We start from the raw sequence: 54935 nt of genomic DNA, 5'->3' as shown, positions 1-54935 counted from the left end.
CGGCGACTGCTCCTTCAACCTCCTGAAGGTCGAGGGCGGCGACTGGTCGTTCGCCGGGCTCCCCGGGGCCGACCTGCGCGGGGTGACCTTCCGGGACGTACGGCTGCGCGAGGCCGATCTCACCAAGGCGCGCTGCGAGGGCGCGACGCTCCGGGACACCGATCTGTCGGGCGCCTCGCTGCACAGCGCCGACCTCACCCGCGCCGACCTGCGGGGAAGCGACCTGTCAGCCGTCGATCCCCTCGTCGTCACGCTGAAGGACGCGGTCATCGACGTACGGCAGGCCGTCACGCTCGCCATCGCCCTGGGCCTGCAGGTCCGCTCCGACTGATCCGCCCCGCCGCCACCCCCGGCCCACCGCTCCGGCGGCACCGGCCCGATCCCGTACGGCCCGCTCAGGAGAGACTCCGGCCGGAACGGCCGATCCGGCACCATCGGCTTCTCAGCTCAACCGGAGTCCGGTCGCTCATCGGTATTCTCAGAGAAAAGGGCTGCGCGCCCGTTCCGTGGTGGAATCGGGCGCGCAGCCGGGACGTTCCCGGTTCGCCTATGTCTCGTTCAGGTGTGGTGCCGTGGATACTCCGCCTCACCCGGCACCGGGCCCTGCCGTCCGCCCGGGAGTGGGAAACGGGTCCGTCCCTCTCCGCGCTTGGTCACGCGCGGAGACGGTCTCAGTCGTCGTCCTCGTCGCCGTCGTCCTGGCGAGCGTGGTGGCCGTCGTCGAAGAAGTCCTGCAGGGCCAACGCCAGGAAGAACTCGTCGTCGTCGCCGTGGCCGTGGCCGGCGGCCACGGTGAGGCCCGTGTTCCCGGCGACCGGGGCCATGGACGTGGCCTGTGCCGGGACGGCGTAGGCACCGGCGAAAACGACTGCGCCGAGAGCTGCCGCGGCGAGCGACGCGGCGGTCTTGATTTCCATGCGATCCTCCGATTTCAGGAGGACAGATTCGTCCTCATGAGTTACCGACGTCCTAAGAATGCCCACCGTCGAATACCAAAAGAAACCGCAAAGCACTTATACTTCGGCAAAGCCAGGAAGAGGTATATAAATAAGAAGTGAATTGGACATTTCACCTTATTTCGGGGTTAATCGTATTCCGCGAGGAATGAAAGCCCGGCGTCCTCCGGTCACCGGGCCGGCTCCCGGGTCCGCGCCCCGCCGGGGAACGGGCCGGAGACCTGGGGAAAAGATGGCCGGGCGCCTTCCGGGGGCTGGGAACGCGGCGGGTTACGTTGGGACGATGGACTCTGGTTTCGGGTACTTCGCCACACACGACGCGGTCGGCCCCGACGTGATCGCCAGGCTGGTCGAGGAGCGCGGCCACCAGGCGCTGTTCTTCAGCGAGCACACCCACATCCCCGCGGGGGAGAAACTGCCGGAACGGCCCGAGGGCGGCGAGCTGCCCCGCAAGTACTGGCACACCTACGACCCGTTCGTGGCGTGCACGGCGGCCGGGCTCGCCACCACGCGGCTGCGCGTGGGCACCGGGATCTGCCTGGTGCCGCAGCACGACCCGATCGGCCTGGCCAAGACGGTGGCGAGTGTGGACGACCTCACCGGCGGGCGCTTCGAGTTCGGGATCGGGGCGGGGTGGAACGACCCGGAGATCCGCAACCACGGGGTGGACCCGGCGCGGCGCTTCGCGGTGATGAAGGACTACGTGCGGGCGATGCGGGAGATCTGGACGCACGACGCGGCCTCCTACGACGGAGAGTTCGTCTCCTTCGGCCCGATCTGGTCGTGGCCCAAGCCCGCGCAGCGCCCCTGCCCGCCGATCCTGGTGGGCGGCACCGGCCCCAAGGTCCTCGACCGGGTGCTCTCGTACGGCGACGCCTGGCTGCCGAACTACTCCCCAGGGATCCTGGACCGGGTGAAGGAGCTGTTCCGGCGGGCGGGCGACGCCGGGAAGAGCGTCGAGGTCGTCATGATGTCGGCGCCCGCCGACCCCGACGTGCTCCAGGCGATGGAGGAGGCCGGGGTCGGCCGGGCGATGGCGTGGCTGCCGTCGGCCGGGCTGGACCGCGTCCGGCGCGAGATGGACGCCTTCGAGACGGCGCTCGCGGAGGCCCGCGGCGAGTGAGGGTCCCGTCCGCCCCGCCCGGCCCGTGACGCGTGACGGGCCCGAGGCGGCCGGCCGCCGGGCGCGGCGCCCATGAGCGCGGGCACCGCGTGGGACTCCCGATGCCCGCGCGGGTCCCGGTGTGGCACGCTGTCCCGGACAGCGCACGCCAACACGGGATAAATCGCGAAATGACCGATAGGGATGCCACCGGCCAGGGCAGTGCCATGGACCTGCTGGAACGGATCGGCTCGGTGGTGCTCCCGGTGGGCATCGCGCTCTACGCCCTGCTGTACCTCGGCGTCCAGCAGATGTACGGGATCTTCAACATCAGCCCCGAGCAGGCGGGCATCGACCAGGCGACCATGTTCGGTCGCCTGGTGGGATCGCTGATCCTGCTGATCCTGGGAGGCTCGCTGGTCCTGGGTGCGCTGGTGGCCCTCTGCTGGCTGATGAACAGGGCCACCCTGGGGCACGCGGCCAGGCTGGCCCGCGCCGTACGGGCGCGGCCGTGGGCGGCGGCGGCCCTGGGCGCGGTGTGGTGCGGCGCGACGTACTGGGGTTTCCTCGGCTACCTGGACCTCGACGAGGGCGCCGGGCTCGCCTCGGTCGTGCTGGTCGCCGCCGTCATCGGGGCCGTCTCCTTCCTGGTGCCGTTCCGGCTGCTGCGACGCCGCCCGGCGGGCCGGGCCGGGATGCGGGTGGTGATGGCCGCGTTCACCGGCATCGGGCTCGGCTTCGCGCTGATCGGACAGCTGGAGTCGGACGCGGAGGCGCTCGCCGCCACGGGGCGGGGGAGCATCGTGCTGAGCCTGGCCGGCTTCCAGGACCAGTGGGTGGTCGCCGCCGCCCCCGGCAAGGGGACCCCCCTGTACGGCGGGACGCCCCTGCTGCTGCTCGGTGAGCACGAGGGCACCTACGCGTTCTACGACTGCGCCCGGCGGGAGACCTTCCGCCGCCCGATGGACGAGACCGTACTCCGGGGGATCGAGCTGGAGCCCGACCACGACGAGGGCTTCACCTGCGGCACGCCCGCCCCCTCAGCCGATCAGGGCGGCTGAACGCAGGAACTCCGCGACGGCGGAGGCGACGCCCCCGGGGTCGGCCGCGTAGACGAAGTGGTCGGTCTCCAGCTCCACGAGGCGGGTGCCGGGCCGCCGCTCGACCATGGCACGCGCGTCCCCGGCGGAGATGACGCCGCCCCGGGTGGCGCGGATCACCAGGGCCGGGCAGGTGCTCGCCGTCCAGTCGGCCCAGTGGTCACCGCGGTTGGCCTGCTCGGACGCGTGGATGTCCTCGGGGTGGAACGGCAGGCGCCAGCTTCCGTCGGGGTTCTCCCGCAGGGCGTCGGCGAAGAACGGCGCGAAGTGGCCCATCCCCTCGATCATCGTCTCGCGGGTGGGCGCCTCGTACGGCAGGGAGAGCACGAAGGCCAGCGGGTCGGGGCCGCCGTCCAGGCCGAGCCGTACCGGCGCGTCGACGTTGACGAACGCGGAGACCCGCTCGGGGTGGCGGGCGGCGAGCTGGTAGGCGTTGATGCCGCCCAGTGAGTGGCCCAGGAGCACGGCGCGGTCGAGGCCGAGGTGGTCGAGCAGGGCGACGACGTCGGCGACGTACCCCTCGCGCGAGTAGTCGGACGCCCGGTCCGACTCGCCGTGCCCGCGCTGGTCGGGGGCGATGACCCGCCACTCCGGGGCCAGCGCGGCGGCCACCTCGGCGAAGCTCGCCCCCTCGGACATGTGGCCGTGCAGGGCGATGAGGGGACGGCCGGGGCCACCGAAGTCGACGTAGGACAGGCGCCGCCCGTCGATGCGGAACCCGGCCCGGACAGGGGCGGTCGGCTGAGCTGTCGGCTGGGCTGTGGTCTGGGCGGCCGGCTGGGCGGTGGTCTGGTTCATGGCTGGCCCTCTCGCGGTCTCGCGGTCTCACGGTGTCGCGGTGTCGCGGTCACGCCCCGGTGGCGTGTGACCGGAACGCTACGCCGTTTTGCGCATTTGCGCAATGCATATGCCTAAGGCATTTGCGCAACAACGGACCGCCAGGTGGAGCGGAGGCCAGTACCATCCCGGCATGGGAAATCGCGAGGATCTGATCGCCGGCGCCCGGCGCTGCCTGGAGGAGAAGGGGTGGGCGCGGACCACCGTCCGCGACATCTCGGCCGCCGCCGGAGGGGTCAGCATGGCGGCCATCGGCTACCACTTCGGCTCCCGGGACGCGCTGCTCATCGCGGCGCTCATCGAGGCGATCGACGAGTGGGGCACCGAGACCGGGCGCACGCTCGCCGCCTACGGCGACGCGGGCTCCTCCTCGACGGAGAACTACGAGGCCATGTGGACGCGGATCATCGAGTCGTTCACCGCCGGCCGGAGGCTGTGGCTGGCCAGCATCGAGGCGGCCCTGCAGGCGGAGCACTCCCCCGAGCTGCGGCGTCACCTGTCGGGAAGCCAGCAGGAGGGGCGGCGCGGGCTGACCGCGCTGCTGTCGGGGGTCCCGGAGGAGAAGATCACCGACGCGGCGACGCGCACGCTCGGCTCGGTGCAGATGGCGCTGCTCTCCGGCGTCATGGTGCAGTGGCTGATCGACCCGGAGAAGTCGCCGACCGGGCCGGAGGTGGTCGAAGGGCTGCGGGCACTGGTGGACGTCATCGGCCCGCCTCCGGCCCCGGCCTCGTGACCGGCCCCTCGATCACCTTCGGGGCCGCATGACGGGCCCCGGGACCGGACGACGGGCCGCGCGGCCAAGCGGCCAGGCGGCCAGGCGGTCTGGCAGGCGGGCGGTCAGGCAGGCGGGCGGTCTGGCAGGCGGGGCGGTCAGGCGGTCTGGTAGACGGGGTCGTAGGTGAGGCAGTCGGCCCCGCCCTGTCCCGCCCCGACGGCGATGCCCGGTGCCTGGCACTCGAACTGCTCGTTGTGCCGGCAGTCGGCCATCTTGCACGCGCCGACGCGGCCGGTGCCGGCCGGATCGCCGCCCTTGACCGAGTCGGTGAAGAAGGTGTCGCACCGCGCGTGCCGCCGGTCGCCCACGGTGATCGCCAGCGCGTGGCATCCCTGGTCCCTGTTGTACGCGCAGTTCTCGGCCTGACATCGGTTCACGATGGGCATCTCCATCGGAAGTCCTCCTCGCACCCTTGAAGCATCACGCTGAGTAGAGGGTTCGTACCGAAAAGCGGTCTCCGCCAAGCCCGGCTCGGTCCCAAATCTTCGCCAGCCACCGTTCCGCCGCTCCACCCCCCGTCCGGCCAACTCCTGTTCAGCCGCCTCCCGTCCGATCAGCTCCCGTCCGGCCACCCCCGTCCGGCCGCCTCCTGTTCAGCCGCCTCCCGTCCGGTCAGCTCCTGTTCGGTCGCCCCCTGTCCGGCCGCTCCGCCTGACCCCCGGAGTACCGCTTTTCCGGAAATATCGGTGGAGGCGTAACACCGCGCCGCACCCGGACAGGTGCAGGGTGACGAGTACCCGGCGAAAGGCGACAGCGTGGGCCCCCCTGACCCGAAGGGACGCTTCGAGGAGATCTACGAGGCGCACTATCCCGACCTGCTCGCCTACGTGCGGCGCCGTACCGGCTCCCCCGACGACGCCGCCGACGCGCTCGCCGAGACGTTCACCACGGCCTGGCGGCGGATGCGCGACATCCCCGACGGTCACGACGCGAAGCTCTGGCTGTACGGGGTGGCCCGGCGGGTCCTGGCCAACCGGCGACGCGAGGAGACCCGGCGGTCCGCGCTGGCCGTACGGCTCCGCGCCGAGCTGACCGTCTGGGCCGAGGACCTCGTGGAGGACGACGCGGTCGGCGTACGCCAGGCGTTCATGCGCCTGCGCCCCGAGGACCGGGAGCTGCTCGCCCTTGCCAGCTGGGAGGGCCTGAGCGGTGAGGAGATCGCGAAGGTGCTGGGATGCTCGCACGGCGCGGTGCGGCTGCGGCTGCACCGGGCCCGCAGACGGCTCGCCAGGGAGCTGCACGCGGCCGGATTCGACGTGACCAGGTACGGCTCGCGCGCGGTCGCGCTGGTGAGAGGGAGGATCTGATGCCCGACATCGACCGTCTCGTCGCCGGGATCGCCCCCGACCCCGGGCCCGGCATGACCCCCGGCGCCAGGGAACTGCTGGACGAGATCACCGCCATGCCGGTCCCCGCCGCCGGAGGGCTCCGCCGTCGCCTCTCCACGGGCGGACACCGCCGGCGCGTCACCGCCCCCCGCGGCCCCTCACGGCTCCCCCGGCGGTCCGCCATGCCGCTCGTGACCGGGATCGCCGCGGCCGTGACGATGCTGAGCTGGGCGCTTCCCGGCCTGTTCGGCACCGCCCCGGCCTCCGCCACCCTCGATATCAAGCAGGAGGGCGACCACTACGTCATCACGGTCAAGGACCTCTACGCCGACCCGGGGATGTACGAGCGCGAGCTCAAGGCCCGCGGACTGGACATCACGCTCATGCTCGTACCGACGTCTCCGAGCCTGGTCGGCCAGATGGTCGTGCTCAACGGGGGGCACGAGGGGATACGGCAGGGGCGGGTCATCCCCGAGCAGGACGCCATCAAGACCATCGACGCCCCGGGGGACTGCGTCCGGTTCGCGGGCTGTTCGATCGGTCTGAGGGTGCCGGTGGGGTTCAGGGAGAAAGGCGAGATCTTCCTCGGCCGGAACGCCCGTCCCGGCGAGACCTACACGATGCCGCCCGGCATCGACATGCCCGGCGAGCCGCTTCACTGCGTGGACTACGTCAACAGGAGCGTCGACGAGGTGCGGGCGATGCTGCGGGCACGCGGCGTGGAGCCGGAGTTCACCCACTACGGCGCCGAGCGGGGCGAGAAGACCTCGACCCCGGGCGACTGGTACGTCCACGACGGCGTCATGAGCGCCGAGGGCAGGGCGCGCGTACTGGCCGTCCCCACACCGAACGACGCTCCCCGCCCGATGGACGCCCGCTGCCCCGAGGGCTCCTGAGCCGGCCGCCCGAAGCACCCCGGCCTCCTGAAGGGCTTCCTGAAGGCGGGGCCTCCGGCGGACCGGTCCCTCCCCTCTCCCGGACGCGTTCCCGGCGGGTGAGCGGACCGGTCTCCGCCCCCGGTCCCTGCCTGGCCGCCGCGCTCGCCGTACGGGAGGCGGCGGAGGTCATTCGGCGACGGGTGCGGCGGTGACCTCTCCCCGCGTGGCCGTTCCGGGCGTGTTCTCCGCCGGCACGGCCGTCGGGGACCCCGCCTCCTCGGGGCCCGCTTCGGAGTCTGCGGCTCCGGGGCCGGCTTCGGGGCCGGCGAGCATGGACTGCGGGATGAGGACGATCGCGACGGTGCCGCCGAAGGGTGAACGGCTGAGCGTGACCCTGATGCCGTGGCGGGCGGCGAGATGGCCGACCACGAACAGGCCGAGCTGCTCGCCGTCGACGGTGTCGAACCGGGGCGGGTGGGACAGGCGCTCGTTGATCTCGGTGATCTCGTGCGCGGGGAGGCCGAGCCCGCGGTCCTCGATCTCGATCGCGAAACCCCAGCCGACCGCCTCGCCCCGGACGTCCACCCGGGTGGTCGGCGGGGAGAACACGGTGGCGTTCTCCAGCAACTCGGCCAGCAGGTGGGTGACGTCGGCCGTGGCGGACCCGGCCAGCCTGACGTCCGGCATGGGCTGCACCTCGATCCGCCGGTACTCCTCGACCTCGGCCACGGCCCCGCGGACCACGTCCACGAAGGAGACGGGGTGGCGCCAGGAGCGTCCGACCGTCGCCCCGGACAGGATGACCAGTCCCTCGGCCTGCCTGCGCATGCGGGTGGTGAGGTGGTCCAGCCGGTAGAGGTCGTCCAGCGTTTCGGGCCGGGTGGCCTTGCGCTGCATGGCGTCGAGCTGGGAGAGCTGGCGGTGGACCAGCGACTGGGTGCGTCTGGCCAGGTTGCGGAAGACCCGGTTGAAGCCGTGGCGGAGTTTCGCCTCCGCCACGGCCGACTCGACGGCCGTCCGCTGGACGCTGGCGAACGCCCGGCCGACGTCGACGATCTCCACCGTGGTGCCGCCCGTGGAGATGGCCGGGGCGTCGGCCTCCACGTCCACCGACTCACCGGCGCGCAACCGTTCGACGACCCGCGGCAGCCGGACCTCGGCCAGCTCGACGGCGGCCCGGCGCAGGCCGCCCAGCTCCGCGGCGAGGCCGCGGCCCAGGCGCGCGGACAGCACCACGGCTCCGATGATCGCGGCGAGGCCCAGCCCTCCGGCCAGGACGATCCGCAGGATGATCCCGCCGGCGGCGTCGTCCGCGCGCTCGTTCAGCGCCCCCGACTGGGTGATCACGAGCCGGTCGAGCTCGTCGCCGACCGCGGTGACCGAGGAGGGCCAGGCGCCGGAGTCCTTGGGGAGCCGCGACGTGTCGACGATCTCGTCCTCCAGGCCGGTCAGCCGGCGGTGGACGGCGGAGTCGAGCAGCGTCTGGAACGGGGCGCGCAGCTCGTCGTCCAGGGTCGACGTGCCCTCGACGAGCAGCAGCCGCCGGTTCGGGGCGAACGCCTCGATCGCCTCGTACTCGTCATGGGCCAGTGTTCCCGTACGGATCGCGCCGGAGACCAGCGCGTCCTCCCGGGAGATGAGGTCGCGCGCGTGCGCGATCCGCTGGAGCCCGACGGCCTGCCGGTAGAGCTCGACCTCGGAGATGGTGACGAGCTTGTCCTGGAGCCGGTAGGCCGCGTCGACGACCCGGCTGAACGCCTGCACGGCTTCCAGCCGGTCGGAGGCCCCGGCGTCGACGTCGCGGCGGACGGAACGCAGTTTCTCGGTCTCGGTGACGACCCGGTCGATCGCCGCGGCCAGTTCGGGCGTGGTGACCGCGGCGGCCTCCTGGGAGGTGGCCCGCAGGCGGAAGTCGGTGACGGCCTTGTCGGTCCGCCGGCGGACGTCGGTCAACGTCCCGGGGCGGGGGGTGGCGGTGCTGAGCACGATGGCGGAGAACCTGCGCTCGTTCTGCACGCGTATGACCAGCTCGGTGGCGGGTTCGGAGATCTGTTCGTACAGGGTGGTGGCTTCGCGCAGGGTGAAGAAGTCGCCGACGACGTGGCCGGTGACGAACGTCCAGAGCGCGATGAGCGCCACGATGGGCAGGCTCAGCAGCGAGTAGAGCTTGAAGCGGATGGTCTGGGATGCCATGTCACCACGCCCGGAATATGAGCAGATACAGAGAAAAATCGGAAATTGACATCAGCCGGCGCCCGCCGTCTGGAAACCCGTGACCCCGGCGTCCGCCGCCCCGGAACCCACCGCCCCGGAACCCACCGCCCCGGAACCCGCGGATCCGTGAACAGCCGATCCGTGAACCGCCGACCCGTGACCAGCCGGCCCGTGACCAGCCGCCCCGTGAACCGCCGGCCCGTGACCAGCCGCCCCGTGACCGGCCGATCCGGAACGCGCCGCGTCCCAGAGCGTCGCGCCGCCGACGATCGTGGCGACGCAGCGGCCCGCCCCCTCCTCCACCAGCGCCCGGTACGGCTCCCGCCCGGCGGCGACGTCGAAGACCGCGAAGTCGGCCGGGCCGCCCGCGGAGAGCCCCCCGGTGATCCCCAGGGCGCGGGCGCCGCCCAGCGTCGCGGCCTCGACGAGCCGCCGGTCCAGGTCACCGGCCCGGTAGCCCTGCCGTACCGCGAGGTCGCGCAGCGCCGCCACGTCGTGGAGCAGGTCCAGTGAGGGGGAGGACGCCAGCGAGTCCGTGCCGACCGCGATCGGGTTGCCCTCGGTGAGCAGGGCGGCCACGTCGGGCCCCTCCTCGCCGAGCGTCCGGTTGGAGCGCGGGCAGAGCGCGACGGCGGTGCCGCGCTCGCGGAGCAGCGCCCGGTCGGCGGCGTCGAGATGGACGCCGTGCGCGACGTGGCAGTCCGGTCCGAGCATGCCGAGCGCGTCCAGGAAGGCGGCCGGCCCGAGCCCGGTGCCGCCCTCACGCAGGATCGCGAAGTCGAACCCCAGCTCCCGCACCATCCGCGCCAGCGGCCCGGTCCCGGAGACCGTGTACTCCCGTTCGTGCCTTCCCTCTGCGAGGTGGACGTGCAGGCGCATGCCCCGGGAGCGGGCGAGCCGGGTCACGTCCCGCAGCGTCCCGGTGTCGAGGGTGTAGGGCGCGTGCGGGGACACCCCCAGCGGCGGACCGGCCGCGTCGAGCAGGGCGGTGAACCGCTCGCGCCCCGACGCGGCCCAGTCGGCGTCGGTGTCGCCGAGGGTCTCCAGGTACGGCAGGCCGCCCAGCCCCGCTTCGCGCAACGCGTGCGCCGCCGCGAGGTCGGTGACGACGTCGGCCGCCGAGGTGGTGCCGGACCGCAGCAGCCACCGGGCGCCGTCCCGCGCGGCGGCGGCCCAGCCGGCCGGTCCGGCGCAGGCCGCGCCGGAGGCCCCGGGCTCCGGGACGGGAGAGGCGGCGGGAGGATCCGCAGAGGTCGAGGATGTCGAGGAGAGGGCGTGGTAGACCTCGTCGAAGGCCGTGGACCATTCCTCGAAGGAGGCGTGGGGGCGCCGCCCCACCTCGGCCATGTGCGTGTACTGCAGGTGGGTGTGCGCGTTGACCAGCCCGGCGACGAGCATCCCCTCCCAGCGGGTCTCCGCCTCACCGGGCCACGCGGCCAGGATCTCCCGGCGCGGGCCGAGCGCGGCGACGCGGCCGTGCCGTACGACCAGGGCGGCGTCGCGGACGAAGGGGGCGCTGACCGGGAGGACCAGCGGCGCGGAGTGGATCACGGAATCCACACCTCGCCGAACGGTCCCCACACCTTGGCGGCGGTCATCACCGCGGCGAGCGCGGCGAAGGCGGCCAGGACCAGGCGGTCCGCGCGGTCGAAGCCGAGCTCGCGCATCCAGGTGCGGTGCTTGGCGCCGAAACCGCGCAGGTCCATGGCGTTGACGGTGTCCTCGGCGTCGACGAGGGCGTTCACCGTCACCGGGACGACGATCGGCCGCAGCGAGGCGAGCTTCCTGATCGGGTTGCGGCTGCGGCTGTGGTCGTAGCCGCGCACCCGCTGGGCGTCGATGGTCTCCCGGATCGCGACGGCGGTGGACGGCAGGAAACGGAACGTCAGGTCCACGCCGTAGGCGAGGCGCTGCGACAGCCGGAGCCGGGCGAAGGCGACGCCGAAGTCGGTGGGGGCGATGGCGAAGGCCACGGGGAAGCCGACCGCGGCCAGCGAGCCGTAGCGGACGAGCAGGTCGGCCGCGTAGGACAGCGTGACCACGCGGACCTCGGTCCCGGTGATCGGCATGGCGAACAGCGCCTCCCCCGCCCCGGACCGGGTGTCCGCGGGGGTGAAGACGCTGTTCACCAGCACCAGCATCGTGGTGAAGAACAGCACGAAGAACCAGTTGGCCCTGACCTCGCGCCACGGGATGCGCGCGGCGCGGTAGTAGACCAGGGCCACCGCGGCGCACAGGAGCATGCCCCGCAGGTCCGCGATGTTCGCCACCGCCACGAGATAGAGCACCGGCACCAGCAGGAGCACGCGCGGATCACGCCGCGCGAGGAAGGAGCCCGCACCCAGATACCGTGGCGTGACGTCCATCGGCTAGCGCCCGGCCCGCTTGGCGAGCGGCTCCCAGGCGGCGTCCAGCGCCGGGGTCAGGATGACGACCGCGAGGCCGTTGGTCAGCAGTGCGGGCAGGTAGTTGGAGAAGAGGAACGTGTCGAAGCTCGTGTTCGCGATCAGGAACATGTCGGTGATCACGAACAGCAGGCCGATCGCCGTCGCGGCGAGCGCGCCCAGGGCGGTGACCACGATCCGGACGAACTCGTTCGCGATCGGCGGGATCGCGGCGAAGATCAGCCCGGCCACCGCGCCGACCAGGCCGTTGGCCACGCTCCAGTTCCAGTACGTGAGGCCGCCGCCCTGGATGAGGTCGATGATGAGGTTTCCGACGAAGCCGGTGAAGAAGCCCGCGATGACGCCGAACCGCTTGCCGAAGAACGGCACCAGGGCGAACGCGGGCCGTACGGCGACGTTCTGGGTGCCGGGGATGACGATGCTGATCAGACCGAGCACGGCGTAGAGCGCCGCGCCGACGGCGCCGAACACGACCGTTCTGGAGTTGACCGCCCACTGCGACGAGCGCGGTGGCAGTGCCTCGGTGCTCATGGGTGTGTGCTTCCTTCCTGGTGGGGGGTGAGGCGCGCGAGATCGAACGGGTGAGGGACCGCTTCCCCGTCCCGGACGCGGTCGCGGACGGCCCGGACCAGACTCGTCTCCCGGAGTCCGGCACGCGACCACAGTCCGGAGTCCCCGGCGAGCGCCGCGGGGGCGGCGTCGGCGACGATCCGGCCCTCGTCGACCACGACGACGCGGTCGGCGGAGGTCAGTGCCAGGTCGACGTCGTGGGTGATGAAGTAGACGCTCTCGGCGGCGTCCAGGACCCGCGTCATGAACCGCGTGGTGCTGAGCAGGTCCTGCCCGGCGGTCGGCTCGTCGAGGATGAGCGTGCGGGGCCGCATGGCCAGGGCCAGGGCGACGGTGAGACGGCGTTGCTGGCCGAACGAGAGGGTGCGCGGCGCGCGTTCCATGACGTCGGCCTCGTCGTCGAGGAGCATGGAGCGCAGCACCTCCCGTGAGACCCGCTCGATCTCCTCGGCGGACCGGCCCAGATTGCGCGGGCCGAACGCCAGCTCGTCGCGGACCGTCGCGCAGAACAGCGCCTGCCCGGGGTTCTGGAACACGTAGCCGAAGGTGGTCGCCAGTTCCAGCGTCGACCGCTCGGTGACCGGCGCGCCGTCCACCGTGACGTCGCCGCGCAGCGGTTCCAGGAGCCGTACGGCGGCGCGCAGCAGGGTGGACTTGCCCGCCCCGTTGCGTCCGAGGATCGCGACCCGCTCACGCGGTCCGAGCGCCAGGTCCACGCCGTCGAGCACGGTCCGCGCGCCGTATCCGAGGGCCGCGCCCCGGTAGCCGAGCCGCGCGGCCTCCCCGCCCGGCGCGGAGCCGGGCGCCGTGGTCCCGCGGCCGGGCCCATGACCGGGCGTGTGGCCGGGCGTGTGGCCGGAAGCCGCGGTCTCCCGGCCCGGGAGGGCCGGCGCGGCGGGCAGTTCGGCGGCGCGGGCCACCAGCGTCTCGAAGGGCAGCTTCACGTGCTCCACGGGCGCGGTGGCCAGGAAACCGGGCACGTCACCCGAGTACCGGACCCGTCCTTCCGCGAGGTAGAGGACCCGGCTGGGCGCGAAGCGGAGGATCTCCTCGACCCGGTGCTCGACGACCAGCGCGGCGCCGCCGTCGTCGACGAACCGGCGCAGCTCCCGCATCAGCCTCAGGCTCGCCTCCGTGTCGAGGTTGGCCAGCGGTTCGTCCACCAGGATCACCCGGGGCCGCATCACCAGGACCCCGGCGAAGGCGACCATCTGCAGCTCGCCGCCGCTCAGCTCGGCGGTGGGCCTGCCGAGCAGGTGCCGGATGCCCACCCGTTCGGTGACCTCCGCGATGCGGCGGCGGATCTCGGGCCTGGGCAGGCCCAGGTTCTCCGGGCCGAAGGCCAGCTCGGCGTCGACGACGGTGCCGACGATCTGCTTGCGCGGGTCCTGCAGCAGCGTGCCGACGACGGTGGACAGCTCCCTGACGCTCTGCGCGGCCACCGGCCGTCCGCCGACCACGACGTCGCCGGTGACCTCGGCCCGATAGGCGTGCGGGATGAGCCCGTTGAGCAGCCGCAGCAGCGTGCTCTTCCCGCCGCCCGAGGGACCGCTGACCAGGGTCAGGTCTCCCGGGCCCACGGCGAGGTCCACCTCGGAGAGCACCTCCTGGCCGGTGGAGCGGTAGCGGACCGAGGCGCCCGCGACCTCGACGATCACAGGCCCTTCCCCAGGAAGTCCCGCTGGGACGCGGACGGCTCGTCGAGGGCGACGCCCAGCGCGCACAGCTTGGCGCGGGCGATCCGTTCGTCGAGCTCCTCCGGCACGGGGTGGACGGCCGGCTCCAGCGCGGGACCGTACGCCAGCAGGTGCTCCAGGGCGAGCGCCTGAACCGACAGCGACAGATCCATGATCTCGATCGGGTTCCCCTCCGCAGCGGCGCAGTTCACGCACTCCCCGTCCGCGAGCACGGTCACGCCCGGCGGCGTCTCCGCCACCTCGACCTCGTCCGGCACTCCCCCGGCGACCGCGACCACCGTGCCGGGCCGCATCGCCCGCAGGTGCCCGCCGGTGATCGTGCGCGCGACACCGGTCGCGGAGAACACCAGATCGGCCTGCGCGCACGCCTCCGTCAGCGGGAGGACCTCGTGGCCGTCGTGGTGGGCGCGGAGCGCGGCGAACGGGTCCACCTCGGACACCAGGACGCGGGCTCCGAGCGCGCGGGCGTAGCGGGCCACGCCCTGGCCGACGTGGCCGTAGCCCGCCACCGCGCAGACCGACCCGGCGAGCCGGAGCCCGGTCAGGTCCGCCGCGGCCATCACGCACGACTGGCCGGTCCCGTGGACGTTGTCGAACAGGTACTTCGAGCGGGCGTCGTTCACGGCCAGCACGGGTATCCGCAGCTCGCCCCGGGCCGCCATCACCCGCAGGGGGCGCAGGCCGCTGGTGGTCTCCTCGGCCGCCCCGGCGAGGTTCCCGACCAGGTCCTCGGCGTGGGCCAGCCGTACGACGCGGGAGCCGTCGTCGGCCAGGGCGTCAGGTCCGGCGCGGAGCACGCGCCGGGCGAAGCCGAGGTCCTGGTCGGGCGAGGCGTCGGAACGCGCGAGTACGGAGATCCCCTCGGCGGCCAGGGCCGCCGCCACCTCGTCGTCGGTCTCGCCCGCCGCGCAGGTCACGATCACCTCGGCCCCGGCTCCGGCGAGGGCCAGCGCCAGGTTCGCGGTCTTGGGCTCCAGCACGAGCACCAGGCCGATCCGGCGGCCGGTGAGGTCGAGCCGCCCGGTGACCGCGTCCAGCACCGGCATGAACCGCCGGGCCCAGGCGATCCGGTCCGCCCCGCGTGCCGCCAGGGAGGCGTCCCTGATGTCGGTCAGCACGCCATGTCCAGCACGAACACCTCGCGGGCGGGGTCGAGGCGGTAGGCGGTGACGCCGTCGCGGACGCGCGTCCCCCGGAGTCCGGGTGGGAGGCCGGCCACCGCGGCGGGGGTTCCGGTTCCGTCCGCCTGCCGGGTTCCGGCCCCGTCCGCCTGCCGGGTTCCGGTCCCGTCCGCCCGTCCCCCGGCGGAGACGCTCCCGACGGCCTCTCCGGTGCCGGGAGGCGGGCCGGCGAGGACCAGGATCGTCCCGTCGCGTAACAGGGAGAGGTGCCGCTCACCGGCTCCGATCACCATGTCGGCGACGGCCACCGCCTCCTCCTCCGGCAGGACCCGATGGCCGTCGAGGGCGGCCGCCGGGTCGGTGAGGAGGGTCTGCGCGCCCATCGCGCGGAGGCACGCGGCCAGTTCCGGCTCCCGCCCGAGGACGGCCACGCGCCTGCCCGCCATCAGGAGATTGGTGAGCCGGAGGATGGTCTGGATCGCGGTCTGCGCCGTGCGATGCCCGTCGATCATCTTCCCGGTCCCTGATCAGATCTTTCGCAAGATCCGATTAAAGGGGAGAGCCGAGGGCGGTGACAATGCTCTTTCCCTTATTTCAGGATTTTTCCCTGAAAAAGATCAATTCGGCAACGCGCAGGTCACCGCCCGGTGTCGCCGGGCCCCGTTCCCGATGGAGTTCCCGGCGGAGACGTCCCGCGATGCACGGGCGACCTGGAGGTTCGTGATCCCTCCCCCTCCACGGTCGCCGATCCGGTGTTCCCCGGCGGGAGGTGACCGGCGTCCGGCAGGCGTTCGGGGGCCGTCGCCCCCACCGGGCCCGTGCCCGCGCCCGGATCAAGCAGTGATCATGAATGCCAGGCCGAGCAGCACGATGACGGGGATCAGCCACACCACGGCTTCGACTGCGAACTCCTTGTACACGGCTGATTTCTCCTTTTAGGTTCTGCTCAATGCCTGGTTCCGGTCATGCGAAGCATATTCGCCCGTCAGGACGACGCCGTACCGGACCCGGACCGGCCCGGCCCGGCCTCCCGGGGACGCCCCGCATAGTCCGCCGACGGCCGGGTACGGCCAGCACAACCGTCGGCGGCCGGGTGCGGCCCGGCCGGGACGACGGGGTCCGATGCGGAAAGCGGGAAGGGCCGGGACCGCGGCGACGCACGGCGCGGCGCCGGGAACGGCTCCTCGGCCGCCGGACCACATGACGAGAAGACACCGAGCTGGTAGGAGGATCCATGACGATGAAGAGCGCGGGCGAGGAGCAGGTGAACATCGTCGATGAGCGGCTCTATCTCGGCACGGGTTTCGCCGACGACGAGCGTCCCGGCATCGTGGAACGGTTCACCCCGCTGGAGAAGCGGCTGCGCTCCCATCCCCTCGGCTCGGTGGATCTGCTGCTGAACGTCAAGAACCGCGACCGGGCCGAGCAGAAGGTCACCCTCGAGTGCCGGCTGGCGGGCACCGACCCGCTGGTGGCCACCTCGGGCGAGGAGGACATGACCTCGGCGCTGAACGAGGTCCGCGACGACCTCATCCAGCAGCTCGACAAGCTCAAGACCAAGCGCGACCCCCGTCACCAGCAGCGCCACCCCTGACGCCGCCGATGGAGCCGGCTCCGGTCAGAGACCGGAGCCACCGGTGGCGTCGAGGGTGGAGCCGGTGACCCAGCGGGCGTCGTCGGAGGCGACGAAGGCCACCACGTCGGCGACGTCCTCGGGCGTGCCGACCCGGCCCAGGGCGGCGTGGCTCGCCGCGAACGCCTCGGCCTCGGGGTCGCCGCGCAGCCAGTCGGCGTTGATGTCGGTGTCGACGAACCCGGGGGCGACCGAGTTCACCGTGATCCCGCGCGGCCCGAGCTGCTTGGCGAGGGCCTGGCCCATCACCTCGATCGCCGCCTTGGTCCCGGAGTAGGCGATGGTCCCGGGGAAGGCGATCCTGACCACCCCCGAGGTGATGTTGACGATGCGCCCGCCGTCCCGCATGAGCGGGAGCGCCCGCTGGATGATGAAGAGCGGCGCCTTGACGTTCACCGCGTAGACCCTGTCGTACAGCTCGGGCGTGAGCTCCTCGATCGGGACCGAGGCGTTGATCCCGGCGTTGTTGACCAGGATGTCCAGTCCGTCGATCTCCGGTTCCAGCGCGGCGAAGAGCGTGTCCACGTCGCCGGGCACGCCCAGCTCGGCCCGTACGGCGAAGGCCCGGCCCCCGGCCCCGGTGATGTCCGCGACCGTCCCCTTCGCCGCCGCCTCGTCCCTGGCGTAGTGGACGGCCACCCGCACGCCGTCCCGTCCCAGCCGCAGCGCGATCGCCCGGCCGATCCCCCGGCTCGCACCCGTCACCAGAGCTGTCCTCATGTCGCCCTCCTCTTTTCTGTAGCGCTCGCTACAGAAAGAACCGTAACACGATTCTTTAACGGTCGCTACACTTGGGGCATGGGGAGGCAACGCGAGTTCGACCGGGACGCGGCGCTGGAGAGCGCGCTGCTGGAGTTCTGGCGGCACGGCTACGAGGCGACCTCGATCGCCTCGCTCACCGCGGCCATGGGCATCCGCCCGCCCAGCCTGTACGCCGCCTTCGGCGACAAGCGGCGGCTGTTCGACGAGGTGGTCGAGCGCTACCAGCGCACCCACGGCGCCTTCACGTCACGGGCGCTGCGCGAGGAGGCGACCGGCCGGGCCGCGATCGCCCGGTTCCTCCGCACCGCCGCCGCGGAGTACACCGACCCGTCCCACCCGCCCGGCTGCCTGGTGATCAGCGCGGCGGTCAACTGCGGCCCGGGGTCGGCGGAGGTGGAGGGGTACATGCGCCGCCTCAGGGAGGCGGGCAAGGCGGCGATCGCCGAGCGAATCGCCGGGGACGTCGCGGCGGGCCGGCTCCCGGCGGACACCGACGTCGTCGCGCTGACGACCTTCTACGCCGGTGTCCTCCAGGGCATGTCCACCCAGGCCCGCGACGGCGCCGGCCGCGAGGAGCTGGAGCGCGTCGCCGACCTCGCCATGCTCGCCTGGCCCTCGGAAGGCCGCGACCCGGACGCCCGGTGATCCCAGGCGGGCGTCCGGGCCGGGGTCACCGGTTCTTGGCCGAGCTGTCCTCCGGCGCCGCGTCGCGCGGAGTGGCGCGGAGCCAGCGCGTGCCGTACGGCTCCAGCGTGAACGTGAGCTTGCCGCTCTTGGGGAGGTCATGCGTGCCGTCCACCAGCAGGTCGACGAGCGTGTCGCAGTGGTCGAGACCCTCCAGGACGAGCTCCACGTTCGCCTCGCGGCCCGCGAAGTTGTGCACCGCGATCACGGCTCCGCCCTCGGCGTCGGCCCGGTGGGCCAGCACGGCGGCGTCGTCCCCGGTGTCCAGCACCTCGTAGTCGCCCCAGGCCAGCTCGGGGCACTCCCGGTAGCGCTCGATCAGCAACATGATCCACCTGAGCAGCGAGTCGGGGTCGCGGCGCTGGTCGCTCACATTGACGTTCCGCGGGCCGAACTTCCCGGTGGGCGAGGGGACCGAGACCTTCGGGTCGGGCGAGAAGCCGCCGGAGGGAGACCACTGCATCGGAACCCGGACGGCCATCCGGCCCTCGCCCTTGAGGTTCTCGCCGAGACCGATCTCCTCGCCGTAGAAGAGCACCGGAGTGCCCGGCAGGGAGAACAGCACGCTGTAGGCCAGCTTGAGCCGGCGCGGGTCCCCGTCGAGCATCGGCGGCAGGCGGCGGCGGAGCCCCCGGTCGTACACCTGCATGTCCTTCGTGGGGCCGAACGCGTCGAAGACCTCCTGTTTCTCGGCCTCGGTGAGCTTGTCCAGGGTCAGCTCGTCGTGGTTGCGGACGAACATGGCCCACTGGGAGTCGTCCGGTTCCTTGGGCCGCTCGCGCAGGGCGGCCGCCAGCGCCCGGGGGTCCTGGCGGGCCATCGACAGGTGGAACCGCTGCATGGCGATGAAGTCGAAGCACATGGTGACCTCGTCGCCGTTGCCGTCGCCGAAGTACTTCATCAGGTCGGGGTAGGGCAGGTTCACCTCGCCGAGCAGGATCGAGGTGCCGTCGCGGCGGTTCATGAACGCCCGCAGGTCGGCGAGGAACTCGTGCGGGTCGCCGGAGATGTCCTCGATCAGGAACGGCACCGCGTCCACCCGGAACCCGGACAGCCCCAGCTCCATCCAGAAGCCGAGGATGCGGGCGATCTCGTCGCGCACCTCGGGGTTGGCGGTGTTCAGGTCGGGCTGGAAGCGGTAGAAGCTGTGGTAGTAGTACTGCCCGGTCTTCTTGTCGAGCTCCCAGAGGCTGTCCTCCTTGTCAGGGAAGACGATCGCCTTCGGATCGAACTCCGCGGGCTCGTCACGCCAGATGTACCAGTCCCGCTTGGCCGAGTCGCGGCTGGAGCGGGCCTCCTTGAACCAGGGGTGCTGGTCGGAGGTGTGGTTGACCACCAGGTCGGCGATCACCCGGATCCCCCGGTCCCTGGCCGTGCGCATGAACTCCACGAAGTCGCCCAGGGTGCCGAGCCGTGGGTCCACCGAGTAGAAGTCGGTGATGTCGTAGCCGTCGTCGCGGTCCTCGGTCGGGTAGAACGGCATCAGCCAGATGCAGGTCACCCCGAGCCGGGAGAGATGGTCGACCTCCTGGGCGAGCCCCCGGAAATCGCCGATGCCGTCACCGTTGCCGTCCTTGTAGGTCTCGACGTCAAGGCAGTAGACGACGGCGTTCTTCCACCAGAGGTCGGCTGTGTAGGTCATTCGCATACATCCGCACTACCCTCGCTTGGCCCTTTCATGAGGGAAGCGCGGGACCGCGGAGCACGGTCCCGCCCGGAGAGCGCCGGCCACGGGGTACGGCCGCCCCGCGCGGAGGACACGGACCATGGGGTACGGCCCGCGTGGACGGTCCTGACCACGGGGTACGGCCCCGCACGGGAAAGCCGCGGGACCCGGGCCCGCACGGGAAAGCCGCGGGACCCGGCCCCGCACGGGAAAGCCGCGGGACCCGGGCCCGCACGGGAAAGGCGCGGGACCCGGGCCCGCACGAGAAAGGCGCGGGCCGTGAAGCCCGCGCCTTCTCGTTCGTCCGGTACCCGCCCGCTCCGCCGACGCGCCGGTCACATGTGCGACCCGTCGGCCGGAGGGCCCTTCGCGGGGCCCTCCGGCGTCTCTCACGACCGGCGGACCGGGACGATCCCGCTCAGGACGGCGGGATCAGCACAGCGGGACGATCGTGGTGGTGCAGACCGCGCCGATCGGGTAGGCACGGACGACCCCTACGACGGGACGGGTGTAGACCACCGGCTGCGTGTACACCAGCGGCCTCGGGTAGACGACCTGCTTGGGCGGGTAGACCACGGTCACGCGCCCCCCAGGTCCCTGCGGACCGGACACACCGGGCGTTCCGGCGGGCCCGGGCGGGCCCTGCGGGCCCTCGGGTCCGGGCGGACCCTGGGGACCTTCCGGACCGATCGGGCCGATGTCACCCTGCGGACCGACCGGACCCTGCGGACCGATCGGGCCGATGTCGCCCTGGGGGCCGATCGGTCCCTGCGGACCGGCGGGACCGGGCTCACCGGGCAGACCCGGCAGCCCCTGCGGGCCTTCCGGACCCTGCGGGCCGGCGAGACCGGGCTCACCCTGCGGGCCGGGCAGGCCGGGCTCACCCTGCGGACCCGTCATGCCCATCGGACCCATCGGGCCCTCCGGACCCTGCGGACCGGCCGGACCGGGCTCACCCGGCGCACCGGGCGCACCGGGCAGACCGGGCAGACCGGGCTCACCCTGCGGACCGGCCGGACCGGTGTCACCCGCCGGACCCTGCGGACCCGCCGGGCCGACGTCACCGGGCAGACCCTGCGGACCCGCCGGACCGGGCTCACCCGGCGCACCGGGCAGACCGGGCTCACCCTGCGGACCCGTCATGCCCATCGGACCCATCGGGCCTTCCGGACCCTGCGGACCGGCCGGACCGGGCTCACCCGGCGCACCGGGCGCACCGGGCAGACCGGGCAGACCGGGCTCACCCTGCGGACCGGCCGGACCGGTGTCACCCGCCGGACCCTGCGGACCCGCCGGGCCGACGTCACCGGGCAGCCCCTGCGGACCCGCCGGACCGGCCGGGCCCTCCGGACCCTGCGGACCCGCCGGACCGGGCTCACCCGGCGCACCGGGCGCACCGGGCAGACCGGGCTCACCCTGCGGACCCGTCATGCCCATCGGACCCATCGGGCCCTCCGGACCGGCGGGACCAGCCGGGCCAGCGGGACCAGCCGGGCCAGCGGGACCAGCCGGGCCAGCGGGACCAGCCGGGCCCGGCAGTCCGGGCAGGCCCTCGGGCCCGGGCTCGCCCTGCGCACCCTGCGGGCCTTCCGGACCCTGCGGACCGGCCGGGCCCTGCGGACCGACGCCGCCCTGCGGACCGACCGCACCCGCCGGGCCGACCGGGCCGGCCGGACCCTGCGGGCCCGCCGGACCCTGCAGACCGGTGTCACCCTGCGCACCGACCGGGCCCTGCGGACCCACCGGTCCGGGCGGACCCTGCGGACCGGCCGGGCCCTGGGGTCCGGGAGGACCGGGGGGAACGGCACAGAGCGATTCGGGAAGGCGAAGCCACCTGCACAGCAGGATGTAGTTGCCTGCCGCCACGGGCGGAGTGGGAGCGACCGTCGGCGGGGTGGGGGCGGGAAGAGGCACCGCCGTTCCCCCCGACGGAATACAGAACGTGTGGAAGGTCACCATGAGCGGGCTGTCGCCGCAGAAGGGGTCAGGATCCGCCTTACTGCTCTGCACCTGCTTCGGCACCTGCTTGGGTGCTGTGGTGTCGGCGAACGCCGGAGCGGACGCCTGAGTGAGGACGGCCCCGGCGAGTGCACCGCTCGCCAGGACGCTTTTCATAAGGGTAGCCACGACGTCTTCTCTACTCTTCCCACGCTCGCAAAAAACCCGGTGCGGGCACTTTTGAACCATGGCGGGGAATCAGGAAACAGTGCCCCCCGGAATCGTTTGACGCACCTGACAAGGAGAGCGCGTTTCTTTACCCATCACCCCCACAAAACGTCGAATAAAAGCAGATGTCCTTAACGTCCCAACAGCACCGCCAAATGCCTTATCACGCCCGATGCCGACAACATCGATGAAGCAGCTAAAAAGGCGGAAAGCCGTACATCATTCCAAAGTGAAAGGTAACCGGAGAAGCAGGGGGAGCACCGGCGCCCCCGGCGGGACGGCCTCTCGGCGGGGCCCCCGAGGGACTCTCCCGAGGCTCTCCGGGGGAAGTCCCCCCGGAGGCTTCCCCCAGAGGCTTCCAGGGGGTTTTCCGGCGGATCCTCCGGGGAGTGGACCGGGGACCGCGCTCTCCCCAGAGCCGCGGCCGCCCGCTAATGTGCTTGACGCCCGATCCCCCGCTACCGAAAGGCGGACGCGCCCATGACGGACGACTACGCGACGACTTTTAAGATCATCGACGTCGACGGCGACGGCCTGATCTCGGTTGAGGAGTTCACCCGCCTCATGGAGGTGCTCGGCCAGCCGGTCACCCCCGAGGCGGCCCGTGCCGCCATCGCCAAACTCGACCAGGACGGCGACGGACGCATCTCGCTCGAGGAGTTCGCCGGATACCTCCGGTAGGGCGGGCGGACGCCCCGTCCCGCCCCGCTCTCCACCGGCCGTGCCGGGCGCGGATGAGCGCCCGGCCCGCGGATCCCCCTTGCAGGCCACGACGGGCCAGCCACGGACCGGACGCAGGTCAGGTCCATTCCCGGCCCTCCGGGCCGTGACACCTGCCGGAATCACCGTCCGTCGGCGGCGGCACGCCCGTTTCATCTCTTTCTCGGACATTTCCATCCGCCGTTTTCAGGTGCGCCGGCTTTTCGGCCGTTCACGCGCGGGCTCGGGCCTGCGGACGTAGACGGGGTCCCCGGGCCGGATCATGTCGTAGATCGGCCTGGCGTTGTGGAGCGGAACGCGGATGCATCCGTGCGACGCCGGGTGCCGGGGCACCTTCTCGGAACCGTGGAAGCCGATCTGGCCGTTGAAGTAGACCGTGTAGAACTGGTCGCCCAGCGGCCCGCTGGTCCACCCGGGCGTCCGCAGCCAGGCGCGGAAGTCGCCGGTCGGCGTGACCGCCACCCCGCAGTGGCCCTTCTCGCAGTAGTGCTCGCCATTGCCGGTGGAGATGTGGGTGACCAGCTCGGGCCTGCCGTTCCGCCATACGGTCAGCAACTGGCGGCGCAGGTCGATCTCCACCCGCGTGGGACCGCCGGACGGCACCAGCGGCCTGATCCGTGCGGGGTGGGCGAGCGCGTGCCAGGTGGGGCCGTCCACCTCGTCGACCGGGGACAGCCCGTTCGCCTTCTGGAAGGCCCACACGGCCGCGCGCATGGCGGGGCCGTACGTGGGACCGGGCGGACCCGCGGCGAACCCCAGCCGGCCCAGCCTCCGCTGGACCGCGAGGACGATCGCCCCCTCCGCGCCGAACCGCAGGACCGGGAGCCTCACGGCGGCGCGCCCGCGGCCGGAGGCCGGTCGCCCCGGATTCACCGGTCGTCCCGGCGGGGCCGCCAGGGCGCCCGGGGCGACCGGCGAACCCGTGGTGCTCGCGGAACCCGGGGGCCCCGCGGAGCTCCCGGGCACCGGAGGACGCGCCGTCGCGACGTCGCCGGGTGCGAGCCGGAACGGCAGGACCGCCGTCAGCAGGAGAGTCGCATTCACCGTCAGCAGACAGTTGATGGTCTTTCGCATTTTCCACGCCCATCCACGCTAAGGGAGAACGCTCAGAAGGAGCGCGAGTACCGCCGCTCCTCCACGGCCGTGCGCACCAGTCCGACGGCCTCCCGGGCACATCCCCAGGAAAAGCTGAATCCGGCTCCGCCGTGCGCGAAGTTGTAAACGACCTGGTCTTCCTCGTCCCATTCCAGGCAGACGTTCTCGCCGCGGAACGGGCGCAGTCCGACCCGAACCGGCTCGTCGGGATCGATCCTGGCGCGGCGCAGCGCGGGCATGAACGCGAGACACCGCTCGTACATCTCACGGATGGGGGCGTGGTTCTCCAGATCGACTCCGGTGTCCCACTCGTCTTTTTCCGCCAGCCCGCCGAGAACGAGGAGATCCTGGTTACGCGGAACGATGAAGACGATGTCCTGCTCGTCGTGGCGCTCGTCGTGGGAGACGCAGTGGGCCTCCTCGATCCGGGGACCGCGCAGGCCCCCGTTGCGGACCCGGACGAGCGCGCCGCGCAGCGGGTACATGGGGACGCCGCGCAGCTCGGCGGTGCCGAGACCCGCGCAGCAGACGACCAGTCCGGCGCCGAACCGCTCGCACAGCTCGGCCCGCCGGGCCGCCAGCGGGCCCTCGACGCGGTGCCGCACCACCCGTACGCCGTGACCGACGACCTCGCGCGTCAGCCACGCCATGTACTGGTCGGTGTCGATCACGGGTGCCAGGTGGGAGTAGGCGTCGACCACGCCGTAGCCGGGGCTCACGCCGTTGCGCCCGGCGAGCGCCGGGTCGCGGAGGAAACCGCGGACCTTCCCGGCGAGCTCCCGCATCTTGTGCAGATCATGCGGGTTCTCCTCGACACGGTGCCGGAAATAGAAATTGGACCTTCGCATGGCCACTCCCGGCACCTTGGCACGGGCCATCTCGTCGAACATCCGGTACGAGGTGACGCACCAGTCCTTGGACCGGGCGAGCGATATCTCGTCGTGGTGGTAACCGCACACCGCCGGCGGCCACTCCCACAAAGCCCCCGCGACGACCGATACGATGTCGGGCGCGAATCTGTCCGCGACGACGGTGACCAGGAAACCCTCTCTGGCCAGACACAGGGCGGTCGTCAATCCGCTTACACCGGCCCCGACAACGAGTATTCTCTCCGAATTCGCGCGCACCTGGGAACGCCTTCTTCCTGAATTCACCCGGATCGACCGGTATCTCGGCACGGCCGGCCGTGAAATGGCCGCCCCGCCGTAGCACTCAAACGACTCCAAGGGTAGATCCGGGCGCCGACGCCCCCCGGAGCGTCGGCGTGCCCGGGAAATCCCGCGAACGACCACGGAACCAGGACGAATGATGAACGATCAGGGAGATCTCCTGGACCGGACGCGGGTAGCCCCGGCGGCCCGCCGAATGCTCCGATGACGGCCGGTCGACCCCGTTCCGACCTCCACGGGCCGATCGCGCCGATCGGCCCGGCGGAAGGTTGACGCTTTTTTGGCCCGGCCGCAGGAATGACCCGTGCCCGACCCGGGCGCAAGGGGGGAGATTGCCTGTGTTGCTCGGCAGGCTCGCCTATTCGCCCCCGGTGGGGGCGATGGACGGAGGCGGCCGGACGAGTCTCGCTTGTGCGGGAACATGACGGCAAGGAGGGGTTTGGGCCCCGCATGACGGACGCCCCGCCGGAGAACCGGCGAGGCGTCGCGGATCATTCTCTGATCGGTCGTGGATCGACCGCCGGCCCGCCATCCGGGTTCGCCGTCCGGGTCCACCGGAGCGGCGCCCGGACGGTGACCGGGTGGTCGTCAGGCGGTGGTGAGATACACCTGGCTGACGACCTCGGAGAGCTTCTTCAGGTCCCCGGCCGCGTCGGTCTCCGGCGTGGCCGGGTCGTAGACGGCCGCGATGCGGCGCTGGATCGGGCCGAGCTTCTTCAGCTCGTCCCAGGCGGTCAGCCGGTTCACCGCGCCCTGGGCGGTCCGGATGCGGGTCCAGAGGTTCACCTGCTGGGCGGCGCCGTCCTTGACCGGCGCGGACACCCGCGTCGCGACCTGCTCGGGAGCGACCTGGCCGACGAGGCCGGTCTCCTCCGCGGCCACCTGGGTCAGGACGTCCCAGGCGCGGGCGCGGACCTGGATCCACTGGTTGCGGTGCGCCTGCGCGGCGTCGATCTTCCAGGTCTGGTAGCCGCCGTACAGCAGGCCGGTGTCCAGGGAGATCTGGTCGATCCGCGCCGCGTTCACGTAGCCCTCGACCTTCTCGGGGGCGAGCAGCGGGTACCGCTTGGTCATCTCGGTCTTGCAGGCGGCGTCGGCGCCGCAGGCGAGCTCGGGGACGACCGTGTGAACGCCCAGCCGCTTGCCCGGGGCCGCCTGGCGCAGCGCGGCCGACGCGCCGGTGACGAAGGCGCTGACCTCGGCGTCCGTCGCGAACGTCTTGTTGTAGCCCAGCTGCGAGGTGAAGCGGATCCCGGTCACCTCGGGCCGCGCGGCCAGCGCCGCGATGCGCTTGACGGCCGCGGCGAAGTTCGCCGGACCCGCCTTCCAGTCGTCGGCCAGCTCGGTGTCGAGCCAGACGCGCAGCCCGCCGCCCCGGGCGGCGGTCACCGCCTGACCGGTGGGGGTCTGCGCGGCCGCGGTCACCTCCTGGGCGTTGGGAGCCTGTACGGCGGGCTGGGTGCTCTGGGCGCCCTGGGTGGTCATCGGAGTGGCCGTCGTCTTCGCGCCGGTGCCCCCGGGGCCGGTGAAGCTGCCGTCGTCGGGGCCGGTCACGCTGCCGTCACCGCCGATCCCGTGCCCGTCGGTCGAGCACTGCTGGCCGCTCTCGCACTCGGGGGCCCCGCCGTCCTCGGCGTCCTCGGGGAGGGGGGAGCCGTCGTCGCCGACCGCGCCGTCGCCCTGGAGCTCCGCGCAGTAGTTGCCGGGGGCCGAGCAGTCGATGAACTTGCCCTGCAGCGGGGTGGCGTCCTTGAGGTTGGCGTTGTCGTTGTTCATCCAGAACCTCGCGACGTCGAGGGCCTCGTCCGGCTTGGCCAGCCAGTGGCACACCACGTACGCCGGGGCGTCGGCGCTCATCAGATCGTTGCAGCTCCGGGGATCGTCCTGGGAGTAGGCGGCGACCGCGGGGGTCACCGCTCCGATGACCGTGAGCACGGCGCCGACGGCCAGGGTTCGCCGCAGAGTGAGTCGCATTCTTTAAGCTCCCGGGTAAAGCCGGTCAAAACGATCGTTTGGCACTCTATCCGGATCATCCTTGTCTCAACAGGCTTTGTCAGGAAGTCCTCAGGTTCCCTGCGTCCCACCGGCCCGCTCCGTCACTCCCGTCAGGCGAGGGCGCGGCCCAGCTCGGCAGCCGCGGCGGCGACCCGGGGGCCGACCACCGCGGGGTCGAGCGGGGTGAAGGCGACGACCCCGACGGACGCCTCCAACCAGGGCAGACCGGTGACGGGCGCCGCCACGCCGCGGGCGCCCTCCTGGAGCTGACCCTCGGTGACGACATAGCCGGTACGGCCCTGCCGCAGGGCGAGGATGGCATGCCCGGCCGCGCCCCGGCCGAGCGGATGCCGGGACCCCTCGCGGTAGGCGACGTGCATGTCGGTCCAGGTCGGCTCCACCACCGCCACCGCCAGGCCGTCGTCCCCCTCGGCCACGGTCAGGTGTGCCGTCGCGCCCACCTCCTCGGCGAGTCCGCGCAGCGTCGGCAGGGCGCCCTCGCGGAGCAGCGGCTGTACGGCCCGCGCCAGCATGAGCACCCCGAACCCCAGGTGCACCCGGCCGTCACCGCCCCGGCGGACGAAACCCTCGTTCTGGAGCGTGGTGAGCAGGCGGTAGACCACCGGACGGCTCAGCTCCAGCTCGGCCGCGAGCTCGGTGGGGGTACGGCCGCGCCGGCCGTCGGCCAGCAGGCGGAGCAGCCGGAGACCGCGCTCCAGGGTCTGTGAGGATTCGGCCGCCATCAGCGGGCCCGCCGTACGGGGATCATGCTTCGATTATCGGCGTCCCGCCGCCGGGCAGCGGGGCGGGACGGCGCCGGCCCGCGGTCCGGCGGAGCCCGCCGGACCGCCGGCCGTGCCCGTGATCCCCCAGGAAGAATGCCCTTTCCGTCGAGGATTCCCCGCACGGAAAGCGGCTCATCGCAATAAGGGACACGAGCCCGACGGTTTGCCGAAATCTTCTATTGACCACAATTCCATTGACCGGATAAAGAAGATTTGCCATATTGTCGCAATGATTCGACCTCGTCCCCTGGCGGGAGCGGTTCTCGCCTCCGTCCTGCTGGCCGGCTCCGCCGCCGCCGCAGCCACGGCGACCACCGCGCCGGTCTCCGCGGCCCCCGCCGCGTCCGCCGTCACCGTGTCCGCTCCGACCGGCGCGACGGCCCGGCCGTCCAACGGCAAGCTCCTCTACGCCCGCCTCAGCGACGGCCGGGGCGTCCTGAAGATCAAGAACGGCACCGCGCGGGACGGGGTCGTCACCCTCGTCCGTGGTAAGACCAAGGCGATCAGCCTCTACGTCCGCGCCAGGTCCACCGCGAAGACCAGCGTGGTCGAGGACGGCACCTACCGGGTCTACTTCACGACCGGCTACCGGTTCAGCGTCTCCAAGGGCAGGTTCACCCGGGGCGCCTCCTACCAGCGCTTCGACAGCCGGCTGAAGTTCACCACGACCTCCACCAGCGCGACGAGCTGGACCCTGACCCTCAACCCGGTCAGGGGCGGCAACGCCCGCGCGAGGCACATCAGCCCCAAGGACTTCCCCGCCTGATCCCCGCCCCGTCGCGGCCGAGCGGGTGCGCGCCCCGAACGGGCCGCGCACCCGCCACCGCTCCGCCATCCATCGCCCCGCCCGGTCGTCGCTCCGAGGTCGTCGGTTCTTCGGGGTCAGGAGGGTGCCGGAGTCCCCGGGGTGTCGCGGTGGCGGTAGAGGTCGCGCAGCAGCAACGCCTCCGCGCCGTGGTGGATGACCTCGCGGTTGATGTGCAGCACCAGCGCGGCCATGGGGTAGTCGGCGAACGGCCCCTCGGCCGGGCCGCAGGGTCGGGCCAGGCCCTCGGCGCCGAGCGCCCGCACGCCGTCCGCCCAGGCGGCGTACGCCTCGTCGAGCTGTCCCAGGGCCTCGTCCGCCGTACCGGCGTAGGGGAAGGTCGCGTACTCGGCGGCGGGTCCCCCGAAGTGCGCGGCGGTACGCGCCCCCAGGACGCCCACGATGACGTGGGCGAGGCGCCAGGCGATCGTCGTCACCGGCGGCGGACTCGGCTCGGGAAGCACGAAGTCGATCGCGAAGTCCCCGTCCCCGATGACGCCGGACGCGGCGCCGGTGCCGGACGCGGCGCCGGCCGCGCGGGGCCGTACGCTCCAGCAGCCGGCGACCGGCTCCCAGAGGTACTCATCGTCGGTCAGACCGTCGAGGCGGGGCCGGAGGTGGTGACGCCAGTGCCATTCGAGCTGGTCGAGGAGCAGGTCGTTCCAGTCCGGGGTCGTGTCGGGATGAGTGGTCGTACCGGAATGGGTCATGACAGGACGATAGAAACGATCGAGGACCGTATCGGTCCTCGATCTCTGGCAATCTCGGCCCATGTCCCACACACCGGCGCTCGACACCTCCGCCAGGCTGCTGAAGCTGCTGTCCCTGCTGTGGTCGCGCCGGGACTGGCCGGGCGCCGAGCTCGCCGCGCGGCTGGGCGTCACCCGCCGCACCGTCCGGCGCGACGTGGAACGGCTGCGCCTGCTCGGCTACCCGGTCAGCGCCACCCCGGGGGTGGCGGGCGGATACCGGCTGGAGGCCGGGGCCACACTTCCGCCGCTGCTGCTCGACGACGAGGAGGCCGTCGCGGTGGCGATCGGGCTGCGCCTGGCGGCCGGCGGAGCCGTCACCGGACTGGAGGAGACCTCGGTGCGGGCGCTGGCCAAGCTGGAGCAGCTGCTCCCGGCGCGGCTGCGACGCCGTCTGACCGCGCTGCACGCCGCGACCGTGAACCTGCCGGGCAGGGCCGCGGCGGTGGACTCCGCGGCGCTGTCGACCCTCGCCGGCGCCTGCCGCGACCGGGAGCGGCTGCGGTTCGCCTACCGCGACGCCGCCGGCGTTTTCGGCGACCGTACGGTGGAGCCGTACCGGCTCGTTCACACCGGGCAGCGCTGGTATCTCGTCGCCCTGGACCTGTTGCGCGACGACTGGCGGACCTTCCGGGTCGACCGGATGGAGGCGCCACGGCCGACGGGCGCCCGTTTCGTCCCGCGGAACCCTCCCGACGCCGCCGCGTTCGTCGCCGCCTCCGTGTCCACCGGCCCCTACGCCTTCACCGCCCGGGTACGGCTCGCCGCCCCGGCGGACGCCGTCGCCGGGCGCGTGCCGCCGACGGTCGGCGTCCTGGAGGACCTCGCCGACGGCACGTGCCTGCTGACCACCGGATCGGACTCCTTGGACGCCATGGTCGCCCACCTGATCCTCATCGGCGTCGATTTCGAGGTGCTGGACCCGCCCGAGCTGGCCGACCGCGTCCGCGCCGCGGCCGCCCGCCTCACCCGCGCCGCCCCGGCCCGTCCGCCGGGCGACTCCCATCGACCATGACGGTACGGCCAGCCCCCGGGAGCCGGCCCATCCGCTGCTCCGGAAGGCGTCCCGCCCGCGTCGCGCACCGGGGTCCGCCGCGGGCCTCACCGCAGGGCGGCCCACAGTCCGGCCACCCCGACGATGACGTCGAAGACGACGCACCACTCGGCGAGCGACCGCGCCACCACCCGCCCGTCCCGCCAGAGGAACGCGTCCCCGACGGCGTGACCGATCAGGCCGGCCGCCATCAGGAACAGTCCGAGATCCGGGGAGAGGTACGCGGCGCCCAGCGCGATCGCGACGCAGCCGAGCGCCACGGGCAGCTGCGCGGCGCGCAGTCCCGTGCCGCGCAACCGTCCGTTCACCAGGCCGGCCACGGCGGCCAGGAAAGCGGCGGCGATCAGAACCGGCCGGGGGTCGACGCCGATCACCCCCAGCAGCACCACCACGGCCGTGAAGGCGATGACCACCCCCCAGGTGAGGCCGGGGCGGCCGATGACGGCGACGGTCAGGTACCCCGCCGCCAGCAGGGGCAGGACCACCGAGAACTCGCCTCCGTCCCCCATGTCGGAGACGGAGACGGCCGCCACGGCGATCGCCAGCCAGGTGGGCCAGCGTCGCGCGAACGCCACCGCCGTCCGGGCGAGGGGGCCGCGCGCGGGCCCGTCGATCCTGGACGCGGACCCGCCGGCTCCGGGGGCGGGCCGGCCGGCTCCGGGGGCGGGCCGGTCGGTTCCGGGTTCCTGTCCGGGGGCCGGTTCCCGGGCCGAGGGCGGATCCGGCTCACGGACCGGTTCTGGGGCCGTGACCGGGGTGTTGCCGTAGGTGTGTTCCGTCACGGTTCGACGATGGGACGCGGCGCGTTCCCGTCCGCACCCGGCGGCGCGACGGGTCCGGAAACTTGGGGAACACGTCCTTACGGCACCGGCCTCCCCCGCCGGGGGCCACCACCCACGATCGAGCGCCTCGCCCGTGCCGTGCCGTGCCGTGCCGCCGACCACGGTGAGACGGCCGGCTCCCGTGAGGGAGGACCGGTGACACCCCGGCCGGGCGGGGATCCCCGGGTGCGGCGGGGATGTTTGACAGGGCCCGGCCGGGTGACGGAAGGTTGTACGTATAAAGGACAGCAGTGTCCGATAAACGGACATTCTGTGTCACCCTCTGCAGGCTCGGAGAGGCGCATGCCGTACTACCGCATGGTGGGAGAGGTTCCCCGCAAGCGACACGTGCAGTTCCGGCGGCCCGACGGCGGACTGTACGCCGAGGAGCTGATGGGCGAGGAGGGCTTCTCCAGCGACTCGTCCCTGCTCTACCACCGCCACCTGCCCACGGCGATCCTCAAGTCCGAGGCGGTCGAGCCCACGGCGGCGACGGCGCTCGCGCCCAACCTGCCGCTGTCGCCCCGGCACTTCCGCACCCAGGACCTCCCGGTGGGCGGCGACCTGGTGACCGGGCGCGGGCTGCTGGCCGGCAACGCCGACGTCCGCATGTCGTACGTCGCGACCGAGACGCCCAGCGAGCTGTACCGCAACTCCATGGGCGACGAGTGCGTCTACATCGCGAGCGGCCGGGTCCGGTTCGAGTCGACCTACGGCGTCATCGAGGCGGGCGAGGGCGACTACGTCGTCATCCCCACCGGGACCATCCACCGCTGGGTCCCCGAGGGCCGGGTCACGGCCTTCACCATCGAGGCCGCCGGGCACATCCGGCCGCCCAAGCGCTACCTGTCGAAGCACGGGCAGTTCCTGGAGCACGCCCCCTACTGCGAGCGCGACCTGCGCGGCCCGCGGGAGCCTCTGATCGTCGAGGGTGAGGAGGTGCCGGTGCTGGTCCGCACCCGCGGCGGGCTGACCCGGCTGGTCTACCGCAACCACCCGTTCGACGTGGTCGGCTGGGACGGCTGCCTGTACCCGTACGCGTTCAACATCAACGACTTCGAGCCCATCGTGAAGGGCATCCACGCCCCGCCGCCGGTGCACCAGACGTTCGAGGGCCCGAACTTCGTGATCTGCTCGTTCTGCCCGCGGCCGCTGGACTTCCACCCCGAGGCCGTCCCGATCCCCTACAACCACCACAACGTCGACTCCGACGAGCTGATGTTCTACGCGGGCGGCGACTACACCGCGCGCCGCGGCTCGGGCATCGACGTCGGCTCGATCTCGCTGCATCCGGCCGGGTTCACCCACGGCCCGCAGCCGGGCGCCGTCGAGGCCGTCATCGAGGCCGTACGGCAGGGCCACACCCGGACCAGCGAGCTGGCCGTGATGGTCGACACCTTCCGTCCCCTCGACCTGGGCCCGGCCGCCCTGTCGGTCGAGGACCCGGCCTACGCGTGGACCTGGGCGCGATGAGGCTCTTCGCGGACCTCGTCGACGACGCGGGACTGTTCCCGCCCACGGCGCTGCCGATGGCCGACGCGCTCCGGCGGCACCGCGACGACCTGGCCGCGGGCAGTCCGGTGCTCACCCACCGGTTCCTGTGCCCGGCGAGCCGCCTCGCCGAGCTGCGCGCCCACCTGGAGGGGGCGGGGTTCCCCGCCGCGGGCTCCCCGGCGGGCGGAACCGGGCGTACGGACCAGGCCGAGCGGGCGGAACCGGCGACGGAGCCGATCCGGCTCGGGCTGATCCTGGACGTCCCGGAGGTCCCGCCGCACGACGGACTCGACGGCCTCGACGGACTCACCGTTGAGCTGGTCGAGGTGCCGGGCGGCCGGCCGGTCGCCCTGGACATCCCGGCGCGGCAGTTCGTCGAGGTCACCGCCGCGCAGCCGCCGATCGAACCGCCTCCCGGGGTCGGGCTGAAGATCAGGTGCGGCGGTCCGACGGCGGCGGCCTTCCCCACCCCGCAGGAGATGGGCGCCTTCATCACCCACTGCGCCGAGCGCGGCATCCCGTTCAAGGCGACGGCGGGCCTGCACAACGCGGTCCGCCACTTCGACCCGGCGCTGGGCGTCGACCGGCACGGCTTCCTCAACCTGGTGCTCGGGGTCTGCGCGGCGACCGAGGGCCACGACCCGGTCCCGGTGCTGACCTCGACCGACGTGGGCGAGCTGGTACGGCTCGCGCTGGCCGTACCGGACGGCACCGCCGAGCGCGCCCGGCGGCTGCTGGTCTCCTACGGTTCGTGCAGCACGGGCACGCCGATCGACGACCTGACCGCCCTGGGGCTCATCGGCGCGTCACCGGCCGCGACGGGGTACGGGACCGGGGTGGCCGGCGACGGAGGAACGGCCGGCGCGGCCGCCGATCCGACGACGGTGACCGCCGATCCGACGACGAAAAGGGTCCGATGACGAAGGAAACGGGTCCGACGACCGAGGAAACGGGTCCGATGACGAAGGAAAAGGAGAAAGCGTAATGTCCTGGGGCCTTTCCAACCTGCCCTACGGGGTCTTCACCCGGAGGGAGGGCGAGACCCCGCGCGTCGGCGTGCGGTACGGCGACCACGTGCTGGACCTCGCCGCGGCCCTGCACGACGAGGTGTTCGCCACCGGGTCGCTCAACGCGTTCATGGCCCGCGGCGTCACCGCCTGGCGCGAGACCCGGGCGCTGATCCAGAACCGGCTGAGCGACGACCCGGCGGTCAACGCCTACCTCGTCCCGCTCGCGGAGGTGCGGATGCACCTGCCGTTCGAGGTGGCCGACTACGTCGACTTCTACTGCTCGCTGGAGCACGCCTCCAACCTCGGCCGGATCTTCCGCCCGGACGACGAGCCGCTGAAGCCGAACTGGCGGCACCTGCCGGTCGGCTACCACGGCCGCGCCGGGACCGTCGTGCCGTCCGGCACCCCGGTCGTGCGGCCCTCCGGCCAGCGCGGCGCCGGGGTGTTCGGTCCCTCGGCGCGGCTGGACATCGAGGCGGAGCTCGGGTTCGTCGTCGGAACGCCGACCGGCATGGGCGAGCGGGCGGGGCGCTTCGAGGACCATGTGTTCGGCGTGACGCTGGTCAACGACTGGAGCGCCCGCGACATCCAGGCGTGGGAGTACGTCCCGCTGGGCCCGTTCCTCGGCAAGTCCTTCGCCACCTCGATCTCGCCGTGGATCACCCCGCTGGAGGCGCTGTCGGAGGCCCGGGTCGCCGGGCGGGAGCAGGACCCCGAGCCCTTGGACTACCTGCGCCGCGAGCGGCCCTGGGGACTGGACCTGACGCTGGAGGTCCGGCTGAACGGCGAGGTCGTCTCCCGCCCGCCGTACCGGGAGATGTACTGGACGCCCGACCAGATGCTCGCCCACATGACCGTGAACGGCGCGAGCCTGCGCACCGGCGACCTGTACGCCAGCGGCACGGTCTCCGGGGCGGAGCCGGACCAGCGGGGGTCGCTCATCGAGCTGACCTGGAACGGCGCCGAGCCGCTCAAGCTGGCCGACGGCTCGGTCCGCTCGTTCCTGGAGGACGGCGACACGGTCACGATCTCCGCGACCGCCCCCGGGCCGGGCGGCGAGGCGATCTCGCTCGGAGAGGTGTCGGGCACGATCCGGCCGGCCCGGTAGGCCCCCGGCAGGTCCGGGCAGGCGCCCGGCGGGCATGGGGCGGGTTCAGCCGCGGACGGCGCAGACGAGGCGGTTGTGGCCGCGCTGCCAGAGGGTGCCGACCTCGGTGAAGCCCGCGTCCCGCAGGGCGCCGGCGTGCTCCGACAGCAGGGAGGACTCCGAGCCGTGGTGGCCGGCGCCCGCGGTGGCCCGGGCGGCGTCGAGTGCGGCGAGGCCGGGGTCGGCGGCGACCGCCTCCCACCACTGCCGCCAGTCCTCGGGGCGCTCACCGGCGAACGCGCACTCGGTCTCCCGGTCGGGCAGGTAGCCCTCCTGCTGGCGGTCCCAGCGCGCGATCCACATCGACGCCGCGGCCCGGCAGGTCAACGCCCTGCTGGAGGAGACCCGCGCCCGGCCGCTGCTCCAGCGGCACGACGGTGAGCCGTGGCACCTGCACTTCCACGGTCCCGGCGGCACCGTGGCCGGAGACTGGGGGGCGAGCTGCGCCACCGGCCTCGCGATCGTGCTGGGAGGCGAGTTCCACGACCGTCTCGGCGTCTGCACGGCGCCGCACTGCGACCGGGTCTACGTGGACGTCTCCCGCAACGGCACCCGCCGGTTCTGCGGCACCGCCTGCCAGAACCGCGTCAAGACGGCGGCGTTCCGCGCCCGCAACAGGGACTCCTGACGACCCGCCCGGCCGGACGGCCGTACCCGCCGGTTCGCGCCCGGACCGGGTCCTTCCGGCGGCACGTCCCCGATCGCCGCTCACGTGGGATTTTCCAGCGATCACGATCCTGACGATCCGTCGGTCTCGTCATACCGTAAAGGCTCGTCATACCGTAAAGGAAGGAACCTCTCGGGCATCCCAGGCGTTGTAACAGGTAGGAGGGCTGGCGTATGGACGAGTGGACCATCTGGTTGATCCTCGCGGTGGTGCTGGGCATCGCCGAGATCTTCACCCTGACCACCGTCCTCGGCCTGCTCGGCGCCGCCGCCCTCTTCACCGCCGCCGCCGCGGGGCTCGGCCTGCCGGTGGCCCTCCAGCTCCTGGTCTTCGCGGCCGCCTCCGGTGCGGGGCTGCTGGGAGTCCGCCCGATCGCCAGACGCCATCTCCGGCAGCTTCCCCCGAGCCAGCGGTTCGGGGTCCAGGCCCTCGTGGGTAAGACCGCCTACGTCCTGCGTGAGGTGAGCGGCCGGGACGGCCGGGTGCGGATCGGCGGTGAGGAGTGGTCGGCCAGGGCCTACGACGAGACACTGGTGATCCCACAGGGGGCGGTCGTGGACGTCATCGAGATCGAGGGCGCGACCGCACTCGTCTATCCCCGAGAGTGATCCTCTGACCGACTCAGATTCCCGGATGTGACCATGGACCCATTGTTGCTCGTCGGCCTTCTCATCGTCCTGTTCGTGGTGTTCACCGTGGCCCGCTCGGTGCGCATCGTCCCGCAGGCCAGAGCCCGCAACGTGGAACGGCTCGGCCGATACCAGACCACTCTCAAGCCGGGTCTGAACTTCGTCATCCCGTACATCGACCGCGTCTACCCGATGATCGACCTGCGCGAGCAGGTGGTCTCCTTCCGCCCGCAGCCCGTGATCACTGAGGACAACCTGGTCGTCGAGATCGACACGGTCCTGTACTTCCAGGTCACCGACCCGCGGGCCGCCGCCTACGAGATCGCCAACTACATCCAGGCGATCGAGCAGCTCACCGTGACGACCCTGCGCAACGTCATCGGCTCCATGGACCTGGAGATGACGCTGACCTCCCGCGACACGATCAACAGCCAGCTCCGCGGCGTGCTGGACGAGGCCACCGGAAAGTGGGGCATCCGGGTCAACCGGGTCGAGATCAAGGCGATCGACCCGCCCAAGACCATCAAGGACGCGATGGAGAAGCAGATGCGCGCCGAGCGGGACAAGCGCGCCGCGATCCTCACCGCCGAAGGCCAGCGGCAGTCGCAGATCCTCACCGCCGAGGGTGACAAGCAGAGCGCGATCCTGCGCGCCGAAGGTGAGCGCGGTGCGGCGATCCTCAAGGCCCAGGGACAGTCGCAGGCCATCGACGAGGTCTTCCAGGCGGTCCACCGCAACGACCCCGACCCCAAGCTGCTGGCCTACCAGTACCTCCAGGTGCTTCCCGAGCTGGCCAAGGGCGACAGCAACACGTTCTGGGTGATCCCCAGCGAGGTGACGTCCGCCCTGCAGGGCGTGTCGAAGGCGTTCACCGAGGCGCTGCCGCAGTCGTCCGCCACCCGGCAGGCCCCGGCCGTCAACGAGGCCGCCGAGCGGGAGATGGCCGAGGCGCAGAAGGCCGCCGCCGAGGCGGTCGCGGAGGCGTCCGAGGCCGACACCGGCCCCCGCCAGCTCGGCCCCGGCGCCCCGGTCGCCGCCGACCCGCTGGCCGGGCTGAACGAGGAGCGTCCGGCCGCCGCCGTCCGCCGCGACGGCGGGGGGACCGACGGGACCGGCGCCAACGGCACCGGAGGTCAGACCGGTCCCGCCGGCCCCGGCGTCTGATCCCGCGCCCGCCCCTCTCCCCCCTCCGGGCTCCCGCCCGCCGTACGGCCCGCAGCCCCGTACGGCGGGCGGTGCCGTACGGCGGGCGCGTACGGTGGCCGGCGCGGTCTGCGGGGCGCGCACGGCGAGCGCGGGCGGCGGGCGCGGGCGGCGGGCGCGTGCGGCGGGCGCGTGCGGCGGGCACGTGCGGCGAGCGGGAATGGCCGGGGCGACACCGGGCAGGGAGACCCCGTCTTCTCCGAGCGTGAAGCAGCGCTGTGAGCGGGTTTAAGAAAAGCGCGATGGACACCTCCGGAGCCGGCCGGGCACAGTGCGTAAGGTCGTAACCGAGGGGGGATCCGTATGAAAGCGCTGGTCAAGGCGGAGGCCGAGCCCGGACTGTGGTTGATGGACGTACCCGTGCCCGAGGTGGGGCCGGGCGAGGTGCTGATCAGAGTGCTGCGCACCGGCATCTGCGGCACCGACCTGCACATCCGGAGCTTCGACGCCTGGGCGCGGCAGACGCTGCGCACCCCGCTGATCGTCGGGCACGAGTTCTGCGGCGAGGTCGTCGAGGTGGCGCCCGGGGTCGAGGACGTCGCGGTCGGCGACTTCGTCAGCGGCGAGGGCCACCTGGTCTGCGGCAGGTGCCGCAACTGCATGGCCGGGCGGCGCCACCTGTGCCGCAACACCGTCGGACTGGGCGTGAACCGCGACGGCGCGTTCGCCGAGTACCTGACGCTTCCCGCGTCCAACGTCTGGGTGCACCGCACGCCGGTCGACCCGGACGTCGCGGCGATCTTCGACCCGTTCGGCAACGCCGTGCACACCGCCCTGACGTTCCCCATGGTCGGCGAGGACGTCCTGATCACCGGGGCCGGGCCGATCGGCCTGATGGCCGCGGCGGTGGCGACGCACGTGGGCGCCCGCAACGTGGTCGTCACCGACCTCAGTCCCGAGCGGCTGGAACTGGCCCGCAAGCTCGGCGTCTCCCTCGCGCTGAACGTCGCCCAGACCCCGATCGCCGAGGGCGTGCGGCGGCTCGGCATGCGCGAGGGCTTCGACGTGGGCCTGGAGATGTCGGGCCACCCGCAGGCGCTCCGCGACATGATCGCCAACATGACGCACGGCGGGAAGATCGCCATGCTCGGGCTGCCCGCCGAGGAGTTCTCCGTCGACTTCGCGACCATCGTGACCTCGATGATCACCCTCAAGGGCGTCTACGGCCGGGAGATGTACGAGACGTGGTACGCCATGTCCGTGCTGCTGGAGAAGGGCCTCGACCTCTCTCCTGTGATCACCGACCGCTTCTCCCACCGCGACTTCGACGCGGCCTTCGACACCGCCGCCAGCGGCAAGACCGGCAAGATCATCCTGGATTGGACCGCCTGATGTTCGACAACGTCCGCGACGACCTGCGCGCGACCCTCGACGAGATCGCCTCCGCCGGGCTGCTCAAGCCCGAGCGGGTCATCACCACCCCGCAGAGCTCAGGCATCGCCGTCGCCGGGGGCGGTGAGGTGCTGAACTTCTGCGCCAACAACTACCTCGGCCTGGCCGACCACCCCGAGGTGGTCGCCGCCGCCAAGGACGCGCTCGACCGCTGGGGCTTCGGCATGGCGTCGGTCCGCTTCATCTGCGGCACCCAGGAGGTGCACAAGGAGCTGGAGGCGCGGCTGTCGGAGTTCCTCGGCCAGGAGGACACCGTCCTGTACAGCTCGTGCTTCGACGCCAACGGCGGCGTGTTCGAGACGCTGCTCGACGACCGCGACGCGGTGATCTCCGACGCGCTCAACCACGCGAGCATCATCGACGGCATCCGGCTGTGCAAGGCCCGCCGCCTGCGCTACGCCAACCGTGACATGGCCGAGCTGGAGGCCCGGCTGAAGGAGGCGTCCGACGCCCGGCGCAAGCTGGTCGTCACCGACGGCGTCTTCTCCATGGACGGCTACGTCGCCCCGCTGCGGGAGATCTGCGACCTGGCCGAGAAGTACGGCGCCATGGTCATGGTGGACGACTCCCACGCGGTCGGCTTCGTCGGCCCCGGCGGCCGGGGCACCCCCGAGCTGCACGGCGTGATGGACCGGGTGGACATCATCACCGGCACCCTCGGCAAGGCGCTCGGCGGGGCCAGCGGCGGCTACGTCGCCGCCCGCCGCGAGATCTGCGCGCTGCTGCGCCAGCGTTCGCGCCCCTACCTCTTCTCCAACTCCCTCGCCCCGGTGATCACCGCCACCTCGCTGCGCATCCTCGACATGATCAGCGGTGACAGCGACGCCCGGGACCGGCTGCGCGCCAACACGGCCCGGTTCCGCACGAAGATGACTGAGGCGGGCTTCGACATCCTGCCCGGCGACCACCCCATCGTCCCGGTGATGATCGGCGACGCCTCCGAGGCCGCGGCGATGGCCGAACGGCTGCTGGAGCGGGGCATCTACGTGATCGGATTCTCCTACCCGGTGGTGCCGCAGGGCCAGGCCCGCATCAGGGTCCAGCTCTCGGCGTCCCACTCGGCCGAGGACGTGGACCGCGCGGTCGAGGCGTTCGTCGCCGCCCGCGGCTGACCACCGCCCGCACCCGGGAACCGCCCGCGGCTGACCACCGCCCGCACCCGGGAACCGCCCGCGGTCGACCGCCGCCCGCACCCGGGAACCGCCCGCGGTCGACCGCCGCCCGCACCCGGGAACCGCCCGCGGCTGACCACCGCCGCACTCGGGAAGCACCTGCGGTCGACCGTCGTCCGCACCCGGGGCCGGGCCTCGGGGTTCCGGCCCCGGGCCGGGCCGATCACGTGCCGAGATAGGCCAGGACCGCCGCGACCCGCCGGTGGATGTCGGGGCTGTTCTCCAGCCCCAGCTTCATGAAGATCGAGTTGACGTTCTTCTCGACGGCGGAGACCGACAGGTGGAGCGCGCGGGCGATGCCGCCGTTGGACCTGCCGTGGGCCATCCCGCGCAGCACGTCGCGCTCGCGCGGGGTCAGCTCCTCCCCCCGGTCGCCCCGTACGGCGCGGCGGGCCATCAGGGCCTCCACGACCTTGGGGTCGATGACCGAACCGCCGCCGGACACCGCCCGTACCGCGCCGAGCAGCTCCTCCAGGTCTCCGACGCGGTCCTTCAGCAGGTAGGCGAAGCCCTCGGCCCCGTGCTTGAACACTTCGAAGGCGTAGAGCGCGTCGGAGAACTGGGAGAGCACCACGACGCCGGTCGCGGGGTGGTCGGCGCGGATCCGATGGGCCGCGTCGATGCCCTCGAAACCCGGCCGGAACGGGCCGCCCGGCATGCGGATGTCGGTGATGACCACGTCCGGCCGGAGCCTGCGCACGGCGTCCAGCAATTCCCCGGCGCTGCCCACGGCCCCGGCGACGGCCGCCTCCCCGGACGTCTCCAGCAGCCTCCGGACGCCCTCGCGGACCAGGTAGTGGTCGTCGGCGATGACGACGCGCGGCCGTTTCGGCGTTCCCGGCGGCGTCGGCGGAGACTCAGTCATGGACCGGCACCCAGGCTCTCACCGTCGTCCCCTCCCCCTTCGCGCTCGCCACATCGAGACCGCCGCCGAGCGCGGCCAGCCGGTCGGCGAGGGCCATCAGCCCGCGCCGGGCGACCGCCCCGGGGTCGAAACCCGCTCCATCGTCGGAGACCGTGACTCCCAGCCGTCCGCCGGACAGCGTCAACCGTACGTCCACGGAGGAGGCCCGCGCGTGCTTGAGCGCGTTGGCGAGCGCCTCGCTCACGGTGAAGTACAGCGCGCCCTCGACCTCGTCGGGAAAGCGTCTCGCCCGCGACTCCGGGTCGGCACGCACCTTCGAGGCCACCGGCAGGCGCGAGCAGCGCTCCTCCAGCGCCTCGGCCAGCCCGCCCTGGCTGAGCACCGACGGGTGGATGCCCGCCGCCAGCTCCCGCAGGTCGTCGAGGGTCTGCCTGGCCTGGTCACGCAGGAGCGTCATCGTCTCGGTGTCCGCCCCGGTGGCCCTGGCCAGCTCCAGTCCGGCGATGAGCGCGACGATCTCCTGCTGCACGCCGTCGTGGATGTTGCGCTCGATCCGCCGTCGCTCGGCCTCCTGCGCGTTGACCAGCCGGGCGGCCAGCCCCGCGCTCTGGATCGCCAGCCCGACCGGTACGGCCAGCGCACGCAGCAGCCGCCGGTCGTCGCGGGTGAGACCGCCGTCCCGGGGCCCGCAGGCGATGCACCCCTGCCCGGCGGGGACGGTCAGCTCCGGCTCGCCCTTCTCCTCACCCGCCACGACCCGGGTGCCGTCGGCGAGCGTGACGGCCGCCCACCGGACGTCCAGGCCGGTCCGCACGGCCTCGGCCAACCGCCCGAGCAGCTCGCCCGGCTCCGCCTCCTCCAGATCGGGAGCCAGCTCCGAGAGCAGCTCGTCCACCGTGGGCCGCAGGTCGAAGACGAGGAAGAAGCGCGATCCGCGGACGCCCACCCGGATGTCGAGCAGGTTGTGCCGGAAGACGGCCACCCCGATCGCGGCGGGCAGCGCGCTCAGCATGGGCATGAAGGGGATCCAGGCCGCCGCCGGTGACCCCGTGAGGAGGAAGAACGCCGCTATCGGGAACCCGCCGAGGGTGACGGCGAGCGCGGCGGTCATCCAGCCGAGCCGGCGGCGCTCGGGCCCGGAGGCGCGGCGGGTGCGCGCCACGAGCGAGCCCAGCACCACCAGCGCCGTGCCGAAGACGACGAGCTGTCCCAGCCCGGCCAGGCCCGCCATTACCAACGCGGCGGGCCCGGTGAGGGCGAGCGGGTTGTTGTGCGGCAGGAGGGGGGAGGCGTCGTCGGGGAACAGCAGTACCCCCAGCCAGTGCACGGCGATCGCCGCTCCGGCGATCCAGCCCCCCACGCGCCAGCGCCGCGAAGGAAGCCTTCCGTCCGGGTAGAACAGCGGGACGAAAACCCAGGAGAGCCCATAGAAAGGGGCGAAGACCGAAGCCATCAGGGCGGCGAGAACGAGCAGCGGCACAGGCCATCCCGCGTCCGCGGTGACGAGGAGCCCGACCCCCAGATTGCCCACGCCCAGGCAGTCCGCGGTGGCCAGGAGCAGCCAGCCGTAGAGGTTGCCCGGCCGCCGGTGGGCGACGAGCCAGCCCAGCGCGGGCAGCGGCAGCGCCAGCACGTTGAACGTCAGCTGGTTGAACGGTGCTCCGCCCGCCAGCACCGTGCCGACCGCGGTGCCGAGGATCGCCACCGCCGCCATGGACGCGGCGAGGACTCGGGACGAGGTCGGGGGAAGCACAGAAAGCAGTGTGGTCCCCCCGGGCGACCTGCGTCTATGAGGTTGACCGCACATCCGCCGGAGGACGGCCGCACCCCGGAAGGCGGCGGCTCGCCGGATACCCCGCCCGCCGCGCTCCTCCTAGCGTGGAGAATCCGGCCGCCACCGCCGAAGTGGCGGTGGACCACGGCCTTCGAAGCAGCCCGTCAAGGAGACCCCGCCGAACAGGCACAAGCCGAGAAGGCCCCGCCGAGCAGACACAGGACGACGAAGGAGATATCCGTGAACCTCCGCCCCCGAACGACCGGCGCACCGGCCCTGGCCGCCATCGCCGTGGCCGTTCCCCTGGCCCTCGGCGGAACGCTCCCGGCCGCCGCGGACATCATGAACCCCACCGCGGACACCGCACGGCCCGCCGTCGCACCGGCCCGGCAGTCCACCACGGTCGCCGCACCGGTACGACAGTCCACCACGGCCGTCGCACCGGTACGGCAGACCGCCGTGGAGGCCGCCCCCACCGCCTCCACGGAGGCCGCTCCCACCCCCACCGCCACCACCGCCCCCGAGATCCCCGACACTCCGGCCGGACGGCAGCTCCGCTGGTTCCTGGACGCCACGACCCGGGTGCCGCTCACCGTGGACGAGCTTGAGCAGCACGTGAGCGCCGGCTTCCTCAAGGAGGTGACCGCCGACGGCTTCAACCAGTTCCTCAAGGGCATGTCCGGCATCCGGCTCGACGAGCTGACCAGGACCGACCCGAACCTCCTGACCGGTACGGCCACCCTCGCCGGACGGAGGTTCGACGTCCGGCTCACCGTGGACGCCTCGGGGAAGATAGACGGCTTGCTGATCTCGCCGTCGATCCCGCCCGTCCCCGGAAGCTGGGCCGAGCTCGACGCCCGGCTCCGTAAGCTCGCACCCCGGACCGGTTTCCTCGCCGCCGAGATCGACCGGCGGGGCCGGTGCGAGACCGTCCACGGCGTCGGCGCGGACACCGCCCGCCCGCTGGGGTCGGTCTTCAAGCTCTACGTGCTGGGAGCGGTGGCGGACCGGATCCACGCGGGCGGGCTCAGCTGGGAGACGAAGCTCACCGTCACGCCCGAGGTGAAGATCCCCGCCGCGGACGGTCTCGGGGCCCGGCCGGACGGCAGCACCGTCACGGTCCACGAGGCGGCCAAGCTGATGATCTCGATCAGCGATAACACCGCCGCCGACCTGCTGCTCAAGACGGTCGGCCGCAAGGCCGTGGAGAAGAAGGTCCGCCGGTGGTCCGGCCACGCCGAGCGGAACCTCCCCTTCATCACCACGCGCGAGCTGTTCCTGCTGAAGGGCGTCGACTATCCCCGGCACGCCCGCGCCTATCTCGCGCGTGACACGCAGGGGCGCCGCGCCTACCTCCGCGACGTCGTCGCCGGCCTGTCCCTGTCGCAGATCAAGGTCTGGGAGAAGCCCCGCGAACTCGACACCATCGAGTGGCTCGGCTCCCCCCGCGACGTCTGCCGCGCCTACGCCGGGCTGCTCAAGCGGAGCGACGAGCGCCTCGACGAGGTGCTCTCGGCCAACGACGCCGGGCTCGGCCTCGACCGCGCCACGTGGCCCGAGGTCTGGTACAAGGGCGGCTCCGAGGCCGGGGTCTTCGACATGACGTTCCTCGGGCGCACCGCCAAGGGGAGGACATACGTCGTCGCCACGCTGGCGAGCGACACCCGCGCCCCCCTCGACCAGGGCACCGTCGGCCCCGAGATCATCTCCCTCAGCAGAGGCGGCTTCAGCCTGGTCCGCTGATCGATCCGGTCCACTGGCCGGGCTGATCCGCTGATCGGGCTGACCCGCTGATCGGGCCGGTCCACTGTCGGGCCGGTCCGCCGAGCCCGCGCACCGGATGCCGCCCGGCCCGGCCGGCCGTACGGCGCCCCGCCGGTATGACCGGCGGGGCGCCGTTGTCCCGGCCGGGGCATCACTGGCAGGATCTTCGCCATGCCGACGTTCTCCGCACATGACGGGACCGAACTCGCCTACCACGTGTTCGGGGAAGGCGTGCCGCTGATCTGCCTGCCGGGCGGCCCGATGCAGGACTCCGCCTACCTCGGTGAGCTCGGCGGCCTGTCGGCGCACCGACGGTTGATCATGGTGGATCCCCGGGGGACGGGCCGGTCCGCGATGCCCGCGGACTCCGCCTCCTACCGCTGCGACCGGCTCGTCGACGACGTCGAAGCCCTGCGTGAGCACCTCGGCCTGGACCGGATCGACCTGCTCGGGCACTCGGCCGGCACGAACCTCGCGGTGCTGTACGCGGCCCGGCATCCGGAACGCGTCGGCAGGCTCGTTCTGATCACCCCGAGCGTCCATGCCGTCGGAATCACGGTCACCGGGGAATCCAGACTCAAGGCCGCGCGGCTCCATGAGGACGAGCCCTGGTTCCCGGCGGCCTACGCCGCCTTCGAGTCGATCGTGGCGGGCAACGCCTCCGACGACGACTGGAAGGCCATCGATCCCTTCTTCTACGGCCGGTGGGACGCGGCGGCGCGGGCCCACCAGGCCGCTCAGGACGACCACCGGAACGGAGAGGCAGCGGCCGTCTTCGCCTCCGAGGGCGCTTTCGATCCGCCCGCCACCCGCGCGGCACTCGGGGCGTTCGGCGCGCCGGTGCTGCTGCTCGCCGGAGAGGCCGACCCGAACACGCCCCCGGACGTCGTGACGGAGTACGCCGGGCTGTTCCCGGACGCCGAGCTCGTCGTCCAGCCGGGCGCGGGCCACTTCCCGTGGCTCGACGACGCCGGCCGGTTCGTGGCGACGGTCGCGTCGTTCCTGACGTGACCTTCCTCCCACCCTGGGCCTCCCTCCCCGAACCTCTCACTCCCGGCCCTCTCGCCTCTCGCCCCGGCCCTTTCGTCCCTTACTCCTCGCCCCGGAACTCCTCGCCCCGAAGGGCCCCGGCCCGGGTTCCTCGCACACGGGCGGCCTCGGAGAACGGACGGCGCCCCGGCCGCCTGGAGCACGTCCCGGCCATGGGGCGGCCTCGGTGAGAATGGGCGGGTGATAGACACCCGGCGGCTCCGGACCCTGCGCGCCGTGGCCGACCACCGTACGGTCACCGCCGCCGCGGCGGCCCTGCACCTGACGCCGTCCGCGGTCTCCCAGCAGCTCGTCGCCCTGGAGCACGAGGTGGGGCACCGGCTGCTGGAGCGCGACGGCCGGGGCGTGCGGCTGACCGCCGTCGGCCGCATCCTGCTCGGCCACACCAACGAGGTGCTCGCCCAGCTGGAGCGCGCCGAGGCCGACATCGCCGCCTACACCACCGGTACGGCGGGCGAGGTGAAGGCGGCCTCCTTCGCCACCGCGATCGGTCTCGTCGTGGCCCCGGCGGTGGGCGCGCTGCGGAGCAAGGAGCCGGGCATCCAGGTCCGCGTCCTCGACGCCGAGGGCGACCAGAGCCTCACCATGGTCCTGGACGGCGCGGTGGACGTCGCCGTGGCCGTCGAGTACCGCGGGGCCCCGGCCGAGGACGACCGCCGGCTGTCGCGCATCCCGCTCTACTCGGAGCCGTTCGACGTGGTGCTGCCCGGCGACCATCCCCTCGCCCGCGGTTCCGGAGAGCCCAGAGAGCCCGCAGAGCCGAGGGAGTCCGGCGAGCTCTGGGATTCCACGAATCCCGACGCGCCAGGTGCGGCGGGGCGGGAGGTGGCCATGGCCGACCTGGCCGGGGAGACGTGGATCGGCCCCTATCCCGGCAACCCCTGCCACGACGTGATCGCGCTGGCCTGCGAGCACGCCGGGTTCACCCCGGAGTTCGCCCACTCCTCCGACGACTTCGACGCGGTGATCGCCCTGGCGGCTGCCGGGGCGGGCGTGGCGATGGTGCCGCGCCTGGCGTTGCGCACGGCCGATCTGTCCGGCGTGGTGGTCCGCCCGGTCGCGGGCCCGGAGCGCCGGGTCTTCGCCGCGGTACGGCGCGGCGCCGAGCGGCACCCGCTGCTGGTCCCCCTGCTGGACGCCCTCACCGACGCCGCGACGGCCCTGCGCCGGATCCCGCACCGGTGAAAGGACCGGGTCCGGAAGAGCCGGATCCCGCACCGGTGAAAGGACCGGCTCTGGGAGAGCCGGATCCGGGAGGCCGGGTCCCCTCCGGCCGTTCCCCGGGGGACCGCCTTCGTCTCCGGTGGGGACCCGTCCGCGCCCCGGCTCAGGAGACCGAAGTGAGGCCGCCGGTTCCGGTCAGGCGGGCAGGGCGCGCAGGAAGTCGCCGAGGATCTCGTTGAAGGCGTCCGGGCGTTCCATGTTGGGGTAGTGCGCGGTGCCGTCGACGGTGGCCTCGCGGCCGTCGGCGACGGTGCGCGCGAGACGGCCGGCCATGCCGATGTGGTCGCTCGAATCGAGGCCGCCGCTGACGGCCAGCACCGGGACGGTGATCTTCGCCGTCCGCGCCCAGGTGTCGGTCACGGGCACCTGCCAGTCGGGCTCGGCGCCGGTGTGCTTGGTGACGGTCCGCATGGTCATCTCCCGCAGCCGCCGTACGACGTTCGGGTCGACGTCGTCGAGCGTGCGGTGCGGGCCGGCCGCGAACAGCGTGAATGCCTCGACCCAGCCGCGGACGTCACCGGCGGCCATGGCGCGGGCCTGCTCGGCCTGGACGCTCTCGATCCAGGGGTCGCGGAACTCCGGCTCGCTGGTCCCGGCACCGCTGACGACCAGGGCGCGCACCAGTTCGGGGTGTTCCAGCGCGGTGTCGACCGCGACGGCCCCGCCCATCGACACCCCGACGAGGACGGCGGGACCGGTGTCGAGATGGCGCAGCAGCGCGGCGAGGTCGTCGGTGTGGCGGAACGGCCCGGCCGCGTTCGAGGACCCGCCGTGGCCGCGGGCGTCCGGTGCGATCACCCGGTGGTTCTTCGCGAGAACCGGCAGCTGGTCATCCCACATGTCGCTGTTCAGGAAGCCGCCGTGCAGCAGCACCACCGGCCGCCCCGCCCCGGTCTCGCGGTAGGAGAGACGGCCCTCGCCGTCCGCGAACGAGAATGTGTCGGAAGTAACGGTCATGACAACCAAGGTGCCATCTTTGCGCTGATATGACAACTAAGGTGTCATCATGGTGTGGTGACCGATACCGAACGCCCTCTCGGACCCGACGACCTCGCCCACCGGCTCACCGAGGTGTTCGATCTCGTCGGACCCCTGTACCGGCGCGCGCAGCGCAAGGTGGAGGAGGGCGTGCCGATCGAGGGGCTGTCCGTCGGGGTCCGCGCCGTACTGAACCTGCTCCACCGGAACGGGCCCATGACCGTTCCGCAGATGGGCCGCGCGCAGGCGCTGAGCCGGCAGTTCGTGCAGCGCATGGTCAACGACGCCGCGGCGCTGCGACTGGTCGAGAGCATCCCGAACCCCGCCCACCAGCGGTCCTCGCTGATCCGGCTGACGGACGACGGCAGGGCCGCCATCACCGCGGTGATGACGCGCGAGTACGCCCTGCTGGGCCAGGTCGGCGGGGGCCTGACCGACGCCGACGTGACGGGCTGCGTGCGGGTCCTCACGGCGATGCTCGCCTACCTCGACAACGTCGACGTGGACTGACCCGCGCGTCGCCGCGACCGTACGGGGTCGTCCGGGGACGGCGGGGCGGGGGCACCGCGGCCGGGGAGACCCTCCGGGCGAGCCGTACGTCCGTACATGCGTACGGCCCGGCCGTGCGTACACACGGCCGGGCCGTACACGGCGCGGAAACATGATGATCCCGCAGGGACGGCGTATACCTCAATACCCGAAACCCACAAAAAGTGAAGTCCCCTAACGGACGGCCAGGGCGACCTCCATCCCCACGCTCTCCCCCTGCTCCATCAGCCCGATCCGGCGCAGGCGGGTCAGCCCCACGTCCGGTCCGCGTTCCTCGGCGACCCGCCCATCCCCCGAAAGCGTGGAGCATGATCACCTGTACGATCATGAATCGCAACAATCTCCCCATCCTTCACAGGCGTTACGGGGTTCTGTGGGGACGGTGTTGCTCAGTGAAAGGAAGGGCATGAACATTCGGACCAAGCTCGCGGCAGTGGCGGGGGCCGCGATGGTTTCCACCTGCCTGGTGGCCGGCGCAACGCCGGCGAGCGCGGCCGGCCCCTGCGGCGGCGGCTACTACCAGATCGACGTGTACAGCATCAGTAACCTCGCGGGCAAGACGGTCGGCCGCACCCATCTCTACTACTCCAGGTCCACCAAGAAGAACTGCGCCGTCACCTACGCCACGCCCACCAAGCGCGGCTACAAGGCCGTGAGACTCCGCCGCTCGGGCACCTTGAAGTGGGTCTCCGACGCGGGGACCTTCAACGAGTACGCGGGCCCGGTCTACGTCTCCGCTCCGGGCAAGTGCATCGACATCGAAGGAAACATCGGCGGCAACAGCGCCACGTACTACCGCAGGCACTGCGGCTGAGCCGTTCCAGGGCCTGCTGTAGTACGGATCCTCACCTGGTCTGAAGGTTCCGGATCCACAGGACGGCTCCGGGTGGACGGAGGCCGGCGAGGTGGCCGCCGGGGTCTTGCCGAAGCACCCCGGCGGCCAGGAGCTCAGGCGCTCTGGCGTGCCTCGGCGTTGCTGGTGCGGATCTGCTGGATGCGCTGCTTGGTCAGGCCGAGCAGCTCGCCGATGTCGGCGTCGGACAACCCGAGGCTCGACAGGTGCTCGACGCGCGCCCTGGCGGTCCGGCTGTAGTTCTCGGCGATCGCGGCGGCCCGGCGCTGCAGCTCGGCGAAGGCGCTGAGGTCCTCCCCGGTCAGGCCGGGCAGCGTGTAGTGGAAGACGGGCGCCGGCGGCTCGGCGCGGTCGCCGAACAGGAACGGCAGTCCCTCGGCGACGTCGGCGTGCAGCTCCTTCAGCGAGCGGGCGGACATGCCGCCGGCGACGCCGTCCACGGCGGCGAGCCACAGCGTGCCGTTCTTGGTGACGCGAACGTCAACGCTGTCGTCGGCCATCAGTCCTCCAGCCAGTCGTCACCGAACAGGTGGGCCAGCCCGCGTTCGAGGGCCGCCACGAGTTCGGGTGTCTCACCCGGGTAGAGCGGGACGATCGCGCGCGCCACGACGCGCCCGGCCGGGTCCCACAGCAGCAGGAAGCGCTGCCGCCTGCTCGTCTCGGCCCAGTCGCAGCGCAGCCCGTGGGCACGCGCTAGGGCCACGAGCCGGTCACGGATGGCCGCGTAGTCGTCTCGTTCTACCACACGCGACAGACTATATCCCTTGCTTCACACCGACAATGCCCCTTGTCGCCGCCTTCCGGCATGGCGTGTCCCGCGGAAATCCTCAAGGATGTCCTGCGAGATCCTGGGCATACCGGCACCCCACAGCACTCGGGGAACACCGGCTGCGCGGGTCTCCGGCATTCAACCCGGCGAGGAGAACCCGGTAGGAGTCAACTGGCTTCGCGGAGCGGTTGAAACCGAACGCTGAGTCGCATCTCAAGGGCTTCAGCGAGGCGTTCCAGCATGGGAAGGGTGGGCATCGTGCCACCCGCCTCGAAACAAGCGACCACAGGCTGTTTGAGACCCGCGCGCCCAGCCAGCTCGGCCTGAGTGAGACCGAGTTCCTCGCGGCGTCGCCGGACAACAGAGCGAACAGTCGCCTGAACGGCGAGTGGGCCCAGCTCACGAACACCACCCGGAAGGCGATCAACCTCAAGGGGTGGGCTCTCCGCGACAAGAGGTCCGCGTCGGATCACGTCTCCACGTTCGGCGCGTTCGCCCTCGGCACGAGGAAGGAGGAAGACGACCACGGAGCGCCTCTTGAGCCCGTTCCGGGGTGTATCTAGATACACCCGAAGCGGCAGCCAACCGGCTTCCGGCGAATCGCCCCGCTCCATAACGTGGTCGTCATGGATATGAACGCCGCGCCCGCCCCGGGCGTGTACCGCATCGACCCCGAGGCCACAGAGATCAGATTCGCCACCCGGCATATCTTCGGCCTGCTGCCCGTCACCGGATCGTTCGCACTGGACCACGGCGAGCTGCGGATCGCCGAGCCCGCCACGGACTCCACGGTCGACGCGGTCGTGCGCGCGGGCAGCTTCGCCAGCGGCATCGCGGCGCGTGACCACAAGGTCAGATCGGACGTCTACCTCGACGCCGCCGCCCATCCGGAGATCGTCTACCACGGGCTGCGCGTCGAGCCGTCGTCCGACGGGGCGCGGGTGCACGGCACACTGACGGTCCGCGGGGTGACTCGCCCGACCGTCTTGACGCTGACCTCCCTGGTCGTCGAGGACGGCGTGCTGCGGGCACGGGCTGAGACCACGGTCGATCGCTACGCTTTCGGTCTGACCCGGGAGAAGGGGATGACAGGGCGCCACTTCCGCCTCTTCCTCGCGGTCACGGCCACCTCGGTCACCCCGCGGACGGACTCCGGCCACTTGGTCTCACAACATGAGAACGCTTCGGCCCCGGGGGTGGAGGTCAGGCGGTCACGGGCAGGGCGGTGAGGCGCCAGGTGCCCGGGTCGGGGGCGCGCAGTCCGGCCAGGGGTACGGCCGGCGTCAGGCCGGGGAGGCGGCGCAGCAGGGCGGTGAGCGCGGCCTCGGTCTGCACGCGGGCCAGCGACGCCCCGACGCAGAAGTGCGGCCCGTGGGAGAAGCCCAGGTGGCTCGCCGTACCCGGGGTGCCGGGGACGCGGGTGACGTCGAGCCGGTCCGGGTCGGCGAACACGCGCGGATCGCGGTTGGCGGCGGCGACCGCGACGGTGACGGGCTCCCCCTTGCCGATCGGCACGCCGTACAGCTCGGTGTCCTCCCGGGCGTGGCGGGGGATCGTCAGCAGCGTCGGGCCGCACCAGCGGACCAGCTCCTCGACGGCGTGCGGCGTGAGCGCCGGGTCCTCGCGCAGCGCGGCGAGCTGCTCCGGATGGTCCAGCAGGGCCGCCACGGCGTTGGCGATGAGGTTGGTCGGCGTCTGACCGGACAGCACGAGCTGCCAGACCAGCATGACCAGCTCGATCTCGCTGAGCCGGTCGCCGTCCTCGTCCCGGACGCGGACGAGGTCGGAGAGCAGGTCGTCGCCGGGCTCCTCGCGCCGCCGCGCCACCGCCGCCTCGGCGCCCCGCATGATGGCCGGGATCGCCGCGGCGAACGCCTGTCCCGCGCCGGAGGCGATGGTCGCACCGTACTCGCGCCAGCTCGGGCGGTCGGCCTCGGGGATGCCGACCAGCTCGCAGATGACGTCCATCGGCAGCGGGCGGGCGAAGTGCCACAGCAGGTCCACCGAGCCGTCCTCGGCGTGGGCGGGAAGCTCGTCGAGCAGGCCCTCGACGATCCGCTCGATCCGCGGCCGGAACGCGGCGGCGCGGCGCGCGGTGAACGCGGGCGCCACCAGCCGCCGCAGCCGCACGTGCTCCCGCCCCTCCGTCTCGCTCATCGTCCGCATGTACGGCAGGCAGTCGGCGGGCACGTCGGGCCGCATGAAGCTGCTCTCGGTGATCTCGAACCGCGGGTCGGCGAGCAGCGCGCGGGCGTCCTCGTGCCGGGTGACGGCCCACATCGGCATGCCGGGGATGAGCAGCCGCGCCAGCGGTGAGCGCTCCCGGGCGTCGCCGTACGCGGTGAAGGGGTCGCGGATCACCTCGGGATCGGTGAGATCGATCTCGGGGACGCCGTTCACGTCGGGGCCGGAGTCGGCCATCGCACTCTCCAGTTCAGATTTCCTCAACACTCGGATGATGAAGGTATCCGGATTTGACGCGCACGGCAAGGACGGAGGAGGGACGGGGCATGAGGGACGGCTCGCCGGAGCCGGGTCCTACGAATCAGCGGCGAAGGGACCGCCGGGGCCGCGGTAGGGCAGGGTGCGGCTGTAGACGATGTTGGTGGTGGTGCTGCCGAACGCCGTCAGCTCGTTGACGACCTGCTCCAGGTGGGGCATGGATGTCGCGGCGACCTTCAGCACGTAGCAGTCCTCGCCCGTGGTGCGCAGGCACTCCAGGATCTCCGGGCGCTCCCCGAACAGCCGGCGCAGCGGCTCGTGCCGGTTGCCGGGATACTTCAGGCGCACCACGGCGAGCACCGGGAAGCCGGCCTTCTCCAGATCGACCTCGGCCCGGTAGCCGGTGATGACGCCCGCCGACTCCAGCCGCCTGACCCGCTCGGTCGTCGCCGAGGCGCTGAGACTCACCCGCCGCGCCAGCTCGGTGAGCGGAACCCGGCCGTCCCGCTGGAGCTCGGCGAGGATCGCCCAGTCGGTCTGGTCAAGATTCTCGGCCATTCGCCCAAAATACCGTCACATCCCCGGCAGATCTCCCGTCATACCGGAAGGACTCCCTTCCCGACGAACCGCCTGGACAACTAGCCTCGAACAGGTGGAAATAGGAGTCAATGTCCCGAATTTTGGGCCCGGCACCGACCCGGACACGCTGCACCGCTGGGCGCGGACCGTGGAAGGGCTGGGCTTCGACCTGCTGATGGTCTCCGACCATGTCGCGGTGACCCCGGACGTCGCCGAGCAGTACCCGGCCCCCTTCTACGAGCCGTTCACCACGCTCTCCTGGCTGGCCGGCGTCACCGACGGGATCCGGCTCGGCACCACGGTGCTGATCGTTCCCTACCGGCACCCGCTGCTCGTCGCCCGGATGGCCGCCAACCTGAACCGGCTCAGCGGGGGACGGCTGGTCCTCGGGGTGGCGGCCGGCTGGGCGCGCCAGGAGTTCGAGGCGCTCGGCGTGCCGTTCGAGCGGCGCGGGAAGCTCACCGACGACCATCTGCGGGCGATCCGGGCCGCCTGGGAGGACGACGACGACTACCGCGCCGGGCACATACCGTTCTGGGTCGGCGGGCACAGCGCCGCCGCGATGCGCCGCGCCGTACGGCTCGGCGACGCCTGGCACCCGCTGCGGTTCACCCTTCCCTGGCTGACCGAGGCGGTGGAGCGGCTGAAGGCCGTCGCCGCCGAGGAGGGACGGCCCGCGCCCGCGCTGGTCCCCCGCATGGTCCTCCGGCTCACCGAGACGCCGCTCACCGGACCGGACCGGCTCGCCGGGGAGGGGACGATCGACCAGATCGCCGAGGACCTGGAGCGGCTGCGCCTGCTCGGCGCCGGGACCGTCGTACTGGACCCGTTCGGCGGCGACCCCGCCGAGACCCTCCACCCCGAGGTGGCATGGAGGGCGCTCGCGGCCGTCGCCGACCTGCGGCGGACGCTCACGACGGAGAACACCGTCGCACACACGGGAACGGAGTGATCATGACGGGTGACGACGAGCGGTTGCTCCGCAGGGCCGTCGAGCTGGCCGCCGAGGCCAGAGCGGGCGGGAACCCGCCCTTCGGGTCGCTGCTGGCGGGGCCGGACGGCGAGATCCTCGTGGAGGAGCGCAACACGAGCCTCACCGACGCCGACATCACCGCCCACCCCGAGCTGAAGCTGGCCAGGTGGGCGGCCCGCGAGCTGGACCGGGCCGTCGCGGCCGCCACCACCATGTACACCAGCTGCCGGCCGTGCGGCATGTGCGCGGGCGCCATCGAGCGGTCCGGCCTGGGCCGCGTCGTCTACGCGCTTTCCCCCGAGCAGCTCGCGAGCCTCAAGTCGCCCGACGCCGTGCCGGTCGTCTTCTCCTTCTCCGAGGAGGGCCCGGCCTTGTTCGACGAGGCCCGCCTCCCCGTCGAGGGGTACTACTGAGGGCCGGGCCCTCCGGGTCGCCTCTCGGGGAGGCCGGCGATTCATCGATCACGACGCCATGACGGCTCGGCGCGGGGCCGGTCCGTCAGGGCGTCATGGTCCCTGGCTGTCCGCCAGGCCGTCGCGGCCGAAGTCATCGGCGGAGGAGGCGCACGCACTGCGCCGAAGGAATCCGACGCGTGCCGAGCTGATGGAAGCGGTCGGCTGGGCACCGCAGCCCGATCTCGAATCCGTCCGCGCACCTCCCGGCTACGCTCACGCGGTGCTGCAGGCGTGGAAGCAGAGCCGGATCACCACGGCTCGGGCCGTGGAACTCATGCGCGGCCAGCTCACAGAGGCGGATCTGCCATCCCGCGACGGGACTGACCGCCGCTGAGCCGGGTACGCCCGGCTCAGGGAGCGGTCAGAGCAGCCAGCCCGCGGCCCTCAGATCGTCGAAGATGAGCCGGTCCACCGGGGAGACCCGGTCGCGGTCGGCGTACGACAGCCAGGCGACCTCCTCGATCTCGGCCGCCGCGGTGAGGGTGCCGTGGTAGTCGCCGGTGTAGCAGGTCATGCGGACCACCGTCCCCTCCGGGTGGCCGTGCGCCTGGGCTTCGTAGGCGCCGAGGAGGGCGACGGTGTCGGGGAGGATCGTCACGGTGAGCTCCTCGGTGATCTCGCGCGCCAGGGTCTGCGCGTCGCTCTCCCCGGCCTCGCGCTTGCCGCCGGGAAAATAGTAGACGTCCTTGCCCCGGGAGCGCGTGCTGAGGGCCCTGCCGTCCTCCAGCCTGATCCAGGCCACCTTGTCGATGAGCACCGGCATCGCGGCGTCCCCGTTCCTCGCGGTTCGCGTCCTGTCCTCCGAACCCTATACCGGGTGGCCGGCCGGGCCCGGGCCGGTCATCCCGCCGGGCGT

General features: G+C 72.4%; 57 protein-coding genes (1 of these 57 cut by a window edge). 27 read left to right on the top strand and 30 right to left on the bottom strand.

The window, feature by feature from the left end:
• Window positions 1-331, top strand: partial view of a pentapeptide repeat-containing protein gene (locus AB0D67_RS08825; protein WP_362931514.1) — the 3' portion only. The gene continues 290 nt to the left of window position 1, outside the view; the window shows 331 of its 621 coding nt (coding positions 291-621); its start codon lies beyond the left edge, outside the window; it ends in the stop codon at window positions 329-331.
• A gap of 340 nt (window positions 332-671) precedes the next feature.
• Here AB0D67_RS08825 and AB0D67_RS08820 read toward each other — a convergent pair whose 3' ends face one another.
• The gene (locus tag AB0D67_RS08820; RefSeq protein WP_362931512.1) at window positions 672-917 is read right to left on the bottom strand and encodes a hypothetical protein; all 246 of its coding nucleotides are present in this window, start codon (window positions 915-917) and stop codon (window positions 672-674) included.
• A 322-nt stretch (window positions 918-1239) separates the two neighbouring features.
• On the opposite strand from AB0D67_RS08820, the gene AB0D67_RS08815 reads away from it, so the two are divergent.
• Together AB0D67_RS08815 and AB0D67_RS08810 are read left to right on the top strand one after the other, a co-directional pair.
• Window positions 1240-2079 carry an LLM class F420-dependent oxidoreductase gene (locus AB0D67_RS08815; protein ID WP_362931510.1) on the top strand — a complete coding sequence of 280 codons (840 nt, stop codon included), beginning with the start codon at window positions 1240-1242 and terminating at the stop codon, window positions 2077-2079.
• Window positions 2080-2249: 170 nt separating this feature from the next.
• On the top strand, window positions 2250-3119 hold the full coding sequence (locus AB0D67_RS08810) for a hypothetical protein (protein ID WP_362931508.1): 870 nt from the start codon (window positions 2250-2252) through the stop codon (window positions 3117-3119).
• Here AB0D67_RS08810 and AB0D67_RS08805 read toward each other — a convergent pair.
• Window positions 3099-3956: an alpha/beta fold hydrolase gene (locus AB0D67_RS08805; protein ID WP_362931506.1), complete on the bottom strand. Its 858-nt coding sequence runs from the start codon at window positions 3954-3956 to the stop codon at window positions 3099-3101. The two genes, AB0D67_RS08810 and AB0D67_RS08805, sit on opposite strands and share 21 nt — an antisense overlap.
• Before the next feature lie 172 nt (window positions 3957-4128).
• Between AB0D67_RS08805 and AB0D67_RS08800 the strand changes: the two genes are divergently transcribed.
• Entirely contained in the window at window positions 4129-4731 is a 603-nt protein-coding gene (locus AB0D67_RS08800) for a TetR/AcrR family transcriptional regulator (RefSeq protein ID WP_362931505.1), read from the top strand.
• Between the two features lie 137 nt (window positions 4732-4868).
• Here AB0D67_RS08800 and AB0D67_RS08795 read toward each other — a convergent pair whose 3' ends face one another.
• Entirely contained in the window at window positions 4869-5165 is a 297-nt protein-coding gene (locus tag AB0D67_RS08795; RefSeq protein ID WP_362931503.1) for a DUF1540 domain-containing protein, read from the bottom strand.
• A 363-nt stretch (window positions 5166-5528) separates the two neighbouring features.
• On the opposite strand from AB0D67_RS08795, the gene AB0D67_RS08790 reads away from it, so the two are divergent.
• Entirely contained in the window at window positions 5529-6080 is a 552-nt protein-coding gene (locus AB0D67_RS08790; RefSeq protein WP_362931501.1) for an RNA polymerase sigma factor, read from the top strand.
• Window positions 6080-6997, top strand: coding sequence for a hypothetical protein (locus AB0D67_RS08785; protein ID WP_362931499.1), 918 nt, complete (start codon window positions 6080-6082; stop codon window positions 6995-6997). The genes AB0D67_RS08790 and AB0D67_RS08785 overlap by 1 nt, the downstream gene beginning before the upstream one ends.
• A 168-nt stretch (window positions 6998-7165) precedes the next feature.
• Here AB0D67_RS08785 and AB0D67_RS08780 read toward each other — a convergent pair whose 3' ends face one another.
• From AB0D67_RS08780 to AB0D67_RS08750, 7 genes are read right to left on the bottom strand one after another with little or no spacing between them, the layout of a single operon-like run.
• Window positions 7166-9172: a nitrate- and nitrite sensing domain-containing protein gene (locus AB0D67_RS08780; protein WP_362931497.1), complete on the bottom strand. Its 2007-nt coding sequence runs from the start codon at window positions 9170-9172 to the stop codon at window positions 7166-7168.
• Between the two features lie 51 nt (window positions 9173-9223).
• On the bottom strand, window positions 9224-10744 hold the full coding sequence (locus AB0D67_RS08775) for an amidohydrolase family protein (protein WP_362931495.1): 1521 nt from the start codon (window positions 10742-10744) through the stop codon (window positions 9224-9226).
• Window positions 10741-11559, bottom strand: a complete 819-nt coding sequence (locus AB0D67_RS08770) for an energy-coupling factor transporter transmembrane component T (protein ID WP_362931493.1) — start codon at window positions 11557-11559, stop codon at window positions 10741-10743. The genes AB0D67_RS08775 and AB0D67_RS08770 overlap by 4 nt, the downstream gene beginning before the upstream one ends.
• A 3-nt stretch (window positions 11560-11562) precedes the next feature.
• On the bottom strand, window positions 11563-12129 hold the full coding sequence (locus AB0D67_RS08765; RefSeq protein ID WP_362931491.1) for an ECF transporter S component: 567 nt from the start codon (window positions 12127-12129) through the stop codon (window positions 11563-11565).
• Window positions 12126-13826, bottom strand: a complete 1701-nt coding sequence (locus AB0D67_RS08760; RefSeq protein WP_362931489.1) for an ABC transporter ATP-binding protein — start codon at window positions 13824-13826, stop codon at window positions 12126-12128. The genes AB0D67_RS08765 and AB0D67_RS08760 overlap by 4 nt, the downstream gene beginning before the upstream one ends.
• The gene (locus tag AB0D67_RS08755; RefSeq protein ID WP_362931487.1) at window positions 13823-14983 is read right to left on the bottom strand and encodes an adenosylhomocysteinase; all 1161 of its coding nucleotides are present in this window, start codon (window positions 14981-14983) and stop codon (window positions 13823-13825) included. Before AB0D67_RS08755 ends, AB0D67_RS08760 begins: the two co-directional genes overlap by 4 nt.
• Window positions 14977-15498: a hypothetical protein gene (locus AB0D67_RS08750; protein ID WP_362931485.1), complete on the bottom strand. Its 522-nt coding sequence runs from the start codon at window positions 15496-15498 to the stop codon at window positions 14977-14979. The genes AB0D67_RS08755 and AB0D67_RS08750 overlap by 7 nt, the downstream gene beginning before the upstream one ends.
• Window positions 15499-16220: 722 nt before the next feature.
• Here AB0D67_RS08750 and AB0D67_RS08745 point away from each other — a divergent pair.
• Window positions 16221-16580 carry an HPF/RaiA family ribosome-associated protein gene (locus AB0D67_RS08745; RefSeq protein WP_362931484.1) on the top strand — a complete coding sequence of 120 codons (360 nt, stop codon included), beginning with the start codon at window positions 16221-16223 and terminating at the stop codon, window positions 16578-16580.
• 24 nt (window positions 16581-16604) lie between these two features.
• On the opposite strand, the gene AB0D67_RS08740 is transcribed toward AB0D67_RS08745, so the two are convergent.
• Window positions 16605-17339, bottom strand: a complete 735-nt coding sequence (locus tag AB0D67_RS08740; protein WP_362931482.1) for an SDR family oxidoreductase — start codon at window positions 17337-17339, stop codon at window positions 16605-16607.
• A gap of 78 nt (window positions 17340-17417) precedes the next feature.
• Here AB0D67_RS08740 and AB0D67_RS08735 point away from each other — a divergent pair, with 78 nt between their 5' ends.
• Window positions 17418-18026, top strand: coding sequence for a TetR/AcrR family transcriptional regulator (locus tag AB0D67_RS08735; protein WP_362931480.1), 609 nt, complete (start codon window positions 17418-17420; stop codon window positions 18024-18026).
• 25 nt (window positions 18027-18051) lie between these two features.
• Here AB0D67_RS08735 and AB0D67_RS08730 read toward each other — a convergent pair whose 3' ends face one another.
• The 3 genes from AB0D67_RS08730 to AB0D67_RS08720 all read right to left on the bottom strand — a co-directional run bounded on the left by AB0D67_RS08730 (window position 18052) and on the right by AB0D67_RS08720 (window position 21452).
• Window positions 18052-19707: an alpha-amylase family protein gene (locus AB0D67_RS08730; RefSeq protein WP_362931478.1), complete on the bottom strand. Its 1656-nt coding sequence runs from the start codon at window positions 19705-19707 to the stop codon at window positions 18052-18054.
• Window positions 19708-20163: 456 nt separating this feature from the next.
• Entirely contained in the window at window positions 20164-20313 is a 150-nt protein-coding gene (locus tag AB0D67_RS08725; RefSeq protein ID WP_362931476.1) for a hypothetical protein, read from the bottom strand.
• An 845-nt stretch (window positions 20314-21158) separates the two neighbouring features.
• Window positions 21159-21452, bottom strand: coding sequence for a hypothetical protein (locus AB0D67_RS08720; protein ID WP_362931474.1), 294 nt, complete (start codon window positions 21450-21452; stop codon window positions 21159-21161).
• Window positions 21453-22377: 925 nt separating this feature from the next.
• On the opposite strand from AB0D67_RS08720, the gene AB0D67_RS08715 reads away from it, so the two are divergent.
• Window positions 22378-22578 (top strand): EF-hand domain-containing protein, encoded by a 201-nt coding sequence (locus AB0D67_RS08715; RefSeq protein ID WP_362931472.1) that lies wholly within the window; start codon window positions 22378-22380, stop codon window positions 22576-22578.
• A 225-nt stretch (window positions 22579-22803) separates the two neighbouring features.
• Here AB0D67_RS08715 and AB0D67_RS08710 read toward each other — a convergent pair whose 3' ends face one another.
• From AB0D67_RS08710 to AB0D67_RS08695, 4 genes are all read right to left on the bottom strand, one after another.
• On the bottom strand, window positions 22804-23448 hold the full coding sequence (locus tag AB0D67_RS08710; protein ID WP_362931470.1) for a L,D-transpeptidase family protein: 645 nt from the start codon (window positions 23446-23448) through the stop codon (window positions 22804-22806).
• Window positions 23449-23723: 275 nt separating this feature from the next.
• Window positions 23724-24839 carry an FAD-dependent oxidoreductase gene (locus AB0D67_RS08705; RefSeq protein ID WP_362931468.1) on the bottom strand — a complete coding sequence of 372 codons (1116 nt, stop codon included), beginning with the start codon at window positions 24837-24839 and terminating at the stop codon, window positions 23724-23726.
• Between the two features lie 630 nt (window positions 24840-25469).
• Window positions 25470-26855 (bottom strand): hypothetical protein, encoded by a 1386-nt coding sequence (locus tag AB0D67_RS08700; RefSeq protein ID WP_362931466.1) that lies wholly within the window; start codon window positions 26853-26855, stop codon window positions 25470-25472.
• A 131-nt stretch (window positions 26856-26986) separates the two neighbouring features.
• Window positions 26987-27619, bottom strand: coding sequence for a helix-turn-helix domain-containing protein (locus AB0D67_RS08695; protein ID WP_362931464.1), 633 nt, complete (start codon window positions 27617-27619; stop codon window positions 26987-26989).
• A 271-nt stretch (window positions 27620-27890) separates the two neighbouring features.
• On the opposite strand from AB0D67_RS08695, the gene AB0D67_RS08690 reads away from it, so the two are divergent.
• Window positions 27891-28427, top strand: a complete 537-nt coding sequence (locus AB0D67_RS08690) for a hypothetical protein (protein ID WP_362931462.1) — start codon at window positions 27891-27893, stop codon at window positions 28425-28427.
• A 116-nt stretch (window positions 28428-28543) separates the two neighbouring features.
• On the opposite strand, the gene AB0D67_RS08685 is transcribed toward AB0D67_RS08690, so the two are convergent.
• Entirely contained in the window at window positions 28544-29176 is a 633-nt protein-coding gene (locus tag AB0D67_RS08685) for a DinB family protein (protein ID WP_362931460.1), read from the bottom strand.
• A 61-nt stretch (window positions 29177-29237) separates the two neighbouring features.
• Here AB0D67_RS08685 and AB0D67_RS08680 point away from each other — a divergent pair, with 61 nt between their 5' ends.
• Window positions 29238-30230, top strand: a complete 993-nt coding sequence (locus AB0D67_RS08680; protein WP_362931458.1) for a YafY family protein — start codon at window positions 29238-29240, stop codon at window positions 30228-30230.
• Between the two features lie 86 nt (window positions 30231-30316).
• Here AB0D67_RS08680 and AB0D67_RS08675 read toward each other — a convergent pair whose 3' ends face one another.
• Window positions 30317-31051: a hypothetical protein gene (locus AB0D67_RS08675; protein WP_362931456.1), complete on the bottom strand. Its 735-nt coding sequence runs from the start codon at window positions 31049-31051 to the stop codon at window positions 30317-30319.
• Between the two features lie 342 nt (window positions 31052-31393).
• Between AB0D67_RS08675 and AB0D67_RS08670 the strand changes: the two genes are divergently transcribed.
• The 3 genes from AB0D67_RS08670 to fahA all read left to right on the top strand — a co-directional run bounded on the left by AB0D67_RS08670 (window position 31394) and on the right by fahA (window position 34702).
• Window positions 31394-32563: a homogentisate 1,2-dioxygenase domain-containing protein gene (locus tag AB0D67_RS08670; RefSeq protein WP_362931454.1), complete on the top strand. Its 1170-nt coding sequence runs from the start codon at window positions 31394-31396 to the stop codon at window positions 32561-32563.
• Window positions 32560-33504: a hypothetical protein gene (locus tag AB0D67_RS08665; RefSeq protein WP_362931452.1), complete on the top strand. Its 945-nt coding sequence runs from the start codon at window positions 32560-32562 to the stop codon at window positions 33502-33504. Before AB0D67_RS08670 ends, AB0D67_RS08665 begins: the two co-directional genes overlap by 4 nt.
• 64 nt (window positions 33505-33568) lie before the next feature.
• Window positions 33569-34702, top strand: coding sequence for a fumarylacetoacetase (gene fahA / locus AB0D67_RS08660; protein ID WP_362931450.1), 1134 nt, complete (start codon window positions 33569-33571; stop codon window positions 34700-34702).
• A 45-nt stretch (window positions 34703-34747) separates the two neighbouring features.
• On the opposite strand, the gene AB0D67_RS08655 is transcribed toward fahA, so the two are convergent.
• Window positions 34748-35158: a hypothetical protein gene (locus tag AB0D67_RS08655; RefSeq protein ID WP_362931448.1), complete on the bottom strand. Its 411-nt coding sequence runs from the start codon at window positions 35156-35158 to the stop codon at window positions 34748-34750.
• Window position 35159: 1 nt separating this feature from the next.
• On the opposite strand from AB0D67_RS08655, the gene AB0D67_RS08650 reads away from it, so the two are divergent.
• The 5 genes from AB0D67_RS08650 to AB0D67_RS08630 all read left to right on the top strand — a co-directional run bounded on the left by AB0D67_RS08650 (window position 35160) and on the right by AB0D67_RS08630 (window position 39744).
• Window positions 35160-35369: a CGNR zinc finger domain-containing protein gene (locus AB0D67_RS08650; RefSeq protein ID WP_362931446.1), complete on the top strand. Its 210-nt coding sequence runs from the start codon at window positions 35160-35162 to the stop codon at window positions 35367-35369.
• A 212-nt stretch (window positions 35370-35581) separates the two neighbouring features.
• Window positions 35582-36016, top strand: coding sequence for an NfeD family protein (locus tag AB0D67_RS08645; RefSeq protein WP_362931444.1), 435 nt, complete (start codon window positions 35582-35584; stop codon window positions 36014-36016).
• A gap of 33 nt (window positions 36017-36049) precedes the next feature.
• Entirely contained in the window at window positions 36050-37201 is a 1152-nt protein-coding gene (locus AB0D67_RS08640; protein WP_362931442.1) for an SPFH domain-containing protein, read from the top strand.
• Between the two features lie 342 nt (window positions 37202-37543).
• Window positions 37544-38572, top strand: coding sequence for an L-threonine 3-dehydrogenase (tdh, locus tag AB0D67_RS08635; RefSeq protein WP_362931440.1), 1029 nt, complete (start codon window positions 37544-37546; stop codon window positions 38570-38572).
• A complete protein-coding gene (locus tag AB0D67_RS08630) occupies window positions 38572-39744 on the top strand; it encodes a glycine C-acetyltransferase (protein WP_362931687.1) in 1173 nt (390 codons plus the stop codon). Before tdh ends, AB0D67_RS08630 begins: the two co-directional genes overlap by 1 nt.
• Window positions 39745-39967: 223 nt before the next feature.
• Here AB0D67_RS08630 and AB0D67_RS08625 read toward each other — a convergent pair whose 3' ends face one another.
• Both AB0D67_RS08625 and AB0D67_RS08620 read right to left on the bottom strand, forming a co-directional pair.
• Window positions 39968-40669, bottom strand: a complete 702-nt coding sequence (locus tag AB0D67_RS08625; RefSeq protein WP_362931438.1) for a response regulator transcription factor — start codon at window positions 40667-40669, stop codon at window positions 39968-39970.
• Window positions 40662-42422, bottom strand: coding sequence for an ATP-binding protein (locus AB0D67_RS08620; RefSeq protein WP_362931436.1), 1761 nt, complete (start codon window positions 42420-42422; stop codon window positions 40662-40664). Before AB0D67_RS08620 ends, AB0D67_RS08625 begins: the two co-directional genes overlap by 8 nt.
• 261 nt (window positions 42423-42683) lie before the next feature.
• On the opposite strand from AB0D67_RS08620, the gene AB0D67_RS08615 reads away from it, so the two are divergent.
• The 3 genes from AB0D67_RS08615 (at window position 42684) to AB0D67_RS08605 (ending at window position 46442) form a co-directional block, all read left to right on the top strand.
• Window positions 42684-44186 carry a serine hydrolase gene (locus AB0D67_RS08615; protein ID WP_362931434.1) on the top strand — a complete coding sequence of 501 codons (1503 nt, stop codon included), beginning with the start codon at window positions 42684-42686 and terminating at the stop codon, window positions 44184-44186.
• A 192-nt stretch (window positions 44187-44378) separates the two neighbouring features.
• The gene (locus tag AB0D67_RS08610; protein ID WP_362931432.1) at window positions 44379-45218 is read left to right on the top strand and encodes an alpha/beta hydrolase; all 840 of its coding nucleotides are present in this window, start codon (window positions 44379-44381) and stop codon (window positions 45216-45218) included.
• Window positions 45219-45437: 219 nt separating this feature from the next.
• Entirely contained in the window at window positions 45438-46442 is a 1005-nt protein-coding gene (locus tag AB0D67_RS08605; protein ID WP_362931430.1) for a LysR family transcriptional regulator, read from the top strand.
• Between the two features lie 174 nt (window positions 46443-46616).
• Here the strand turns inward: AB0D67_RS08605 and AB0D67_RS08600 are convergent, their stop codons facing one another.
• On the bottom strand, window positions 46617-47438 hold the full coding sequence (locus AB0D67_RS08600) for an alpha/beta hydrolase (protein WP_362931428.1): 822 nt from the start codon (window positions 47436-47438) through the stop codon (window positions 46617-46619).
• Window positions 47439-47495: 57 nt separating this feature from the next.
• Here AB0D67_RS08600 and AB0D67_RS08595 point away from each other — a divergent pair, with 57 nt between their 5' ends.
• A complete protein-coding gene (locus AB0D67_RS08595; protein ID WP_362931426.1) occupies window positions 47496-47969 on the top strand; it encodes a MarR family transcriptional regulator in 474 nt (157 codons plus the stop codon).
• Window positions 47970-48414: 445 nt separating this feature from the next.
• Entirely contained in the window at window positions 48415-48822 is a 408-nt protein-coding gene (locus AB0D67_RS08590) for a spore-associated protein A (RefSeq protein ID WP_362931424.1), read from the top strand.
• A gap of 134 nt (window positions 48823-48956) precedes the next feature.
• Here AB0D67_RS08590 and AB0D67_RS08585 read toward each other — a convergent pair whose 3' ends face one another.
• The 3 genes from AB0D67_RS08585 to AB0D67_RS08575 all read right to left on the bottom strand — a co-directional run bounded on the left by AB0D67_RS08585 (window position 48957) and on the right by AB0D67_RS08575 (window position 50244).
• The gene (locus AB0D67_RS08585) at window positions 48957-49361 is read right to left on the bottom strand and encodes a hypothetical protein (protein WP_362931423.1); all 405 of its coding nucleotides are present in this window, start codon (window positions 49359-49361) and stop codon (window positions 48957-48959) included.
• A complete protein-coding gene (locus AB0D67_RS08580; protein WP_362931421.1) occupies window positions 49361-49606 on the bottom strand; it encodes a hypothetical protein in 246 nt (81 codons plus the stop codon). The genes AB0D67_RS08585 and AB0D67_RS08580 overlap by 1 nt, the downstream gene beginning before the upstream one ends.
• Before the next feature lie 191 nt (window positions 49607-49797).
• Complete coding sequence (locus AB0D67_RS08575) at window positions 49798-50244, bottom strand: helix-turn-helix transcriptional regulator (protein WP_362931419.1); 447 nt, start codon at window positions 50242-50244, stop codon at window positions 49798-49800.
• A 12-nt stretch (window positions 50245-50256) separates the two neighbouring features.
• On the opposite strand from AB0D67_RS08575, the gene AB0D67_RS08570 reads away from it, so the two are divergent.
• Complete coding sequence (locus AB0D67_RS08570) at window positions 50257-50859, top strand: YceI family protein (protein ID WP_362931417.1); 603 nt, start codon at window positions 50257-50259, stop codon at window positions 50857-50859.
• On the opposite strand, the gene AB0D67_RS08565 is transcribed toward AB0D67_RS08570, so the two are convergent.
• The gene (locus AB0D67_RS08565) at window positions 50834-52078 is read right to left on the bottom strand and encodes a cytochrome P450 (RefSeq protein WP_362931415.1); all 1245 of its coding nucleotides are present in this window, start codon (window positions 52076-52078) and stop codon (window positions 50834-50836) included. The genes AB0D67_RS08570 and AB0D67_RS08565 overlap by 26 nt on opposite strands.
• A 90-nt stretch (window positions 52079-52168) precedes the next feature.
• Window positions 52169-52630: an Lrp/AsnC family transcriptional regulator gene (locus tag AB0D67_RS08560; protein WP_362931413.1), complete on the bottom strand. Its 462-nt coding sequence runs from the start codon at window positions 52628-52630 to the stop codon at window positions 52169-52171.
• Window positions 52631-52724: 94 nt separating this feature from the next.
• Here AB0D67_RS08560 and AB0D67_RS08555 point away from each other — a divergent pair, with 94 nt between their 5' ends.
• Both AB0D67_RS08555 and AB0D67_RS08550 read left to right on the top strand, forming a co-directional pair.
• Complete coding sequence (locus AB0D67_RS08555) at window positions 52725-53603, top strand: LLM class flavin-dependent oxidoreductase (RefSeq protein WP_362931411.1); 879 nt, start codon at window positions 52725-52727, stop codon at window positions 53601-53603.
• Between the two features lie 2 nt (window positions 53604-53605).
• Complete coding sequence (locus AB0D67_RS08550; RefSeq protein ID WP_362931409.1) at window positions 53606-54037, top strand: nucleoside deaminase; 432 nt, start codon at window positions 53606-53608, stop codon at window positions 54035-54037.
• 403 nt (window positions 54038-54440) lie between these two features.
• On the opposite strand, the gene AB0D67_RS08545 is transcribed toward AB0D67_RS08550, so the two are convergent.
• Complete coding sequence (locus AB0D67_RS08545; RefSeq protein ID WP_362931408.1) at window positions 54441-54842, bottom strand: NUDIX domain-containing protein; 402 nt, start codon at window positions 54840-54842, stop codon at window positions 54441-54443.
• Between the last annotated feature and the right edge of the window lie 93 nt (window positions 54843-54935).

The sequence above is a fragment of the Streptosporangium sp. NPDC048047 genome (genome assembly GCF_040653115.1).
Lineage (GTDB): Bacteria > Actinomycetota > Actinomycetes > Streptosporangiales > Streptosporangiaceae > Streptosporangium.
The sequence above is the reverse complement of the archived record's forward strand: the minus strand, read 5'-3'. Positions and strand labels throughout refer to the sequence as shown.

Bases quoted from the DNA above. Each gene is read 5' to 3' on its own strand.
- AB0D67_RS08685 (WP_362931460.1), bottom strand. From the start codon at position 29,176: ATGACCCATTCCGGTACGACCACTCATCCCGACACGACCCCGGACTGG.
- AB0D67_RS08805 (WP_362931506.1), bottom strand. From the start codon at position 3,956: ATGAACCAGACCACCGCCCAGCCGGCCGCCCAGACCACAGCCCAGCCG.
- AB0D67_RS08670 (WP_362931454.1), top strand. From the start codon at position 31,394: ATGCCGTACTACCGCATGGTGGGAGAGGTTCCCCGCAAGCGACACGTG.
- AB0D67_RS08560 (WP_362931413.1), bottom strand. From the start codon at position 52,630: ATGGCCGAGAATCTTGACCAGACCGACTGGGCGATCCTCGCCGAGCTC.
- AB0D67_RS08820 (WP_362931512.1), bottom strand. From the start codon at position 917: ATGGAAATCAAGACCGCCGCGTCGCTCGCCGCGGCAGCTCTCGGCGCA.
- AB0D67_RS08600 (WP_362931428.1), bottom strand. From the start codon at position 47,438: ATGACCGTTACTTCCGACACATTCTCGTTCGCGGACGGCGAGGGCCGT.
- AB0D67_RS08765 (WP_362931491.1), bottom strand. From the start codon at position 12,129: ATGAGCACCGAGGCACTGCCACCGCGCTCGTCGCAGTGGGCGGTCAAC.
- AB0D67_RS08730 (WP_362931478.1), bottom strand. From the start codon at position 19,707: ATGACCTACACAGCCGACCTCTGGTGGAAGAACGCCGTCGTCTACTGC.
- AB0D67_RS08610 (WP_362931432.1), top strand. From the start codon at position 44,379: ATGCCGACGTTCTCCGCACATGACGGGACCGAACTCGCCTACCACGTG.
- AB0D67_RS08680 (WP_362931458.1), top strand. From the start codon at position 29,238: ATGTCCCACACACCGGCGCTCGACACCTCCGCCAGGCTGCTGAAGCTG.
- AB0D67_RS08645 (WP_362931444.1), top strand. From the start codon at position 35,582: ATGGACGAGTGGACCATCTGGTTGATCCTCGCGGTGGTGCTGGGCATC.
- AB0D67_RS08800 (WP_362931505.1), top strand. From the start codon at position 4,129: ATGGGAAATCGCGAGGATCTGATCGCCGGCGCCCGGCGCTGCCTGGAG.
- AB0D67_RS08640 (WP_362931442.1), top strand. From the start codon at position 36,050: ATGGACCCATTGTTGCTCGTCGGCCTTCTCATCGTCCTGTTCGTGGTG.
- AB0D67_RS08590 (WP_362931424.1), top strand. From the start codon at position 48,415: ATGAACATTCGGACCAAGCTCGCGGCAGTGGCGGGGGCCGCGATGGTT.
- fahA (WP_362931450.1), top strand. From the start codon at position 33,569: ATGTCCTGGGGCCTTTCCAACCTGCCCTACGGGGTCTTCACCCGGAGG.
- AB0D67_RS08740 (WP_362931482.1), bottom strand. From the start codon at position 17,339: ATGAGGACAGCTCTGGTGACGGGTGCGAGCCGGGGGATCGGCCGGGCG.
- AB0D67_RS08810 (WP_362931508.1), top strand. From the start codon at position 2,250: ATGACCGATAGGGATGCCACCGGCCAGGGCAGTGCCATGGACCTGCTG.
- AB0D67_RS08575 (WP_362931419.1), bottom strand. From the start codon at position 50,244: ATGGAGCGGGGCGATTCGCCGGAAGCCGGTTGGCTGCCGCTTCGGGTG.
- AB0D67_RS08735 (WP_362931480.1), top strand. From the start codon at position 17,418: ATGGGGAGGCAACGCGAGTTCGACCGGGACGCGGCGCTGGAGAGCGCG.
- AB0D67_RS08570 (WP_362931417.1), top strand. From the start codon at position 50,257: ATGGATATGAACGCCGCGCCCGCCCCGGGCGTGTACCGCATCGACCCC.
- AB0D67_RS08665 (WP_362931452.1), top strand. From the start codon at position 32,560: ATGAGGCTCTTCGCGGACCTCGTCGACGACGCGGGACTGTTCCCGCCC.
- AB0D67_RS08695 (WP_362931464.1), bottom strand. From the start codon at position 27,619: ATGGCGGCCGAATCCTCACAGACCCTGGAGCGCGGTCTCCGGCTGCTC.
- tdh (WP_362931440.1), top strand. From the start codon at position 37,544: ATGAAAGCGCTGGTCAAGGCGGAGGCCGAGCCCGGACTGTGGTTGATG.
- AB0D67_RS08795 (WP_362931503.1), bottom strand. From the start codon at position 5,165: ATGGAGATGCCCATCGTGAACCGATGTCAGGCCGAGAACTGCGCGTAC.
- AB0D67_RS08815 (WP_362931510.1), top strand. From the start codon at position 1,240: ATGGACTCTGGTTTCGGGTACTTCGCCACACACGACGCGGTCGGCCCC.
- AB0D67_RS08745 (WP_362931484.1), top strand. From the start codon at position 16,221: ATGACGATGAAGAGCGCGGGCGAGGAGCAGGTGAACATCGTCGATGAG.
- AB0D67_RS08770 (WP_362931493.1), bottom strand. From the start codon at position 11,559: ATGGACGTCACGCCACGGTATCTGGGTGCGGGCTCCTTCCTCGCGCGG.
- AB0D67_RS08550 (WP_362931409.1), top strand. From the start codon at position 53,606: ATGACGGGTGACGACGAGCGGTTGCTCCGCAGGGCCGTCGAGCTGGCC.
- AB0D67_RS08690 (WP_362931462.1), top strand. From the start codon at position 27,891: ATGATTCGACCTCGTCCCCTGGCGGGAGCGGTTCTCGCCTCCGTCCTG.
- AB0D67_RS08715 (WP_362931472.1), top strand. From the start codon at position 22,378: ATGACGGACGACTACGCGACGACTTTTAAGATCATCGACGTCGACGGC.
- AB0D67_RS08785 (WP_362931499.1), top strand. From the start codon at position 6,080: ATGCCCGACATCGACCGTCTCGTCGCCGGGATCGCCCCCGACCCCGGG.
- AB0D67_RS08700 (WP_362931466.1), bottom strand. From the start codon at position 26,855: ATGCGACTCACTCTGCGGCGAACCCTGGCCGTCGGCGCCGTGCTCACG.
- AB0D67_RS08545 (WP_362931408.1), bottom strand. From the start codon at position 54,842: ATGCCGGTGCTCATCGACAAGGTGGCCTGGATCAGGCTGGAGGACGGC.
- AB0D67_RS08585 (WP_362931423.1), bottom strand. From the start codon at position 49,361: ATGGCCGACGACAGCGTTGACGTTCGCGTCACCAAGAACGGCACGCTG.
- AB0D67_RS08625 (WP_362931438.1), bottom strand. From the start codon at position 40,669: ATGACTGAGTCTCCGCCGACGCCGCCGGGAACGCCGAAACGGCCGCGC.
- AB0D67_RS08780 (WP_362931497.1), bottom strand. From the start codon at position 9,172: ATGGCATCCCAGACCATCCGCTTCAAGCTCTACTCGCTGCTGAGCCTG.
- AB0D67_RS08630 (WP_362931687.1), top strand. From the start codon at position 38,572: ATGTTCGACAACGTCCGCGACGACCTGCGCGCGACCCTCGACGAGATC.
- AB0D67_RS08750 (WP_362931485.1), bottom strand. From the start codon at position 15,498: ATGATCGACGGGCATCGCACGGCGCAGACCGCGATCCAGACCATCCTC.